Source organism: Paenibacillus sp. EB106-05-06-XG162 (assembly GCF_058791655.1).
In genome coordinates, this window is sequence record NZ_JBYTDT010000012.1 from 115,344 (window position 1) to 173,014 (window position 57,671).

At 46.1% G+C, this 57,671-nt stretch carries 55 protein-coding genes and 1 pseudogene (2 of these 56 cut by a window edge); 25 read left to right on the top strand and 31 right to left on the bottom strand.

The features are described from left to right. From infC to AC3WU2_RS22220, 5 genes are all read right to left on the bottom strand, one after another. Positions 1-493: the 5' portion of a translation initiation factor IF-3 gene (gene infC, locus AC3WU2_RS22200; RefSeq protein WP_026263841.1), read on the bottom strand. Its footprint begins 2 nt before the window's first position; only the first 493 of its 495 coding nucleotides appear in the window; its start codon is at positions 491-493; the stop codon is cut by the window's left edge — 1 of its three bases falls inside, at position 1. Positions 494-831: 338 nt separating this feature from the next. Next, complete coding sequence (locus tag AC3WU2_RS22205; protein ID WP_492457174.1) at positions 832-2,076, bottom strand: glycosyltransferase family 2 protein; 1,245 nt, start codon at positions 2,074-2,076, stop codon at positions 832-834. Between the two features lie 436 nt (positions 2,077-2,512). Beyond that, a complete protein-coding gene (locus AC3WU2_RS22210) occupies positions 2,513-4,096 on the bottom strand; it encodes an extracellular solute-binding protein (RefSeq protein ID WP_492457175.1) in 1,584 nt (527 codons plus the stop codon). A gap of 52 nt (positions 4,097-4,148) precedes the next feature. Further along, positions 4,149-5,033, bottom strand: a complete 885-nt coding sequence (locus tag AC3WU2_RS22215; protein ID WP_492457176.1) for a carbohydrate ABC transporter permease — start codon at positions 5,031-5,033, stop codon at positions 4,149-4,151. Between the two features lie 13 nt (positions 5,034-5,046). Next, complete coding sequence (locus AC3WU2_RS22220; RefSeq protein WP_492457177.1) at positions 5,047-5,949, bottom strand: ABC transporter permease; 903 nt, start codon at positions 5,947-5,949, stop codon at positions 5,047-5,049. 181 nt (positions 5,950-6,130) lie between these two features. Between AC3WU2_RS22220 and AC3WU2_RS22225 the strand changes: the two genes are divergently transcribed. After that, the gene (locus AC3WU2_RS22225) at positions 6,131-8,419 is read left to right on the top strand and encodes a helix-turn-helix domain-containing protein (RefSeq protein ID WP_492457179.1); all 2,289 of its coding nucleotides are present in this window, start codon (positions 6,131-6,133) and stop codon (positions 8,417-8,419) included. A 97-nt stretch (positions 8,420-8,516) separates the two neighbouring features. Continuing rightward, positions 8,517-9,056: a phosphatase PAP2 family protein gene (locus AC3WU2_RS22230; RefSeq protein ID WP_379350546.1), complete on the top strand. Its 540-nt coding sequence runs from the start codon at positions 8,517-8,519 to the stop codon at positions 9,054-9,056. A 106-nt stretch (positions 9,057-9,162) separates the two neighbouring features. On the opposite strand, the gene trmB is transcribed toward AC3WU2_RS22230, so the two are convergent. From trmB to AC3WU2_RS22245, 3 genes are all read right to left on the bottom strand, one after another. Beyond that, positions 9,163-9,918, bottom strand: coding sequence for a tRNA (guanosine(46)-N7)-methyltransferase TrmB (gene trmB / locus AC3WU2_RS22235; RefSeq protein WP_492457180.1), 756 nt, complete (start codon positions 9,916-9,918; stop codon positions 9,163-9,165). 560 nt (positions 9,919-10,478) lie between these two features. After that, positions 10,479-10,784: a hypothetical protein gene (locus tag AC3WU2_RS22240; RefSeq protein ID WP_492457181.1), complete on the bottom strand. Its 306-nt coding sequence runs from the start codon at positions 10,782-10,784 to the stop codon at positions 10,479-10,481. Positions 10,785-10,947: 163 nt separating this feature from the next. Next, complete coding sequence (locus AC3WU2_RS22245; RefSeq protein ID WP_018756278.1) at positions 10,948-11,130, bottom strand: hypothetical protein; 183 nt, start codon at positions 11,128-11,130, stop codon at positions 10,948-10,950. A 258-nt stretch (positions 11,131-11,388) separates the two neighbouring features. Here AC3WU2_RS22245 and mnmL point away from each other — a divergent pair, with 258 nt between their 5' ends. The 5 genes from mnmL to AC3WU2_RS22270 all read left to right on the top strand — a co-directional run bounded on the left by mnmL (position 11,389) and on the right by AC3WU2_RS22270 (position 15,490). Continuing rightward, positions 11,389-12,342 carry a tRNA modification radical SAM protein MnmL/YtqA gene (gene mnmL, locus AC3WU2_RS22250; RefSeq protein ID WP_492457182.1) on the top strand — a complete coding sequence of 318 codons (954 nt, stop codon included), beginning with the start codon at positions 11,389-11,391 and terminating at the stop codon, positions 12,340-12,342. 1 nt (position 12,343) lies between these two features. Next, a complete protein-coding gene (locus tag AC3WU2_RS22255; RefSeq protein WP_018756280.1) occupies positions 12,344-12,991 on the top strand; it encodes a class I SAM-dependent methyltransferase in 648 nt (215 codons plus the stop codon). 50 nt (positions 12,992-13,041) lie between these two features. Beyond that, complete coding sequence (locus AC3WU2_RS22260) at positions 13,042-13,437, top strand: VOC family protein (protein ID WP_492457183.1); 396 nt, start codon at positions 13,042-13,044, stop codon at positions 13,435-13,437. Between the two features lie 75 nt (positions 13,438-13,512). Continuing rightward, positions 13,513-14,475, top strand: a complete 963-nt coding sequence (locus tag AC3WU2_RS22265) for a type I phosphomannose isomerase catalytic subunit (RefSeq protein ID WP_492457184.1) — start codon at positions 13,513-13,515, stop codon at positions 14,473-14,475. A 67-nt stretch (positions 14,476-14,542) separates the two neighbouring features. After that, the gene (locus AC3WU2_RS22270) at positions 14,543-15,490 is read left to right on the top strand and encodes an alpha/beta hydrolase (RefSeq protein ID WP_492457185.1); all 948 of its coding nucleotides are present in this window, start codon (positions 14,543-14,545) and stop codon (positions 15,488-15,490) included. Positions 15,491-15,571: 81 nt separating this feature from the next. Here the strand turns inward: AC3WU2_RS22270 and AC3WU2_RS22275 are convergent, their stop codons facing one another. The 4 genes from AC3WU2_RS22275 to AC3WU2_RS22290 form a co-directional block, all read right to left on the bottom strand. After that, positions 15,572-16,108, bottom strand: a complete 537-nt coding sequence (locus AC3WU2_RS22275) for a GNAT family N-acetyltransferase (protein ID WP_492457186.1) — start codon at positions 16,106-16,108, stop codon at positions 15,572-15,574. A 115-nt stretch (positions 16,109-16,223) separates the two neighbouring features. After that, the gene (locus tag AC3WU2_RS22280; protein WP_492457187.1) at positions 16,224-17,990 is read right to left on the bottom strand and encodes a B12-binding domain-containing radical SAM protein; all 1,767 of its coding nucleotides are present in this window, start codon (positions 17,988-17,990) and stop codon (positions 16,224-16,226) included. 80 nt (positions 17,991-18,070) lie between these two features. Next, positions 18,071-19,870 carry a DNA helicase RecQ gene (gene recQ / locus AC3WU2_RS22285; RefSeq protein ID WP_492457188.1) on the bottom strand — a complete coding sequence of 600 codons (1,800 nt, stop codon included), beginning with the start codon at positions 19,868-19,870 and terminating at the stop codon, positions 18,071-18,073. 140 nt (positions 19,871-20,010) lie between these two features. Continuing rightward, positions 20,011-20,784 carry a TioE family transcriptional regulator gene (locus tag AC3WU2_RS22290; protein WP_492457189.1) on the bottom strand — a complete coding sequence of 258 codons (774 nt, stop codon included), beginning with the start codon at positions 20,782-20,784 and terminating at the stop codon, positions 20,011-20,013. A 220-nt stretch (positions 20,785-21,004) separates the two neighbouring features. Here AC3WU2_RS22290 and AC3WU2_RS22295 point away from each other — a divergent pair, with 220 nt between their 5' ends. Continuing rightward, positions 21,005-21,868, top strand: coding sequence for an alpha/beta fold hydrolase (locus AC3WU2_RS22295; protein ID WP_492457190.1), 864 nt, complete (start codon positions 21,005-21,007; stop codon positions 21,866-21,868). A gap of 61 nt (positions 21,869-21,929) precedes the next feature. Here the strand turns inward: AC3WU2_RS22295 and AC3WU2_RS22300 are convergent, their stop codons facing one another. Together AC3WU2_RS22300 and AC3WU2_RS22305 are read right to left on the bottom strand one after the other, a co-directional pair. Further along, positions 21,930-23,048 (bottom strand): ABC transporter permease, encoded by a 1,119-nt coding sequence (locus AC3WU2_RS22300; protein WP_492457191.1) that lies wholly within the window; start codon positions 23,046-23,048, stop codon positions 21,930-21,932. Continuing rightward, positions 23,045-24,025 carry an ABC transporter ATP-binding protein gene (locus AC3WU2_RS22305; RefSeq protein WP_018756290.1) on the bottom strand — a complete coding sequence of 327 codons (981 nt, stop codon included), beginning with the start codon at positions 24,023-24,025 and terminating at the stop codon, positions 23,045-23,047. Before AC3WU2_RS22305 ends, AC3WU2_RS22300 begins: the two co-directional genes overlap by 4 nt. 296 nt (positions 24,026-24,321) lie before the next feature. On the opposite strand from AC3WU2_RS22305, the gene AC3WU2_RS22310 reads away from it, so the two are divergent. The 4 genes from AC3WU2_RS22310 (at position 24,322) to AC3WU2_RS22325 (ending at position 27,618) form a co-directional block, all read left to right on the top strand. Further along, complete coding sequence (locus AC3WU2_RS22310; protein WP_492457192.1) at positions 24,322-25,242, top strand: RluA family pseudouridine synthase; 921 nt, start codon at positions 24,322-24,324, stop codon at positions 25,240-25,242. A 163-nt stretch (positions 25,243-25,405) separates the two neighbouring features. Further along, on the top strand, positions 25,406-26,269 hold the full coding sequence (locus AC3WU2_RS22315) for a helix-turn-helix domain-containing protein (RefSeq protein ID WP_492457193.1): 864 nt from the start codon (positions 25,406-25,408) through the stop codon (positions 26,267-26,269). 91 nt (positions 26,270-26,360) lie between these two features. Continuing rightward, positions 26,361-26,882: an ankyrin repeat domain-containing protein gene (locus AC3WU2_RS22320; RefSeq protein ID WP_492457194.1), complete on the top strand. Its 522-nt coding sequence runs from the start codon at positions 26,361-26,363 to the stop codon at positions 26,880-26,882. Positions 26,883-27,048: 166 nt separating this feature from the next. Beyond that, positions 27,049-27,618 (top strand): SF0329 family protein, encoded by a 570-nt coding sequence (locus AC3WU2_RS22325; protein ID WP_492457195.1) that lies wholly within the window; start codon positions 27,049-27,051, stop codon positions 27,616-27,618. Between the two features lie 422 nt (positions 27,619-28,040). Here AC3WU2_RS22325 and AC3WU2_RS22330 read toward each other — a convergent pair whose 3' ends face one another. The 5 genes from AC3WU2_RS22330 to AC3WU2_RS22350 all read right to left on the bottom strand — a co-directional run bounded on the left by AC3WU2_RS22330 (position 28,041) and on the right by AC3WU2_RS22350 (position 33,407). Next, the gene (locus tag AC3WU2_RS22330) at positions 28,041-28,952 is read right to left on the bottom strand and encodes a carbohydrate kinase family protein (RefSeq protein WP_492457196.1); all 912 of its coding nucleotides are present in this window, start codon (positions 28,950-28,952) and stop codon (positions 28,041-28,043) included. Between the two features lie 15 nt (positions 28,953-28,967). Then, on the bottom strand, positions 28,968-30,116 hold the full coding sequence (locus tag AC3WU2_RS22335) for a hypothetical protein (RefSeq protein WP_492457197.1): 1,149 nt from the start codon (positions 30,114-30,116) through the stop codon (positions 28,968-28,970). Positions 30,117-30,156: 40 nt separating this feature from the next. Next, positions 30,157-31,482, bottom strand: coding sequence for an amino acid permease (locus tag AC3WU2_RS22340; RefSeq protein ID WP_492457198.1), 1,326 nt, complete (start codon positions 31,480-31,482; stop codon positions 30,157-30,159). Between the two features lie 253 nt (positions 31,483-31,735). Continuing rightward, complete coding sequence (locus tag AC3WU2_RS22345; protein WP_492457199.1) at positions 31,736-32,467, bottom strand: GntR family transcriptional regulator; 732 nt, start codon at positions 32,465-32,467, stop codon at positions 31,736-31,738. 106 nt (positions 32,468-32,573) lie between these two features. Continuing rightward, positions 32,574-33,407: a BtpA/SgcQ family protein gene (locus tag AC3WU2_RS22350; protein WP_492457200.1), complete on the bottom strand. Its 834-nt coding sequence runs from the start codon at positions 33,405-33,407 to the stop codon at positions 32,574-32,576. Positions 33,408-33,600: 193 nt separating this feature from the next. On the opposite strand from AC3WU2_RS22350, the gene AC3WU2_RS22355 reads away from it, so the two are divergent. The 5 genes from AC3WU2_RS22355 (at position 33,601) to AC3WU2_RS22375 (ending at position 37,548) form a co-directional block, all read left to right on the top strand. After that, positions 33,601-34,560 carry a carbohydrate kinase family protein gene (locus AC3WU2_RS22355; protein WP_492457201.1) on the top strand — a complete coding sequence of 320 codons (960 nt, stop codon included), beginning with the start codon at positions 33,601-33,603 and terminating at the stop codon, positions 34,558-34,560. 32 nt (positions 34,561-34,592) lie between these two features. Further along, positions 34,593-35,075 (top strand): ureidoglycolate lyase, encoded by a 483-nt coding sequence (locus AC3WU2_RS22360; RefSeq protein WP_492457202.1) that lies wholly within the window; start codon positions 34,593-34,595, stop codon positions 35,073-35,075. Positions 35,076-35,217: 142 nt separating this feature from the next. Continuing rightward, the gene (locus AC3WU2_RS22365; protein WP_492457234.1) at positions 35,218-35,586 is read left to right on the top strand and encodes a DUF1259 domain-containing protein; all 369 of its coding nucleotides are present in this window, start codon (positions 35,218-35,220) and stop codon (positions 35,584-35,586) included. Positions 35,587-35,742: 156 nt separating this feature from the next. Then, positions 35,743-36,291, top strand: coding sequence for a cupin domain-containing protein (locus tag AC3WU2_RS22370; protein ID WP_492457203.1), 549 nt, complete (start codon positions 35,743-35,745; stop codon positions 36,289-36,291). Between the two features lie 126 nt (positions 36,292-36,417). Further along, on the top strand, positions 36,418-37,548 hold the full coding sequence (locus tag AC3WU2_RS22375) for a beta-ketoacyl-ACP synthase III (protein WP_492457204.1): 1,131 nt from the start codon (positions 36,418-36,420) through the stop codon (positions 37,546-37,548). A gap of 81 nt (positions 37,549-37,629) precedes the next feature. On the opposite strand, the gene scfB is transcribed toward AC3WU2_RS22375, so the two are convergent. Both scfB and scfA read right to left on the bottom strand, forming a co-directional pair. Then, positions 37,630-39,021: a thioether cross-link-forming SCIFF peptide maturase gene (gene scfB, locus AC3WU2_RS22380; protein WP_492457236.1), complete on the bottom strand. Its 1,392-nt coding sequence runs from the start codon at positions 39,019-39,021 to the stop codon at positions 37,630-37,632. A gap of 89 nt (positions 39,022-39,110) precedes the next feature. Then, positions 39,111-39,260 (bottom strand): six-cysteine ranthipeptide SCIFF, encoded by a 150-nt coding sequence (gene scfA / locus AC3WU2_RS22385; RefSeq protein WP_083927148.1) that lies wholly within the window; start codon positions 39,258-39,260, stop codon positions 39,111-39,113. Between the two features lie 140 nt (positions 39,261-39,400). Between scfA and AC3WU2_RS22390 the strand changes: the two are divergent. Beyond that, positions 39,401-39,690 (top strand): annotated as a pseudogene (locus AC3WU2_RS22390) (hypothetical protein); the annotation flags it as partial. Here AC3WU2_RS22390 and AC3WU2_RS22395 read toward each other — a convergent pair. Next, positions 39,668-41,344: a copper amine oxidase N-terminal domain-containing protein gene (locus tag AC3WU2_RS22395; protein ID WP_492457205.1), complete on the bottom strand. Its 1,677-nt coding sequence runs from the start codon at positions 41,342-41,344 to the stop codon at positions 39,668-39,670. The pseudogene AC3WU2_RS22390 and the gene AC3WU2_RS22395 sit on opposite strands and share 23 nt — an antisense overlap. A 202-nt stretch (positions 41,345-41,546) precedes the next feature. On the opposite strand from AC3WU2_RS22395, the gene AC3WU2_RS22400 reads away from it, so the two are divergent. Beyond that, positions 41,547-42,188 carry a hypothetical protein gene (locus tag AC3WU2_RS22400; RefSeq protein WP_492457206.1) on the top strand — a complete coding sequence of 214 codons (642 nt, stop codon included), beginning with the start codon at positions 41,547-41,549 and terminating at the stop codon, positions 42,186-42,188. A gap of 53 nt (positions 42,189-42,241) precedes the next feature. On the opposite strand, the gene AC3WU2_RS22405 is transcribed toward AC3WU2_RS22400, so the two are convergent. Further along, on the bottom strand, positions 42,242-43,117 hold the full coding sequence (locus AC3WU2_RS22405; protein WP_492457207.1) for a GNAT family N-acetyltransferase: 876 nt from the start codon (positions 43,115-43,117) through the stop codon (positions 42,242-42,244). A 147-nt stretch (positions 43,118-43,264) separates the two neighbouring features. On the opposite strand from AC3WU2_RS22405, the gene AC3WU2_RS22410 reads away from it, so the two are divergent. Both AC3WU2_RS22410 and AC3WU2_RS22415 read left to right on the top strand, forming a co-directional pair. Next, complete coding sequence (locus AC3WU2_RS22410; RefSeq protein ID WP_492457208.1) at positions 43,265-44,275, top strand: serine hydrolase domain-containing protein; 1,011 nt, start codon at positions 43,265-43,267, stop codon at positions 44,273-44,275. Between the two features lie 449 nt (positions 44,276-44,724). Further along, on the top strand, positions 44,725-45,279 hold the full coding sequence (locus AC3WU2_RS22415) for a GNAT family N-acetyltransferase (RefSeq protein WP_492457209.1): 555 nt from the start codon (positions 44,725-44,727) through the stop codon (positions 45,277-45,279). An 82-nt stretch (positions 45,280-45,361) separates the two neighbouring features. On the opposite strand, the gene AC3WU2_RS22420 is transcribed toward AC3WU2_RS22415, so the two are convergent. The 5 genes from AC3WU2_RS22420 to AC3WU2_RS22440 form a co-directional block, all read right to left on the bottom strand. Beyond that, complete coding sequence (locus tag AC3WU2_RS22420) at positions 45,362-46,150, bottom strand: response regulator transcription factor (protein WP_492457210.1); 789 nt, start codon at positions 46,148-46,150, stop codon at positions 45,362-45,364. Then, positions 46,143-47,843 carry a sensor histidine kinase gene (locus AC3WU2_RS22425; RefSeq protein ID WP_492457211.1) on the bottom strand — a complete coding sequence of 567 codons (1,701 nt, stop codon included), beginning with the start codon at positions 47,841-47,843 and terminating at the stop codon, positions 46,143-46,145. Before AC3WU2_RS22425 ends, AC3WU2_RS22420 begins: the two co-directional genes overlap by 8 nt. A 156-nt stretch (positions 47,844-47,999) precedes the next feature. Next, positions 48,000-49,655, bottom strand: a complete 1,656-nt coding sequence (locus AC3WU2_RS22430) for an ABC transporter permease (protein ID WP_492457212.1) — start codon at positions 49,653-49,655, stop codon at positions 48,000-48,002. Further along, positions 49,652-50,752, bottom strand: a complete 1,101-nt coding sequence (locus AC3WU2_RS22435; RefSeq protein WP_492457213.1) for an ABC transporter ATP-binding protein — start codon at positions 50,750-50,752, stop codon at positions 49,652-49,654. Before AC3WU2_RS22435 ends, AC3WU2_RS22430 begins: the two co-directional genes overlap by 4 nt. 22 nt (positions 50,753-50,774) lie before the next feature. Next, positions 50,775-51,797 (bottom strand): ABC transporter substrate-binding protein, encoded by a 1,023-nt coding sequence (locus AC3WU2_RS22440; RefSeq protein WP_492457214.1) that lies wholly within the window; start codon positions 51,795-51,797, stop codon positions 50,775-50,777. A gap of 221 nt (positions 51,798-52,018) precedes the next feature. On the opposite strand from AC3WU2_RS22440, the gene AC3WU2_RS22445 reads away from it, so the two are divergent. Then, on the top strand, positions 52,019-52,816 hold the full coding sequence (locus AC3WU2_RS22445) for a class I SAM-dependent methyltransferase (RefSeq protein WP_492457215.1): 798 nt from the start codon (positions 52,019-52,021) through the stop codon (positions 52,814-52,816). A 123-nt stretch (positions 52,817-52,939) separates the two neighbouring features. Beyond that, entirely contained in the window at positions 52,940-53,482 is a 543-nt protein-coding gene (locus AC3WU2_RS22450; RefSeq protein WP_492457216.1) for a histidine phosphatase family protein, read from the top strand. Positions 53,483-53,535: 53 nt separating this feature from the next. On the opposite strand, the gene AC3WU2_RS22455 is transcribed toward AC3WU2_RS22450, so the two are convergent. Further along, complete coding sequence (locus AC3WU2_RS22455; protein WP_492457217.1) at positions 53,536-54,339, bottom strand: helix-turn-helix domain-containing protein; 804 nt, start codon at positions 54,337-54,339, stop codon at positions 53,536-53,538. A 145-nt stretch (positions 54,340-54,484) separates the two neighbouring features. Between AC3WU2_RS22455 and AC3WU2_RS22460 the strand changes: the two genes are divergently transcribed. Together AC3WU2_RS22460 and AC3WU2_RS22465 are read left to right on the top strand one after the other, a co-directional pair. Next, a complete protein-coding gene (locus AC3WU2_RS22460) occupies positions 54,485-54,934 on the top strand; it encodes an SRPBCC domain-containing protein (protein WP_492457218.1) in 450 nt (149 codons plus the stop codon). Between the two features lie 419 nt (positions 54,935-55,353). After that, on the top strand, positions 55,354-56,109 hold the full coding sequence (locus tag AC3WU2_RS22465; RefSeq protein ID WP_492457219.1) for an SDR family oxidoreductase: 756 nt from the start codon (positions 55,354-55,356) through the stop codon (positions 56,107-56,109). Between the two features lie 308 nt (positions 56,110-56,417). Here the strand turns inward: AC3WU2_RS22465 and AC3WU2_RS22470 are convergent, their stop codons facing one another. Both AC3WU2_RS22470 and AC3WU2_RS22475 read right to left on the bottom strand, forming a co-directional pair. After that, a complete protein-coding gene (locus AC3WU2_RS22470; protein WP_492457220.1) occupies positions 56,418-56,828 on the bottom strand; it encodes a MerR family transcriptional regulator in 411 nt (136 codons plus the stop codon). A 23-nt stretch (positions 56,829-56,851) separates the two neighbouring features. Continuing rightward, positions 56,852-57,671, bottom strand: the 3' portion of a protein-coding gene (locus tag AC3WU2_RS22475; protein WP_492457221.1) for a medium chain dehydrogenase/reductase family protein. It continues 188 nt past the right edge of the window; the window shows 820 of its 1,008 coding nt (coding positions 189-1,008); its start codon lies off the right edge, out of view; its stop codon occupies positions 56,852-56,854.

Below are 57,671 nucleotides of genomic sequence, written 5' to 3' on the forward strand. Positions count from 1 at the left end.
ACGCTTTAGGCGCTAAAATCATGATCATGCTGCGGCCTTCCAGCTTCGCAGCACGTTCGACTGAGCAGAGCTCATTCGCTTCTTGCAGAACGCGTTCCAGTACCTTCCTACCGATATCCGAATGCGCAATCTCACGACCACGGAAACGCACGGAGCATTTCACTTTATCGCCGTCTTTCAAGAATTTCAATACATTGCGAAGCTTCGTTTGGAAATCATGTTCATCGATGTTGGCACGGAACCATACTTCCTTGACATCGACGATCTTCTGATTCTTACGAGCCTCTTTTTCTTTCTTCTGCTGCTCGTAACGGAATTTACCGTAATCCATAATCCGACAAACTGGCGGTTTCGCCGTTGGTGCTACGTTGACCAGGTCTAGATTCAAGTCGATCGCCATTTGGAGTGCTTCACGAAACGGAGTAATACCGATTTGCTCGCCTTCTGCACCTACAAGACGTACTTCCTTCGCTCGAATTTCATCGTTAATCATATGATCCTTGCTAATACCTTCCACCTCCAACTTGAATTCCCTCTATAGAACAATAAAAGGATGTGAGTCCCAGAAGAACCCACATCCATTTGATCATTATCATTAATGAACAATATCTCCATGAACTATTCATGGACTCATGGACCAGCCAACTGATGTCGGGCAGGTGAGAAGCGTGGGCTTCTACTTTGACTATGTACGTCAAACGTACTCAAATAATATATCATGCTGTCCAAGTGATGTCAAGCACTTTATGTAGTCCTCGGAAACTTATAAATTTAGTCTTAAAAAAAGCGAGCTGTATGCATGAAGCATAAGCCCGCTTTTGACAAATTCAATTAAGATGCTTGTTCGCTCTGAACTTCCTCAAGGCGAACAACGCGCGTATGCTCCGTGTGACTCCATGTTTTGTTGTTCTGCGTGAAGAACGCATAGACCGTAATTGGCCACCAGGACAACAAGAAGATCGGGAATGTGATCAGCGAGACGTAAATTCTCCATGACTTCACACCCTCAAGAATAAGCGCGAGTACGAATGTGACAGAAGTCGCTAACAGCGATACAATGGCCACCCAAGGCGGCAAGAACTGATAGAAAGTCATGATGTTCGGGCCATTGAAGAAAGCCGCATCCACCCATAATACGGACGACAGCAAGAAGGTCGCCAATACGGTATAGACCGTAATCGTATATAACGCCATATCGAATTTCGCTAAATTTCTTTCTTTAATCGACTTCCACAAGAGTGGGAAGAAATAACGACGTGCGACAGTAAAGTGACCTTGCATCCAACGCAAACGTTGGCGGGAAGATGCTTTGAACGTTAACGGCTTCTCATCGAATACCTTAGCATCATAGTTGAACACCGGATTCACACCGCGGGATACGCAGCGTGCCGTGAACTCCAAATCCTCAACCAGACTTGTAGCTCCCCAACCCATTTCCTTGATCAGCGCTGTCTCAAAGCACATACCTGTACCGCCCAAGAAGTTTGCCATGTTGAGATTACGGCGGGATAGCTGCCATAGACGGTTACAATACCAATACGTTACACCATAAGCGGCTGTAATCCATGAATCATGCGGGTTCTTCGTATCCAAATAACCTTGAATGACACGAGCACCATTGCACAAGTCATTGTTCATTTCAGACAAGAAGTCCGGACTTGCCAAGTTATCGGCATCGAACATAACGATCGCATCATAAGAACGCGGATGCTTCCACAATTCCTTCAACATCCATTCGATTGCATATCCCTTACCACGTAATGTTGGATTGCTGCGTTCGCATGCATAAACCCCTTTATAGGTGCGAACGATATTGGCTGTATTATCGGTGCAATTATCACAAATCACGAAAATATCGTACATATCTCTTGGATACTTGAGTTTCAATAAATTCTCGACAAGCGCTCCAACAACCGTCTCTTCGTTATGTGCGGCGACGAGCACTGCGAATGTTTTCTTCGGTTCATGACGTACCTTGTTCTTCTTCTTAATAATTCCGGCTAATGACAGTGTAAATTGATATATCCCAATTACTGCCAGCAAGACCTGCAGCACAACCATAATGACGTCGATCATACAGTTGATACCCCCTTTTACCCCTTTAATATTGTTTGTGTTGTTTTTCTCTCTCTGTATTGTTCTTGTCTTGCAGTTCTCATTATGCGCGATCAGGTGGTTCAATTGCAACTTCGCTGCACCTAATGATTCTCTTCTCTTTATGTTCATTTGTCAAAACCGATCTAGGTCTTGAATATCGGAAATTAACCCAATATAACGCTTATGTTCGTGACCTAAACCTGCTTATGTCTTATTTTCATCCAAATCCTCTGTTTTTATTTCGCTTTCTCCTCCTTTTTTCTGAAAATTTTCATCTTATGATACTTTACCTTAACATTAACAACGTTACAACCCGGCAAAAAGTTCAAATGTTTTGGCGAATTCACACAATATTCACAATTAAAAAACAAGAGCCCTCATTAGAAATCTAATGAGAGCCCTTTCAAGTACAAGTTTACTTCCATTCGCCTTGGATATTGTTCTTCTTCATCTCATCGTTTACTTGATCGATAACTTCCTTGCCGCCCTTGCTCATATACTCTTCCACCATCTTATCCCAGTCGGAAATAGGACGCTGTCCAACAACCATCTTGGTTGTCTCATCGGAGATGTATTGGGAGAGCTCCGTATTCTTCTCCATATAACTTGTCGAAATAATGCGTTTGACAGGATTTACATAAAATTTAGACGATTTCAAGTAATCGGTCATCGCACGGTTAAATGCTTTGCCTTCTGGCGTTGCCGCAATCTTCACGAACACTTCGAGATCCGAATCATCCGTTACCCACCCTTGGTTCATAATATACGCAGCTGGAGCAACCTTCGAGCGTTGGTTCAAATCTGGTTGAACAACACCGTCTTTCATCGTATATCCTGTGCCTTCATGCCCATTGAGCCAGTCGATCCATTCGTTCTGCGGATTCCGCTTGTCTTCAGGCACAACTGTCTTGAATTCATTGAGCATTTCAAGAATTTTCTTCACTTTCTCCGGCTGGTCCTTCAGCTTCGCCGATATCATGTACATCCGATACCAAGCCGGGCCCGATGGGATGCCTTGCTGACCGTCTGGTTGTTTGAATGCAGGGATCGGAACAACGACAGCTTCCGGAGCATTTTGACGAAGCACGTCAAAATCTAAACCATTATTCCCGCTATTCCCTGGCTGCTCATACCAAATTCCGACTTTACCGGCATTAAAATCTTTAAATACGTCTTTATAGGTCGTAATCGCCCAATCTTTACTGATCGCACCTGCTTGATAGAGCTCGTTTAAGAATTGAACCTTCTCTTTATTCCCTTGCGCAATATTCCCTGGAATCAATTGCCCTTGATCATTCTTATGGTACCAAGCCGAACTCGACCAATATGCCCCGAAGGATGGATCATACGCGAAGCCCTTCGCAAGCCCTAGACCAAGTGTATCGGCCTTCCCATTCCCGTCAGGATCATTCTTCGTAAACGCTAGCGCTACAGTCTTCAATTCCTCATAGTTCGTCGGCATCGCAAGTCCGAGCTTATCGAGCCAGTCTTTACGGATAACCGGCTTCTTCCCGCCTTTACCCGAGAAATAATCCGGGATGCCATAAATCGTTCCATCGATTTTCAGAGAATCCCAGTCAGATGCTGGAATCGCATTTAAATTCGGATAGTCCTTGATAAAATCATTCAGCGGCAGATAAGCCCCTTGCTTGGCCCATTTGACAAAGTTGGCGTCAACTGACTCTGCACCGATTACATCTGGAATATCACCCGAGGCCATCCGCACAGCAACCTTCTCATCATAAGAATCAAAAGGAATGTATTGCGTCTGAAGATCCACGTTGAATCGCTTGTTAATCGCATCTACGGCAGGACCTTTCGGCTCTGGTACAGGGTTCTCCCACGTTCCGTCAAATAATGTGATCGTTATCGGCTTGTCCGATTGCCCGCCATTCGAAGAGCCTTCCGCCGAGCTTCCTTCCTTACTGCCTGAACAAGCAGTGAAGCTAGCTGTGATCGTAAGACTTAACAATAGAACCATTGCTTTTTTTAATTTCATCTCTACGAACCCTCCCATTAATTCATTCCCATGCACTCACGAATTCACTGTGTTACCCTTTAACAGCCCCGAGCATCACCCCTTTCGCAAAATGCTTTTGCAGAAACGGATAGACGACGAGGATGGGTATAGTAGCAATCAAAATGGCGGCCATCCCAACCGTTTCCGTTGGAGGTGGATTCTGCGCCATCGCCATTTGTGCCGCATCGGACAGCGTAGCTTTGGTCTGACCCAATACGACAATCTGTCGCAAGACGACCTGCACGGTCCATTTGGCTGGATCGCTAATATAGAGAATCGCGTTGAAGTAGGCATTCCAGTTCGATACTGCATAGAATAGCCCGAATGCAGCCAGAGACGGCTTCGACAAAGGCAAGATCACACGACTGAATATTTGGAGATCATTCGCGCCATCGATCAGTGCTGCTTCCGAGAGTTCATTCGGAATACTTAAGAAGAACTGCCGCATGACGATCAAGTTGAACGAGTTAATCGCACTCGGGATGATCAAGGACCAGAAGGAGTCTAGTAAATGGGTTTCCTTCACAACGAGATAAGTCGGAATAATCCCCGCACTAAATACGAATGTGAATAGAATCATAAATAAGAAGTACCGTTGGCCCATAATATTACGAGCTAACGCATAGGCCATCATCGCCGTTAATAGAAGGCTGAATAAGGTCGCAGCCACGGTCACAAAGATCGTGACCCCAATGGAACGGAACAATACTTTGGAGCCAAGTATAAATTCATACGCGTCTAACACCCATGTCTTGGGCCATAATAACATATCCTGCTGCACAAAATCCGCATAGGAGGAAAAGGATACAATCACCATATAGTAGAATGGGAAGAGCATCGCGATTCCGATGAGAATGAGCACACAGTAATTGATGATATCTGCTGCTCTGCTTAATCTGCTATTCGATCTAATCATAATACCATCCCTCCTAGTATACCCCTTCTTCACCAAAGCGCTTTGCTAGACGATTTGCGCCAACGATGAGTACAAGCCCTACGAATGATTTGAATAAGCCGACTGCTGTTGCGAAACTGAAATCCGACTGTTCAATCCCTTTGAAGTAGACGAACGTATCGAGCACGTTGCCGATCTCTTTATTCAGTGGGTTCAGCATCAAGAAAATCTGTTCAAAACCGACATCGAGTACGCTGCCTAGACGGAGAATTAAGAGAATAACAATCGTACTGCGAATTGCGGGCAGTGTGATGTGCCAGATTTGTCTCCATCGGTTCGCACCATCCACGATCGCCGCCTCATAAAGCGCAGGGCTTACACCTGCAAGTGCAGCGAGGAAGATAATCGTTCCCCAGCCAGTTTCTTTCCAAATTACTTCCAAGACGATTAAAGGCATGAACCATCCCGGTTCTTGCATGAATGCAATCGGCTCCATACCGAACACTGAATGGAGGAGCTGATTCACGACGCCATTCGTTTTGAGGAACACCGTTGCGATCCCGATGACGACAACCCACGATAGAAAATGCGGTAAATATACGATAGATTGGACAATCCGTTTGAACTTTCCGTTTCGCACTTCATTTAATAAGAGAGACAAAACAACGGAAGCCGGGAATGCGAATAGAATTTGTAAGAAAGAAAGGTATAACGTATTCCAAATGACACGGATAACTTCTTTGTCTTCGAAAATTTTCATAAAATGCTTCATGCCCACCCAATCACTATGAAGGAACCCTTGAAATGGACTGAAATCTTGGAACGCGATCACATTGCCGAGCATCGGCACGTACCGGTACACGATAAAATAGATGAGCCCCGGCAACAATAATAAATAGAGATACTTTTCCTTCCACAATCGTCTGAGCTGAACCATCGCCCCATCCTCCTCATCGTCATTTTTGCTTTTCCATCGATCAATTTTCTTTTATACTAGAAGCCTAGGAAGCAATTGCCAATGAGCATTCTCCGCATTTGTGAGCAAATTTATAGACGATCCAGAAATATGCGCAGGTTCTAGAGATATGATTATCCTTCAATAAAGGCAGGGCAACAGCATGCGAAAAGCGCTTCAACTTAAACAACTGTCCCACTCCACCTTTCGAAAACTATTGATCTATTTCATCGCGATTATTATGCTCTTCGTTACGTTCAGTTTGTTCTCGTTAACGTTATATCAACGGAATATCCAGAATGAGATTATTCAATATAATAGTGAGAATTTGAAATTCACCACGCGTAACTTCGAGCAATATTTCGAATTGATCAATAGTCTGCTAGTCAATTTCTATGTCAACAACACCAATCTACAAGCGCTGGATGCGAAGACCTTCAAATATGTTAGCGCTTCCAAAATTATTGATGACCTGCGTGAGACGATTGGCAATCCTCAGCTTCATCTCTATAACCTGCTTGTGTTCGATGAGCAGCATGGGATGGTGCTGGATTCGCTGCGCGGCGCGGATGAAGAGAAGATGATTAGCCGCTTCTATCATCACTTCCAATATAATCTGGACTTCTGGAAGGATTCACTCGCAGCGCACCAATCGTTCATGTTGCTGCCGGCGACAACTTTTACGAATCTATATGACCCGTCCGTTCCATCGGAATCGCCGCTTGTCTTTCCGCTGCTCGTCAAGAGTAAGCTGATTCCGAATTACGCGATGCTCGCCTTAATCGATGCGAAGAGCATCAAGTCCGCTTATCATCAATCCATTAACAACAATTTCTATATCCTGGACAAGCAAGGGCAGCCGCTATTCGTCGCTAATAATACAAATGAGAAGGCTCTCCCCTCACTACCGGCGGATCAATCCTGGATATTAATGGATAACGACTATTATTTCTATCAAAAAGGAGCCACTTCCGGCTATACCTACGTCAATATTATTCCCGCGGATTCTCTGTCTGCGCAATATACCAAGCTTCATATTACGTTAATCACGCTGCTCGTGATCTCGATCGTCATCAGTATCATTGCATCGGTTGTATTCAGTATGCGATTCAACAATCCTGTGCAGAAAATCATTGATACCATTCGTGATCTGAATCAAAAGGATGGCGTCACGGATCATCGGAACCAGTTCGACTATATTCGGGAAAATATCGGCATGATCATTCAATCCCATCAACAGACTTCAGATGACCTGCACAAGAAGACATCCCTTCTGCAGCATTACGACATCATGAACCAACTCAAGAAAATTCGTGGGAATCATCGGCATGAAGAAGTAGGTACACCGAAAAATCAGACGCCATTCCGCTTCATTTTATTTCAGTTCTCACCGAACAAGCGCTATTATGAAGCATTTCGCATGAGTGTTGAACGGAGCACACACTTCATGGCGGAATATGTAAGTCAGATGGTCCATAAGGAATCGCCGCAATCTCTCATCTTCCAGACAGAACCGAATCAAATCGTGCTTATTCATTATTTAAATGAGGCCGAGCCGGAAGCGGAACAGACTGCACAGTTCGAAGTGCATTTGATGCGTATCAAAGAATTACTCGAGGCAGATAAAGAGTTCGGGTTCTATTCCATTGCCGTCAGTTCACTTTATCCGCATACAGCGAAGATGACACAAGCCTACGAGGAGGCGCTTTTACGTATCAAACATCGTCCTTTTAACGACGCAACGATTATTCTGAGGAATGAAGCGATACACAGTGAACGGTTGTTATACACGAACACCTTCGAGCAAGAGATGCATCTTCATCTCCAGGAAGGCAATGTCCAGCAAGTCTTGCATATTCTCGACCGAACGCTCTCTCAGCTACAGAAGAAGAATCCGAGTATGTATCATTACAACAAATTTCTAGAAGAGATGACCGACAAAGTACTACGGATCGTCTATTCACTCCAGTTGGATGCTGAGCCTCTAGCTCAAGCAGCTGCGTCACGTCTACCCGTCTATACGATGTATGATCTGGAGCAGTATTTCAAAGATCTCATCGATTCAGCCTGTCAGTTCATCCGTGATCATAAGGAAGTGATTGATCCCATCGTTCGGTTCGTGCATGATTATCTAGCGAATCATTACGCTGAAGCCGTCACCTTAGATATTGTGGCTGACAAGCTTAAAATTACGTCCAGTTATCTCTCAACCTATTATAAGGAGAAGACTGGAACGAACTTCGTGGATGCAGTCAATAAATATCGTGTGGAGCAAGCGAGCACCCTGCTGCTGCATACCGATCTATTCGTCCAGGAAATTGCGATCCAGACTGGATTCCTAAATATCAGTTCTTTCAATCGGGTATTCAAAAAGTTCACAGGTATTACAGCGAGTGATTATCGCCGAAATGCTTCCCAAGCCTACACGCCCGAAGAAGACTTCCCCGCGTAATGTAAAGAATAGAACTGGTAATCTTAACATGAATATTCCAACTACAGACTGGCGTAGATTGGGGGTATTTGTGTTAGAATATAGCGGGGGGGATTCAATGAGCCGTGTTTTCAATTGGTTGTTGCAGCGTGAGAAACGGGTATTCCTATGGATAAACGGCCGCTTGCATCATAAATTTCTTAACGTCATCCTGTATTACATCACGCATTTAGGCGGTGCAACACTAACGATCTGCATCACCTCCGTGCTAGCCATTCTAGCACCTCATCCATGGAATCGTGTCGGCCTGCAATCCCTGATCGCACTTGGGCTTAGTCATATTCCAGTAGCCATTATCAAAAAATTATACCCGCGTATTCGTCCGCATCTCGCACATCCGCAGACGAATACATTCCGTAAGCCGCTGGTCGATCATTCTTTTCCTTCCGGTCATTCGACGGCTATATTTTCGATGCTCTTACCGATGATGATTCAGTTCCCGGTACTCACCATGGTACTGCTGCCACTCGCACTCATCGTCGCGCTATCGCGAATCTATCTCGGGCTTCATTACCCGTCAGATTGCTTCGCAGGCGCTTTCATTGGCACCTTGTTCGCGGTGATCACCGTAGCATGTTGGCCAGCTAACTTCATATGAAAAGCAAAAACCTCCGTCATCGCATTAGGATAACGGAGGTTTCTTATTGGATACGGGCTCTATGCCCATTTATGAAAGATATCTATCGGATATCGTCTAACATAGATTATTCATCTGTGTCGTCATCTTCTTGATCTGCTACTTCCGCTTCAGCCTGCTGTGCAGCAAGCTTGCGCTCTTGATAAGCTTGAAGTGCATCTTCCCCGATCACAACCTCAACGCGGTGGATATTCATGCCTTTACCCATGAACTTCTGCTCGTATTCGGTCATGACATGCTCTTCGTTCAATCCGTTGCGATGTAAGTTCAAGGAGATATTCGTCATTTGAAGACCCATATCCGCGAAGGAATTCAGAGAGAACTCGAACAACGTCTCGGAATCGGTCTTAAAGTGGATCTCGCCCTTCGCGTTCATGACACCGATGTACTTGTCCACAAAACGATGATGCGTCAGTCTGCGGCGTGCATGACGCGCCTTCGGCCACGGATCGCTGAAGTTCAGGTAGACGCGCGTAATTTCACCCGAAGCGAAAATTTCCTCAAGCTTCTCAATATTCGCACGCGCTAGCGCCACGTTCGGCGGGCTGTCTACGCCTTGCTCGGCCCATACCTTACGGGCCTTGTCGCTCGCACGGCGAACCAACTCATCATACATATCCATACCAATGAAATTCACATCGGGATACTTCGCGCTCATTTGGCTGACGAATTGGCCTTTTCCCATGCCAAGCTCTACATAAATCGGACGGTCATTACCGAAGAACTCGTGCCAACGACCTTTATACGTATGGGGCTCAAGAACAACCAGATCGGTCTGTTGTTCCAGGTTCTCCCGAATCCCTTTTCTACCTCTTAGACGCATGATAAATCCTCCTAAGCTATTCTAAAGCTTTATTGTGCCGAAGAAACACAAAAAAGTAAAGGGGATGTTGCTGTTAGGCGGGAGAAAATGAATTGGGAATGTGCGCAGCTAACATGGATATGAACAGGGACTTGGGTGGTGAGAGCGCCTATCGTGGATTTTTGTAGGGACTTGGGGGTGAGAGCGCCAATAGTGGATTATTGCAGGAACTTGGGGGTGGAGCTCCTATCGTGAATTTTTGTAAGAACTTGGATGGTGAGTGCGCCTATCGTGGATTTTTGCAGGAGTTTGGGGGTGAGAGCGCCTATCGTGGATTTTTGCAGGTACTTGGGGGTGAAAGGATAGTCCCAGAGTGCTATGTTGGATATTTGCAGGAACTTCGCTTGTTGGGACCCAGATTCAGCTAATTTTGCCGCTCTATCCTGCAGAGATCCAACATAGAGGGACATTGACATAAACTGAGCCCGCTATGTTGGATGAAATACAGGATAGGGAGCAAGCATGAGGACGTCGCGATGATCTCCCCCCTCTCCCACTGCGTCAACTGCATTACGAAGATTCTACTTCTTCACAATACACTTCCGGAGAACGAGGACTTTACTGCGTCGCAAGTACGAAGCGAGCACGCGCTGGTTATTTCGAAGCCCTAGCTTACGCGCATGGGCCTTCGATAATCGAATCTCCTTACCCGTATCCCCTTCAAGGGATAGTAGTTCCACAAATAATTGTGTTCTCGCCTTTTCTCGAATAACCGTGATGCGCCCGCTTGCACCGAGCTTCTCCTGAATGCTCGCGTTCAATCCAATATGAAATGGCCCGCCGAGCGGCGTCTGAATGCGAATGATCCCGCGTGCTGATTTCTTCATATTAACCCTTCTTTCGAATCGGATGTCTACAGTAATATATACATCCGGCCTAATCCGGGTGCTGAGAGAAAATTGGGTGCAGGATATCAAAGCCAAATAAAAAAATCCGAAGGCATCAGCAGATGCTCCCGGATTTCAAATCTTCTATTTCTAAAGCGACAACTTAATGTACATTCTCTTCAATCTCATACTTGCGTTCAATCGCGGAATTCAATTTGCGACGAGCGGAAGCAGCTACCTCTCGATTCTCATTAAAACGGACACCTGTCAGCGCCATGGCTTCATTCAGCGTCAGTTCAACCAACACTTTCTCTGTTCCTTGCGAACCTTTAACTTCGGTATGCATTGACATCACCTCTTAAGGTTATTGTGTTCAGAAACAAGAAAAATATGAAATTATGAAGCATATATGCGAGGTTAAATCGTTCTTGCTGATAGTTGTAATATAACATAACATGTAAGGTTTTTCAAGTGACAAATGGCTTCACTTCGCCTCAATTCATGGGAAATTATTCGATTTTTCGTTCCTTTATTGGTACAATAGTAAAATGATTATCGATCTAGAAAAATCGCTTAACTGGCAATAAAGGAGCACGTATCACCAATGATAACGACTGAACCGAATCATCCCAAGCTCTGGGGAGATAAACGATTTCATACATGGAGCTACGAAATGCGGGAGCAGTTCGGAGATAAAGTATTTAAAGTTATGCTGGACGCCGGATTTACATGTCCGAACCGCGACGGTTCCATTGCCAAAGGCGGATGTACCTTCTGCAGCGCTAGGGGATCTGGTGATTTCGCGGGAAGCCGACGTGACGATCTGGTCACCCAATTCAATAAGATTCGGGATCTTCAGCATCAGAAATGGCCTCACGCCAAATACATCGGCTACTTCCAAGCCTATACAAATACGTATGCGCCGGTCGAAGAGCTCCGTGAATATTTCGAGGTTATTTTGCAACAGCCTGGCGTTATCGGCCTCTCCATCGCAACACGTCCGGATTGTCTGCCCGACGATGTCGTCGAATATTTGGCGGAGTTGAATGAGCGTACGTACCTCTGGGTCGAGATGGGCCTCCAGACCGTTCATGAATCCACGTCAGAGCTCATTAACCGCGCGCACGATACGCAATGCTATCTCGATGCCGTCGCCAAGCTGCGTAAGCATAACATTCGTGTCTGCGCTCATATTATTTATGGACTTCCGCAGGAAACCCATGAAATGATGCTGGATACAGGTCGCGCCGTAGCACAGATGGATGTGCAGGGCATTAAGATCCACCTCCTCCATCTCATGCGCAAAACGCCGATGGTGAAACAATATGAAGCTGGACTGCTCCGCTTTCTGGAGCAAGACGAATATATTAAGCTAATTGTCGACTCGCTCGAATTCCTCCCACCGGAGATGACCGTCCATCGTCTGACGGGCGACGCACCGCGTGATCTATTGATCGGTCCGATGTGGAGCCTTAAGAAATGGGAAGTGCTCAATGCCATTGACGCTGAACTCAAAGCGCGGGATTCATGGCAGGGCAAATTCTGGAGAGGACGCTAATATGGGTTTCCTTTCCGTACTGAGCTTCGCCCAGAAGCTCGTTGCAGAACGGGCGCAGCTGGGCGATATTGTCGTGGATGCCACCGTGGGCACCGGTGTCGACACGCTGTTCCTCGCCAAGACGGTGGGCCCGCAGGGCACCGTCTATGGCTTCGACATTCAGCCGCTCGCGCTAGAGCTTGCGCGCGAGCGGCTGAATGCGGCGGCCGCGCCCGGCGAAGCTGGCGCGGCAGAGCCTGCCGCAGGCGCCCGCGCGATGCGCAAGGGCGCTGGCGGCCTCGCCGCTGCTCGGCTGCTGCTCCGCAGCCATGCCGAGCTTGCGGCGGCACTGCCTGAGGCGGCGCACGGGCACGTCGCCGCCGTGATGTTCAATCTCGGCTACCTGCCGGTGGCCGAGATGGATGCGTCCGCGCGCGTCATTACGCTCGCGGAGACGACGCTGCCTGCGCTCGAAGCCGCGCTCCGCGTGCTGAGACCGGGCGGCATCGTGACGATTGTCGTGTATCCCGGCCATGAAGGCGGGGATACCGAAGGCGATGCCGTCGAAGCATGGGCTGCGGCCTTGCCCGCGAGTCAGGGCCAGACCATTCTGTACCGGATGACGCAGCGTCCGAAGGCGCCATACGTCATTGCCATCGAGAAGCGATAACCGTATGCGACATATCGCTTCTACCATGTTTTCGAGAGGGGAATAAATTCATGAGCGTTCACAAAATTGAACATGTCGGTATTATGGTACAATCTTTAGAGCGATCCATCACTTTCTATCAAGACGTAATCGGGTTAAAATTTCTACATATCTTGCAGCCAAGTGATCAAGTTCGTCTCGCATTTCTGGCATTCCCAGGGGCAACCGAGACGGAAATCGAACTCGTCGAGAAGCCGAATAACGGCGAGCTCCCGAATGAAGGCAAAGTCCATCACGTCGCATTCACCGTGCAAGATATTGAGTCAGAGCATGCACGTCTGCGTGAACTTGGTATTTCACTGATTCATGATCAAATCGTTACGATTCCGAATGGAAGCAAATACTTCTTCTTCGAAGGACCTGACCGTGAGCAGCTCGAATTTTTCGAACCTGCTACGCAAGTCTAGTACGGCTCCACTCGGAATCCTAATATACATTTTCACTATAATCGCTGTTTATTTTGAAAGGAGCAATATTTCAACATGACCCAAGCATACCCAATTCAATTCAAAGCTGAGATGAAAGAAAAAGTATGGGGAGGCCGCGCCCTGGAGCAATTCGGACTTGACATGCCGGATGGCGCAATCGGCGAAGGCTGGATGATCAGTGATCACCCGAACGGTACAACAAAAGTCATTAACGGCGAATTTGCAGGCCTGAACTTAGAAGACATCCGCCACAAGGTTGGCAAAGAATGGTTCGGTACGAACTCGAATATCGATGTAGATACACGCTTCCCACTCTTGATCAAATTGCTTGATTGCAACGATGATCTATCCGTTCAAGTTCACCCGAACGATGATTATGAGAAATTACCTAAGGGAGAGCTCGGCAAGACGGAAATGTGGTACGTCCTCGATGCGAAGCCAGGCGCGAAGATCATCTACGGCCTGAAGCCAGGCGTAACCCGCGAACAGCTTGCTCATGCACTAGAAAATAACGAAGTGATGGACACACTGCAAGAAGTTGAGGTCGCTCCTGGCGATTCCTTCTACATCCCTGCAGGTACGGTGCATGCGCTATGCTCCGGTGTCGTTGTCGCTGAAATTCAACAGAACTCGGATACAACGTACCGTCTATACGATTACAACCGTCCAGGTCTGGATGGCGAGCTGCGTGAGCTTCACATCGAAGATTCCCTGAACACGGTCGCTTTCGGTGATTCGGGCGCAACATACATGAAGACAGATACTGCACCTAACACATGGTTAACGCTTGCCAAATCACCTTACTTCCACGTGGAAAAAGGGATCGTAACAGCGCCATGGCAGCTGACTACAACACCTGAGAGCTTCGTAATCCTCATCGTCTGCGAAGGTGAAGGAACATTAACGTGGGAGAACGGCCAAGAGTCGCTTCAAGCCGGCCAATGCTTCTTGCTTCCTGCAAACTTAGGTAAGTACTCGCTTGAGGGGCACTGTACGGTGCTTCGTTCTACTCTATAATTAGACCTCAAGAGCGCAGCGCCGTAGCTGCGCTCTTGCTATAAGATCATGAGAGAGGATGAGCCGAATGAAGACAACGAATTTCACCCTACAAGATGAGGAACGATTCAATCTCTACATCTATCATTGGCGCCCTGATGCAGACGATGCCTCCTGTAAAGGGGTTGTGCAAATCGCGCACGGCATGGCAGAGACTGCCGCTCGTTATGCCAGATTCGCCGAAGCGCTGACGGAACAAGGCTATATCGTCTATGCCCATGATCATCGCGGCCATGGCCGTACCGCCGCATCGACTAAGGATTTAGGACACCCTGGTGATGATGGTTTCAACTGGAAAGTTAAAAATATGGCCCAAGTGAGCAGGCATATCCGCAATGCACATCCCACACTTCCACTTTATCTCATGGGGCATAGTATGGGTTCTTTTCTAACCCAAAAATATATGGTTGAATATCCGCATCTGGTCGATGGGATCATTCTATCCGGTACGAATGGCCCAAGAGGGTTGTTAGGTCCGGGCCGTGCCATCGCAAAGCTCGAGATGACACTTCGAGGCGATCGACATCCGAGCAAGCTGCTCAATGACATTTCTTTTGGTTCGTTCAACCGTGCATTCCGCCCAACGCGAACAGAGTTCGACTGGCTATCCCGTGATGCAGCTGAAGTCGACAAATACATCGCCGATCCATATTGCGGTTTTCTCTGCACATCAGGCTTCTTCTATCATTTCTTCGGCCTACTGCAAGAAATCCATCAACCCGAGCAACTGCAGCGTATTCCGAAGGATCTACCGATCTACGTCTTCTCGGGGGATCGAGATCCTGTTGGCCTGCACGGGAAAGGCGTAAGGCAACTGCTGAAGCTCTATCAAGAGCTCGGTCTATCCAACGTACGTTCGAAGCTGTACCGCGACGGTCGCCATGAAATGTTGAACGAAATCAATCGAGATGAGGTCACGAACGATACGATCGCTTGGCTGGACCATCAGATTGAATCGCGATCAGCTCAAGCTTAAGCAGAACAAAGACCGCAAGAATACTCCCTTGCGGTCTTTGTTGCATTTCAACGTTCTATCGTTTGCATTTGGTGATACCTTCTAGAATGGCAAATCATTTATTTTGGTAGGCGTAATCACTTTGTTTTCCCAATCACTTCTAATGATGGCGTAACACACCGAATCCGAAATGCTGCCATCATCATTTTCCCACGCATGTCGTAAGTATCCTTCTTTTACAAACCCGCACTTCAGGAATGTTTTGCGCATCGCAATATTATCGCTTCGCGTATAGGCTTCGATCCTTATCTTTTCATCTGGCAGCGTAAAGATGTAATCGGTAATCCATCTTACTGCTTCCGCCCCAAAGCCTTTCCCTCTATATTTGCTGCTAAGACGCAGGTCGAATAGCGGAATCGTGTCATTTAATTCATGAATGACGATTAATCCGACTTTTTCATTCAGATATTCAATCCAATACGTTTCATTGTCTTCTTGATAATATCCGCTATCATACGCCTTAACGATTCTTTCAGAAGATGGATTTGGGTTAGCATGGAAATCCCACGTATTACCTATCATAAATGAGACCAAATCGTCTAACTCATTTTCAAATTTTTTGAATTGCAGTTCTGTCATATCTTTCTCTCCTTGTAGGTTGTGTCCCATTTTACTTCTACATAGAGGAATAAATTACCTTCCATAACAAAATGAAAGACCACCAGCTCCCCGATGGTCTTTCTCCTTACAACCGCTATTCAACAACCGCCGCAAGCAGCGGCATCGTATAATAAACAGGCTTCTCTTGCTCATTCTGCTGATACAGCACGATCAGCAGTGTTGACTGCTCCTCTACGGTCGCCTGATCTCCGATCAGCGCATGCAGATTGAACGGCAGCACTTCAATGACTGCGTGCTTATGAAGCTCCTTCTCTGAGAGGCCTAGTGCTGCGAATTCTGCGGATACCCGCTCCGGATGTTCCGCCATTTCCTTGATATACGCAGCCCACGCGTTCTTCTCCATCGTGAAATCCCACCAGATTTTACGCGGCTTATACTTGTGATTGAGGAAGTAATCGAACTTCATCAACCCCAAGATGATGTCCATCTGCTTCGTGTCTCTTGATTGGAGGAAGCTGTAGAGTCTCGTGAACAGATCTTCGAGCTGATGACCGATCTTCTGCCAGCCTTGCCCTTCCCAATAATCGCCGAACGCTTGGAAGAAATCAAAGGCTGAGTCGAACTCCTGCGTAATCAAATATTCTAGGGTATGGTTCATCCGGTGGGCGTTCCAATACTTCTCCAGCACATCCTCTACCCGCTTAATCCGTACCAGATCCGAGAACGGTAAAATATCGTTGCCCAGAATCTCATACGGCGCATGATCCATATAAATATAGTTGTACTTATGCGCATCGATTCGCATCCCCGTACCGCGCAGCATTTTGAGGAATCCGAGCTGTAATTCTTCCGGACGCAGTGCGAACACATCGTTGAACGTCTTCCGGAATGTATCATAGTCCTCAAGCGGCAAACCTGCGATCAAATCCAGATGCTGATCGATCTTCCCGCTGTCCTTCACCTTCTGAACCGTACGCGTAAGCTTCGCGAAGTTCTGACGACGCTTCACCAGCTCATTCGTCTCATCGTTCGTCGATTGTACGCCGATCTCGAAGCGGAATACCCCTGGCGGCGCATGTTCTGATAAGAAGTCCAGCACCTCTGGGCGCATAATATCCGCCGTAATCTCGAATTGGAACACGCATCCGCGGTGATTATCGATTAAGAACTGGAACATCTCCATCGCGTAATCCCGCTTAATGTTGAAGGTCCGGTCCACGAATTTGATCAGCTTCGCCCCATTGTCAATCAGATAGATGATATCTGCTTTCGTCTTCTCAATATCGAAATACCGCACGCCTACTTCAATCGAAGACAAACAGAATTGACAGCTGAATGGACAGCCCCGGCTCGTCTCAAAATAAACAATACGCTTCGATAAATCCGGCAGATCCTCGGCAAAACGATGCGGTGACGGCACCTGTTCCAGATCCAGCTTAGGTCGGCCTGGCATCAGTATCACTTCAGTCCCTTTACGATAAGCAAGGCCGTAGACGAAATGATATTTTTGCGTCGTCTGAATTTCAGTCAGCAGCTGATGGAAGGTCTCTTCCCCTTCCCCCATCACGATGAAGTCCACGTCCTGAAGCCGATCCATCCAATAGTCTGTATCATAGGAAACTTCAGGACCGCCGAGGATGATCTTCACTTCCGGCATTATTTTCTTCACCATACTGATGACCTCAATCGTCTCTTCGATGTTCCAAATATAGCAGGAGAATCCGATGACCTCGGGTTTGCGGCGGAATAGGTCGGACACGATGTTCATGACCGGATCTTTGATCGTGTACTCGGCCAGTTCAATATCCGGGAAGTCTTTCTCGCTGAACGCTTTGAGGAAGCGCAGCGCAAGTGATGTATGAATGTATTTCGCATTTAGCGTAGATAGTACGACTTTCATGTGTTGACCTCGTTCTCTATGTGTAAATTTGTATTTCATCTTCTTATTAGAATGCTCTTATTCTAGCAAATTTAGCCGACCTAGTCTTCAAAACCATGGCTCTCCTGCATGCCCTTCTCTTGGAAAAATTGCAGGAACGGCGCGCCGTAGTTACGGAACTTCTGCTCTCCGACCCCTTTGATACGCAGCATGGCTTTCTCGGTCGTCGGACTGAGCTCAGCCATCTCACGCAGCGTCGCATCGTTGAAAATAATATACGGCGGCACTTTGGCCTTCGCAGCCAAGTCCCGGCGGATGAGTCGAAGCTGCTCGAATAGGGTCTCGTCCATGGAGCCAGGCCTTGCTTCCGGCTGCTTGTGCACCTTCTGGAACACTTGGCGCTGACCCTTCAATACCTCAACGGCGAGCGGAGCGATTTTGACAACCGGATACTGCCCTTCAGCCAACATCAGATAGCCTTCGGCGATCAAGACATTGATCAGATCACTGATCTCCTTGTCCGTCGATTTGCGCATCACGCCATAGGTCGGCAGCTGGTCGAACCGGTATTGCAGCACCTTCTTGTTCGCTGAGCCTCGAAGCACGCCTGCAATCATCGATACGCCGAACCGTTCGCGCATACGATGGATACAGGAGAATATTTTCTGCGCCTCAATCGTAATGTCGACGAGCTCCCGTTCATCCTTACAGGAACTGCAAAGACCGCAAGGCTTGCGCTCACCCTGATCTTCGAAATAATCGAGAATCGCAATATTGAGACATTTCGGCGTATAGCAGTAATCTACCATCGTCTGCAATTTCCGATATTCATTCGACTTGCGTTCCGGGGATTGCATGTTCTGTTCGATCAAGAACTTCTGCGTAATAATATCCTGCGGACCGAAGAGCAAGATGCATTCGCTCGGTTCGCCATCTCGGCCTGCCCGGCCCGCTTCTTGGACATAGGCTTCCATATTTTTCGGCATATTATAGTGAATGACGTAACGCACGTTGGATTTGTCGATCCCCATGCCAAAGGCATTCGTTGCCACCATCACCCGAATATCATCATAAATAAACGCTTCTTGGTTGTGCGCACGCTCCTCGTCTGACAGCCCTGCATGATATTTACCAACATTCAGACCTTTCCGATGCATCGCCGTGTGCAGTTCGTCCACATCTTTACGCGTAGCTGCATAGATAATCCCAGGCTGCGATGCATGCGATTGCGCATAGTTCATCACGAAGTCTCGTTTGTTCTCACCACGCAGCACCTGCATCGCTAGATTGTCGCGCCCAAATCCCGTTACGAACAGATTCGCATCGGTAAGCTCCAGCAGCCTCGCCATATCCTGTGTGACTTCCGGTGTCGCCGTCGCGGTGAATGCGGCAAGGATCGGCCTTGTCCGAAGGTTTCGTACGAATGGCGCAATCGCGAGATAGCTCGTCCGGAAATCATGTCCCCATTGGGAGACACAGTGTGCTTCATCAATCGCAACACAAGAAATCTGCAGTGACTCGACACGCTGACAGAACCAATCGGAGTCAAGCCGTTCTGGCGCAACATAGAGCATTTTAAGCTCACCACGCTGCGCAGCGGATAGCCGCTCATTGACTTCCCGTGTCGTCAGCGAACTATTAATATATGCTGCTGAAATACCTACCGTATTCAGTGCATCTACCTGATCCTTCATAAGTGAGATGAGCGGGGATATTACGAGCGTCGTTCCCGGGTAGAGAAGCGCAGGAATCTGGTAGCAGATCGACTTCCCACCGCCCGTCGGCATAATGCCGAGTGTATCGTGGCCTTCAAGGAGGCTCGTAATAATCTTCTTCTGCCCCTCGCGGAAGGACGGGTATCCGTAGTATTGCTGCAAAGCTTTTTGAGCTTGCTCTAACATGTAATCTCTCCCATGACCATGATCTTCATCTCTCTATTTTACCACAATAGAATTGAAAGTACTTCGACAGAAGTTTTCTCACTATATTTCCCAGCTTCCTGCATAGGGGATCTGGTAAGATCCTGCCGCTAGATCAGAAGCTAATGGTCCCGCTCCTTATCGAACGTGTGATGAATGGAGTGACGAGCATCCCCCTCATCCCCTATCAACCCAATCTCCTTACATAATTCCATCAGTTGATGGACGCCTGTATATTGCTGCCGATTACGCCGATGAATCCGAAGTAGTGCATCTTCGGCGACTGCTGTAGCTTTCTCTATGCTGTGATGCTCAACGGCTTGAACGATCTCTTTCATCTTATCCAAGTAATACACCGTCTTCCTCAAGGTGCTAATCAATAAAATTTGTCTCACATGCAATGGCGAATAGAGCCGATATCCGTTGTCAGGATTCCGTATGGGTGATAATAGCCCTTCCTTCTCCCAGTGCCTGATCGCCGAAGTCTGAACATCGGTCATCGCTGCCACTTCGCCAATGGTCATCAAGCCTTTGATCTGCTTATCTTTCACGGTCATTAATTGGGGATCTTGCAGCAGGGTTAGTGTCTGTTCCGCAATACGCTTCTCCTCCAGCAACTTGGACTGCTCTTCGTTAATTAACCAGAGCGCGTTGTTAAGTGCGGAATTCTGAATTTGGCGCAACACGTCATAAGTCATCTTAAAGCCGAATCCAGGAATCAATGCTCGAAGACAACGAAAATACGACAAGTGTACCTTCGTATACTGTCGATAGCCATTCTCCGTACGTTCTGGAGTAGGGATAACTCCCCAGGATTCATAATGCCTTAATGCACTTGTGCTGATCTGAAGCTCTCTTGCAATCTCAATGGGTTTGTAAAATTGTTTCCCGTGCATCGCATGCAATCACTCACTTCGCTTGAATACTTGATCATTAAGTTAACTCAAATCGATCGTTCAATGCAAACATTCAATTAAAACCTTAAAGTGCTTTAAGAATCTTTGATAAGGAAAATTCCCTGCTCTAAAAAGATCGTATTGGCGCTACCTTCTCACTTGCATCAATGTTGTAGAGTAGAGCTTGAATACGTTAATTAGGGTAGGAGGACGACTTACGATGATTCAAGTAGAAATGCATGATGGAAATCTGATCGAAATCGAAATTTACGGGGAAGGTCCCAGCTTGCTTCTTCCCGTCAATACGCAAATCAATGAGGGAGCTCAGGTGGAGGAGATGTTGAAATGGGGCGTCGATCCGGCTCTAGGCCGATCCATCGTGGATGGTCTTCGAGATCGTTATCGCGTCATCGCCTTCGACTATGAAGGTCATGTATTCAAGCATGCGAAACCTGATTCCTTAACGCCCTCGAACATTGCAAAAGATTTTCTAGCCATTGCAAGCGCAGCTGGTACAGATACATTCGCTTATTACGGATATTCCTGGCTTGCCCTAAGTGGTATGCAGCTCGCCATTCGAACCAACCGACTCTCTGCACTGATAATGGGTGGATTCCCACCGATCGACGGGCCGTACAAGGAAATGCTGGCCGTAACACGGGCGACGCATGAGATGACCATCGCGCCCCCGCAGAAGTTAAGTTCTGAACCAACAACAAATGATGCATGGGACGGCAATACGGACGACTATGATTGGTCGAATGTCGATGTGACGATGAGCGAGGCACAGACTAGGCAGTTCGTCACCTTGTACGAGCATCTACAATCATTCGATGACCGTGCCGTTCAATCGGCAATTTCCTGCCCAAGGCTGTGTTTTGCCGGTACCGCCGACAAGATTGATTACGGACCAAATTGGGGTGATGTCCATGTCGACATCAGCGGACCTCTGGTAGAGCGACGCCAAGAAATTGAGGCTTACGGTTGGGACGTCAACTTGCTTGAAGGACTCGACCACACCCAAGCGATGCAGGCTGCGAGCGTGCTGCCTATTCTACGTCCTTGGTTAGATAGGACGCTGTAACCATGAAGTAAAAACCTCCAATTCACAGATGTCATGTGAATGGAGGTCTTCTTGGGTCATGCTATTCCCACTTAAATGTAAAGCTAGCCACGATAAACGCAACAATCATCCAGGCGCAGAGCAGCAATCCTTCGCTCCATAACTGGGTAATGCCAGCACCGACGTTCATGATCTGACGAAGCGCCGTACTGAGATGCGCAATTGGAAGCGCCTTGATGATCGGCTGCAGGAATGCCGGCATGCTCTGAATCGGAAAGAACACTCCGCCGAGAAACATTAGCGGGAACGAGATAAAACCTGCGATTGGGCCCGCACTTTCCGGTGTCTTCGCAAGTCCCGCGATAATGAATCCAATCGCCATGAACGCCAGTGTCCCGATGATGACAAAACCGAGCAACAGCGCCCAAGACCCGTTCATTTGCGTGCCGAAACCTATAGAACCAATGAGCAACAGGATTAACGCCTGTGCACCATTTAAGATGAGTCTTGCCGTAATCTGTGCTGCGATAAAGGTCGATGCTTTGAGCGGTGTGCTCTGCATCCGGCGTAATACGCCGCGCTCCCGCCATGAAGCGATCTGCCCTGCTACACCGTTCAAATTGTTCGACATGATCATCATCGCCACGATCCCTGGTACGAGAAAGTCGATATATTTCAGATTCAGGGATTCAATGCCTTTGGGCTCAATTGTGACCACAGGATTATATTTCAGGAAGCTTTTACTGATACCATCGACAACCTGGGACACGGCATTTAATGCTGCCCCTGACTTCTGTGCCTGGGTCTCATCATAATACACTTCGACGATACCATGCTCCGCAATGGCAGCCTCAGTAGAGGCCATCGCCGCCTTCAGCTTATCCCCATAGCCTTTCGGAATGACGATAACCATCTGATTGTCGCCTTGCTTCAACTTCTCCATCGCATCGGCTTGAGGCGTCTCGCTATCCAGCTTCAAAATTTCTTTCTGCTGATCTAGCGCTACGACGAAAGCCTTCGATTCTGTCGTCTGATCCAGATCAATAAGACCGCCATAAATGCTCAGGCTGCCGTTGCCGCTGAACAAATAACCGAACATCACCATAAAGAAGACAGGGAAGAATAATGTAAAAAACAACACTTGCTTATTGCGTCCGAATAACCGGAGCTGTGCGATCGTTAATTGGCCATAGGCTCTCATTCTTCTCTCAAGCTCCTTCCGGTCATATGGATGAAGACATCTTCTAATGTCGCTGTTCGTGTTAGTAAGTCTGCGAATTGAATGTCCTGCGCTTTACAATGATCAATGAAGTCCGTCAGCGTCTGTTGAAGATCGTCTGTATAGAGCACATATGTGTCCTTGCGGAACTCCGCAATGCGTACGCCACTCAACTGCTGCAGTTCACTCAGCAGATTTTCCTTCCGCTCATCGTTCCATTGCAATTCTTCAGGTATCCGGAATTCAACTGCACTCTCCGAGTTCATATTCGAAATGAGGTTCCGTGGTGTATCGAGCGCAATAATTTTCCCCTGATCCATTAGACAAATCCGATCACAGAGCAGCTGAGCTTCATCCATGTAATGCGTACTGATGACGACGGTTTTGCCGTTATCGCGCATTTTCAGAATAATATCCCAGAGGGTACGTCGTGCTTGTGGATCGAGTCCTGTCGTTGGTTCATCAAGGAACACGATCTGTGGATCGTTCACGAGTGCCAATGCGATGGCAAGACGCTGCTTCTGCCCACCCGATAAATTTTTCACCCGGTCATTGAGCTTCTCTTCCAGCGTCACACTCGCGAGCAGAGGGCCAATCGGCACCGTATGCTCATAGAAGCTGGCATACATCTTCGTAATTTCCTTCACTTTCAAGAGCTCGAATAGCGAAGTCGACTGCAGTTGTACGCCGATTACCGTCTTCACCTTGCCAAGATCCGTGCGGGTGTCATATCCCGCAACCTTCGCACTGCCTTCATCGGGCTGCCGAAGACCTTCGATCATCTCCATCGTCGTCGTCTTCCCTGCTCCATTCGGTCCGAGAAGGCCGAAAATCTCGCCTCTGCGCACTTGAAAATCGATGCCGTCCACTGCTGTAAAGGAACCATATCGTTTGCGCAGTCCTTGCACATCAATAATCGTCTCACCTTGATCGCTATGCTGCTGTAGATTCGAAGTCACCTGGTCCCCTCCTTCATGAGATTTACCAAACTTTACCTCGTATAGTATAATACGCACACTTTCCAGCTACAAGAGAACAACTCAGAATTTATAAGAAGTTATTCTAACCTTGGACGAACGCCCTGGCGAGTGCAACCATCTGTAAGGACCTCCCCCGAAATGAACGGGAAGCCGCAAATTCCGTCCGTTCAGGTGTGACTCCGCATTCATAGCAATTCCACGCCCTTCATGGTATAGTGAGTCCCAGAGATATGTAGAAAAGTATCGTTAAAAGCAGAAAAAAGGTGGTCTCACGCATGCAACATCACAAAAAGAACTCCCCGAAAACCAAGCGCCCCAATATTAGTCAATATACAGTCAAAGAACCGGCAGAGCTGCTGCCTTTTTTATTACATAAACAGTCCAACCTTGGCCGCAATGCTGTAAAATCTATACTGGCTCGTGGGCAGGTCTCGGTCAACGGTCGGGTCGTAACGGAATACAATTGTCCCCTCGTGCCCGGACAAACAGTTACGATCAATAAAGATAAAGTTGCGGAGGAGCCGCAGCTCGTCGGCCTGACCATTTTACATGAAGACGAGGACATTATTGTCATCCAGAAAGATGCGGGTTTGCTGTCGATCGCTTCTCCCCAAGAAAATGAAATGACAGCTTACCGACAGCTAACGAGTCACGTTCGAAGTAAAGACCCCAAAGGCAGAATTTTCGTCGTGCATCGGCTGGATCGGGATACGTCTGGTGTCATGATGTTCGCCAAGAGCGAGAAAGTCCAGCAATTGCTACAGAACTCCTGGCAGGAAAGTGTGAAGGATCGTTCCTACGTTGCCTTGGTGGAAGGACAAGTCAAGAAACCGGAAGGCACCATTTCGTCCTGGCTAAAAGAGAGCAGCACACTAAAAATGTATTCCAGTTCTCGCCCAAATGACGGTCAACACGCTGTGACCCATTACAAAGTTATGCAATCCAATAAAAACTTCAGCTTATTAGAGGTCCATCTCGAAACGGGGAGAAAAAACCAAATTCGCGTCCACATGCAAGATCTAGGGCATCCCATTGTAGGCGATAAAAAATATGGTTCGCGTTCTAAGGCCATTCATCGACTCGGTCTTCACGCACGTGTATTAGCTTTTATGCATCCGACGAAAGGTCAGCTCTTACGGTTTGAATCCAACATCCCCAAATCGTTTCTTAACCCTTTCCGACAATCTCCTTCTTAATCTGTTATTCAAGGCACGGATATCATTGTCCGTGTCTTTCCTTTTGTAATCAAGGATTTCAGTTTAGGCGGCGGTTAGCCTGCTGCCATAAGTGATCAAAGCAGGAAAATGGATCATCCATCCAGAAAAAATATATACAACATATTTCATTGATTAGGTGGAAATGATGCCAATAAATAATAAGAGTATGCAGAGCTATAGTCCGATTCTCCATGCCAGGAGCAAGAATTATTTTTGGCAGGGTAAAGGCGCATTATCAATTAAAACATTTAGAAATGGACGTGCGTTCTATCATGCTGGTCGTGGGCACTTTGCTGTTGATGAAGGAAACTATCTTTTGCTTAATCAAGGTCAGGAGTACTCAATTACCATTGAATCAGAGGTTCCTGTGGAATCCTTTTGTATCTTTTTCCCTGAGATGATGGTTGAAGAGGTCTATCATAGTATAATGGCATCAAATGAGCAACTATTAGATGGCCCAGACTTACCAAAACAAATGTCAGTTGATTTTGTTGAGAAAACGTATAACGATAAATGGTTAGCCACCACTTTATTTCAAATTAAGTCTGAATATACAAATAAGTCTCTTGATATAACATGGCTGGAAGAAAAGTTATACAAATTAGCACATGGGCTACTAAAGGTTCATCGACAGGTTAATAACGAAATATTGAAACTTCAGTCCCTAAGAGCCTCAACGCGTGAGGAATTGTATAAAAGAATACATATAGGTCATGAGTTTATTTCTGCTTACTTTGATCAATCAATAACCCTAGCGGATGCGGCTAGAGCTGCTTGTTTATCACCAAACCACTTTCTTAGAAGTTACAAGCAATTGTTCGGCATGTCTCCTCATCAATATTTAACTGAAAGAAGGCTTCAAGAATCTAAAAGGCTTCTACTTCAAACAGATAAGTCCATAACAAATATTTGTTTAGAAGTTGGATTTCAAAGTCCTAGTTCGTTTAGTGGTCTATTCTCCAAACGTTTTTCTATGACCCCTTCGCAGTTCCGTCAAAAAAAGTGATTTTCAAGAAGTAAGTTTTCAAACTGTAGTTATAATTTAAGTACAACCCGTATTTACATCGCATAAAACAATCGAAATGGAGGCTAAATGAATGGAGTTAACACAAATCATTGATGATGTATTTCAAGCGGCTCAGTCAGGTGATGCTTCACGGATAAAAGACATTTTAGAATCTCACCCGCACCTTGCAAATACGGAAAATGGAGCTGGGCTTACGCCTTTGGGATATGCGGCACATTTTGGTAACAAAGATGTAGTAGAGATATTGCTAAATAATGGTGCAAATGTTGATGCAATATCTCATTCCAAGATATCTTACATTCCTTCGAATACAGCACTGCATGCAGCAATAGCGGGGGAGCGTAACGTGGATGTAATCAGACTGCTCTTAACTCATAATGCGCAGACAAATATTAACGACAGCAATGGTCATACTAGTCTGCATACTGCTGCATTCCATGACGATAACCTAGAAATTATTCGCTTATTGATCGAACATGGAGCCAATGTTAACGCTGGAACCGAAGGTGGAGAAACTGCATTGTCTCTTGCAATTAATCAAGGTAACAATAACGTAGCGGAATTTCTTCGCCAAAATGGAGCGATACTCTAATTTTTTCGAGTAGTATAGCTTGCTCACACTGTCTACTCAACACATGTGGAGTGCTGCTCACTGTTAGTCGGGAAAGACTAATATCGGAGGTGTATTGGCGACCTTTTTCAGGTTATAGAACAACTGCCTTAATAGGTATTTATTATATAGAACATAGGAGGACTACATGGCCTGGAGCAAATTGAAACAGCAACTAGAGGGTTTTCTCAGTCCTGCGTTATATGGAAGGGTCGAATACCGTGCAACCAGCTACCGTTATTTACCTGATAAAGCAGGACTTTGTTATATTGCGGTAGATAAAAAGAACGTACTCAATATGAGTGATAAAACTACCTTAATCAGATGGTATCAGACGGAGCTGGAAATTAAGAATGATTCAGCTATCCAAATTCCTATCCACGATGAAGAAATTGAAGCGATTAGAAAAGACACCAAGGGAACAGTTCCGGAGGATCGTCTAAAAGTAATTGCAAGAAGTAGAAAAATATCAGAATATGCAAAGGAGCTTTTGTCAGCACAATCATCATTAAGTAAATCAAATTTTATAGTTGTTGCTACTAATTTTTTATCCATTTCTATAGAGGAAAGCATGGAGAGCAATGATATCTTATTGAATATATTAGCTTTGGTAGACAGACGAGTTGGAAAAAAGCGAATTTTAAACATGAACGAGAAGATGAAGTTAAAGCATCCAATTGTGCAATATTTTTATGAATTACGGCTTAGTACGTTATAAAAATAACTCATTTACCTCCAGTCCTGCAAAGCGAAAAAGGCGATCACCGATTTCCGATGCCCATGCAACTAGAGCGCAAGCGGTAACGATTGTGTTATTAATGATGAAGTGATCCTCTATTAACTCATCAATGATCAGACTTGCAATTCACTTTAGGCGCTCTAGAATTAGATAAATTATTTGTGTTGAGTCTGTTATCACACAATGTTGATTTCGAACAAAAAAAATACCTCTCTTTTTTCGTTGATTTTGCTAAAATCGTAATGTGCTACACTCAGCACTCGTCACATGTGGAGTGCATCGTGTTGCTGGTGAGGAAAGATTAGTTCCGCCAGAGAAGCATTCGGTATAACCTTATCAGTAAAAAAAAAGCGAGAGTGCCTCCAACGAATCATCGTTTCAAGGGCGACTCTCGCTCTTTTTTAGTTCATTTGTTCTTCAAGGAGCTGCAGTGCTTCAGCTCTGGTTGCTTCTGAAATGACAGGATACGGACCATATTGTAAGAGGTTGTATGCTGCTGCAGTATTGGCCATCGCTGCGATTTTCTTCGGAGCAAAGCCCTCGCAATACGCATAAAGTGCGGCAGCAGTCGAACAGTTCCCGCATCCAGTCGCATCGACCACTTCACCTACTGTCAGACTTGGGGCAAATGCGGCCTGACCGTTACTAATCATATACGAGCCTTTACTTCCTACTCTGAAAAAGCATGGCACACCATATGCGATAATCGCCTCCACCGTTGACGCTTCATCGCTCGTCTGGAATAAACTCATCCCTTCCGGCAGGTTAATCGAATAGAGTCCTGCTTTCTTAATCGTCGCCATCACTTGATCTCTTCGCTCGGGCTGCATGGCCGCAGAGGTCGGAATTTCCCACATGATCTTCGTATGGCTCTTCGCTTGAATGAGGTCCAACTGATCCCATACCGTATCTGTCTCGGAGGCTTCAATATAGATGCCTTTCGTATCCGCACTACAATGGCTTGCAATTTGCTCCGCGGTCCGCTTGTCCAGTTGCGCGATCTGCTGCTCAATCTCCTCGCTGTATATGGACACCTCATCGTGAAGCCCTGCTTCGCCATAGACTAACGTCGTATACTCCGTATGCGGCAGAATATAGTTCAGTCCCTTATAGGAGAGATGATTAGCATCCATCCATTCACCATAGTACTTCGAGAAGTCTTCGCCTACATTCGATACATAAAGGCAATCATCTTCCCATAACTTGATCCCTTCGAGACTGAAAACCGCGCCGCCAATATGCCCCTTACTCTGGCTGCCGTCTGCAAATTGAATATCGTTCACAATGGTAGGGCCTACTACGATATATTTCATCCCAATATCATCTCCTTATCGTAGATCCAGACGATCAAGCTGCTTCCGTAATGCTGCATCCTGATCCGTACTGTTCTTCAGTTCATGCAAGATGACCGTATTCGGATTCATCGAACGCAGCTTAACGAGCATCTCCTTCACACTTGAAGGATCAAGCACACCGTCACCTAGCGGTACATGCGAATCATAGGATGACAATACAATATTGACCCCATAGTTCTCTTGATCCTCCCAGTTCTCGAGCGACATCAATTCATCATAATAATGACCTGTTAATTTCCCGTTGCTAAAATATTCGACCGTCTTCATAACGCAATCCGACAACTGAATGCAGCTCACACGATCGATTAATTTTTGATCTAAAATATTGTGTTCCAACCATTTCATCGTGAACACGGCCTGGTCACGGCCATAGCGTTCTTGCAACGCCGCCATCTCATCCGTCACCTCAACATCAGGCAAGAAGAAGCGCGCACGACCAAGCTGCTCATCATAACCTACCGCATGCAATAGATGGTTGATATCCCATCCGATCTTCACTTTACCTAGCGGATCATACAGTTGACTGTACATCAAATGGAAGTCTTCCACAGTCTGCAGACCATGCTCCAATCCCCATCCCGCATTCTCCACCTCAATGAGCGGGGAATGCTCCGTAAGCAGACCATGATCCATTAAATAGTTGAGTAACTGCTGCGTCATATAGATCATCGCTTGGCGAATATCCGCCTTAGAAATCGTAAATTCCCATTTGCCATCTATAGGCGCATAGTCAATCAGGTGGAATGTATACGCTTGCGCTTGCAGCTCCGTAGCGATCTGATATTCCTGCGCCCATCTTCTGAACATATGTTCACCGGTGAGGTCGCCATAATAATTTGCGACTTCCTCCTGACTGCCGAACCGCTCGAATAATTCTTGAAAATTGTTTTTCGTCAGGAAGCTCGTTGGGTACGCCCAATAGGAGCAATGAACTCTTTTCACCTGCAACGCTCGAAGTTGACTGAGGGTCGACGCCTGATGCTCGCTTAAGTCTTGATCTCTGGAAAGCACATCATCCATGAAAATTTCCATGCCTTCAAGGCCATAGGCTGTAACGAATTCCTCCATCTTCCCCTGTTGTTGCTCGTCGAACAGTTCTGCTTTATACGTTGAATAATGCATCCGAAGATCACCCTTTCAAATCCATATTCGTCGATTGCTCTTATTGATTGGGATTATTCTTGTTACACTTCTCCCAGAAATAGTACACAGGGAGCCCTGTCACCACAACAATCAGACCTGTAATGAGACTTGGAATAGCTGCCCACATAAAGGTAGATACAACGAGAATCAAGCTTGTCAGAATCGACACGACCGCCATCAAGCGCCATGCTGGTGCTTTCCACAATGGGTTATAATCTGGCTTTTTACGATGAACGAAAATCGTAGCGAATGTAAGCGTATTCTTCAAGAGCAATACGAAAGTAAAGTAACCTAGCAATTCGGTAATATTCGATAAGAAAATAAGTACAATTGCAATTAAACATTGCGCCATCATGGAGAAGTAAGGTGTACCATATTTTTTGTGCACTTTACCAAAGCTTTTAAAGAACATGCCGTCTTTCGCCATAGCATATTCTAGACGCGGCTGGAACATAATCGTGCCGGACAATGCTCCTAGAATAACGACAATCCCTGAAATGGCAATAAATGTTCCCGAGACACTACCGATCAGCGGAATCGCTGCTCCCGCATCAGCTAACGGTGCCTTGGAATTCACCAATTGATCGAAAGGCAACACACCCGTTACAACGAAAGTTAAACAGACATACAAGACAATAATGATGATAACCGAGCTGATCAACGCGCGCGGCATGGTCTTCTTCGGATCCTTAATCTCGCCTGTCATATACGTAACGGCACCCATACCGTCGAACGACCAGCTTGTTGCCGAGATCCCGGCTAATAGAGCAGCAATTCCTACCGGCGCTGCAGCCATAGCTGGCGCTGTAATCAAATCGCCTCTTACATAGAATAATCCCATCCCGATCATAACGAAGAACGGAAGAATTTTGATAAACGTAATGATCGCTTGGAACTTACCGCCACCCTCTACCGTACGGATATGAAGCATCATGAACAGTATAATGAATGCAACAGCAATAAATTTAACCGCTATTCCGCCGACTGGCAGTACAAATGCAATATATTGAACCGCAGCGAGCGATACAATCGCAATAGCCGCTGGATCATTCGCCCAGAAAGAAGCCCATCCGCTTAGGAAGGCTAACCTACGCCAACCCGCTTTTTTGATATAGATGTAATTACCGCCGTCTTCCGGGTAAGCCGTCGCTAATTCAGCCAGGACTAGATTCTGTGGAATCATGAGCAGTCCGCCGATTAGAAATGCCAATAATGTAAATAGCGCAGAACCTGACGCCCCTGCTACTTCACTGATTGAGATGAAAATCCCTGCACCAACGGTTGTTCCTACGGATAACGCAATCGCTGGAGCTAGTCCCAATTTTCTCTCCATATGACTTGACATTTTTACCCACTCCCTGTATAATGAAGTACAATTGTTTAAATGAAATGACTGGAATTTCGCAACATTTTACTCATCGTTTTTCGATTTTTGCGCATAACAAATAAGCATCTAATTCATGCGCCATTTTTCAGAAAGATGGTTCACATCAATTACACGATTTGCCCTTGGGTATTCTAATACATGATTCATAATGTCTGATTGAAAAAGTCCTGTCCCTGCAGGGCTTTTTCAATTTGAGCATTAGTCCGTCCTATCAATAGGAACGGATGGCATATTTATAACGATCACTTCTGATATACTCTTCGTTATAATATAAGATGTTCAGCTTTTCCGTATAAATCGTCTGGCTCACGCGCAGTAATGGATTTCCACTCTTGCACTCGAGAAGTACCGCTTGTTCCTTGGTCGCGGATTTCACTTCGAAGACATCGTTAAATTCCTTCGCCACAATACCCGTGTGATTTCGGATAACTTCTAGGATTGATTTATCATCCAACTCCATATCCAGCAGAAAATCAAATTCGGGTAAGAAGTAATCCTCCTCCAGAATTGCCGGCAGATCATTAATTAAACGCAAGCGTCTGATATGAACGATCTGGGAGCCTTCTCCTATATCCAACCGCTTGGCAATTTTACTCGTCGCATGCATCCATTGCTTGGATAAGATCTTCGTGCTTGGAACCTCATCCGTCTGCTGCCAAGACGCCGTAAAACTCCCACCTGCACCGACACTTTCCACATATTCTGGCATCGATACGAAGGTGCCTTTGCCATGCCGCTTCACTAGAACATTGTCTTCAACCAATTTCTTCAGCGCGCTTCGCACGGTAATTCGGCTAATATTGTAGGTTTCACTAAGCTGGGCTTCCGATGGAATGCGTTGACCTGATTGATATTCCCCTGTTGCAATTTTCTCACGAATTGTATTATAGAGCTGCTGGTACAGAGGTACCACATGATCAGCTTCTAACAATTTATTATCCATGATCCGTTACTGCTCCTTTAATCCTTCGATCAAATATGAATTTCGGCCAATCCCTTGTCCTTCTAGCCGATAAACTGATAATCCCATATTTGATCAACCCCGTCAATTACCTGCAAGCTTCAACCGCATTGATCAATTCACGGATATGCGAGGCATCCATATTCCCTTTATCGGTATAGTTATCTTTGAAATAACTTCCAACAATAGCACCATCTGCGATTACAAATTGCTCTGCGCAATTCTCAGGTGTCACACCAGCTCCGATAATTAGCGGGAAGTCCTTAATGATCCCTCTGAACTCCTTGATTTTTTCCATCGGCGTTTGCATGCCCGTGCCGTCCCCTGTCACAACAATCGCATCACATCTGGTCATACCAATTTCCAAATCCTCTTGTAAGGAACGACCGGAATTGTATGGTTGGTATTTGAATCTTACGCCGCCCATGACGAAAGCCGATGATTCTTTACGCCAAGCAGTAATCTTCTCATGGAAAATAGCATCCTCTTCGGGTGTCAGATGTCCCGCAACAGAATCGAGCTGTACGAACTTCGCACCATACTTGTTCGCGAACTCGAAACCAGTAGCGTCATGATCAAGCGCATTCACGCCATACACTATATCGCTCTTCTCGCGCTGAATGTATTCCAGAACGGTTGCTACATCTTCTACTGAACCAAAATAGTTCTCTACGATGACAGCATTTACTCCATTATCGATTAGTAGATCAATTTCTTTTTTAGCGATCTCCAGCATGTCGCCGTTTTCGCCGCCTTTTAAATGTAGCATGCCCATAATCGGTTTTTTGCTACCAAATAAATCTAGAAAGTTGCCTTTGGCACTCATCTTACACTCCAATCCGCCGTTTTCTACAGCTAAGTTGTCAAATGTGTAGGTTGTTGCAAAAGAAACCGGTTGCAATAACCGTCTACATACGTTCATAACAATAGAGGCCTCTATGTTTGTGAACTTTTTTGTTTCTGTTTTCTTAACACATCTTAACACGTCTTATATATGTCGTCAATCGATTTTCCGCAAAGTTGTACTAACAGTTATTATGTCGTATTAACATGTTGTATGTATGAAATGATCATGTTATACTTACCTCGAAATTCATAGCAAAGGAGCTCTACCTATGAACAATCAGGGTTATACATTTTTTATTGGAGACATCGCTTTGGATGAATACTATCAAGCTGCGTACTTTCCGAAGCTAAGCGAGAAGATAATTGTCCATACCCTTCCATCCCAGATGGGCGGCATGATCGCGAATGCAGCTAGCGTGTATGCAAGCTATGGGCAGCCTACTAAATTCTTAACGGCACTTAACGGTGGATATATCTCCGAACAGCTCTGCGACAATTTAAGCGAAGCCGGGATCGATACGAGCTACATGATCCAAGATGACTCCTTGCCTGACGCGAAGACAATCATTATTCTCTCCGAAAATGAACATACGGTCTTTATTCCTACAATGGGCATTCAGCGGTTAGAAATTCCGAAGCAAACGCTGGACGCAATCTGCCAAGCGGATTACATCTATTCAAACTTCTGCGAGTTAAAACCGCTAACTTGCGGTGAGCTAGACGTCACAGGCATTCTTGCAAAAGCGAAAGAAAGCGGTTCCGAAATATGGTGCGATCTGGACGTTGCTGACCTTCAGCCCGATGAAGAGCAGCTCTTCGCGTATGTGGATACGTTATTCGTCAATGAAATTGGATTCCGTAACTTAATGGGCAGTCAATCCGAAGAAGAGACGAACCAGCGATTATTTAGCAAAGGGATTCGTATGATTGTTGTTACGTATGCCAAAGAAGGATGTCGTATTTTTACTGAACAAAGCGAAGTTGTCGTTAAAGGGATTCAAGTTCCTGTAACCGATGTTACCGGGGCTGGCGATACGTTCTGCAGTTCATTCCTATACGCTTATAGCCGGACGCAAAACATTCAACTTGCAGCCGAATTTGCGAACTTTGCAGCAGCTCGTGCAGTAACCATCATGGGTGGCAGAGCTGGCGCATGCAGAATCGATGCCGTATTCGAATTCATCCAAGAACATAGCGACAATATGGATCGCTTTCATATTTTACATTAACTTATCCCACCCATAGAAAGGTTGATGTCATTATGAAGCCTGTAGAAATTACTTCTATCGATTTTTCGTATTTTGGTATTCTTTACAACATGAAATCGCCCTCAGAAGGAACAGGCTGGTTGAACCAAAGCTCAGGGGACGGCTGGGAAGACACAAACACTGCAATTCCAGTGATTGATTCTTTAGGAAGCCTTGGGTTTACGTTAGGCACTGGGGTTCCTTTTACAACCCATGAAATGGAACGTCACATGCATACACAAGAAGCTTTATTTTGCCAGGATGAGCCGATTGTGTTCTTAGTTGCTCCTGCCTCCAAAGAAAACGCACCAAATGCTAAGGATGTTATTCCTGTCATTCTTCGTCCTGGACAAGTTGCCGTTCTTCATCGCGGGGTATGGCACAGTTCTGCGCATGGCTTAACGAGACCAACCCATTATTATTGGATGGCATTATGTTATAAGAACGAGCCTACGGAGTGGCAACCGATTGTTGGTGGTTCAATTCACGTTGAATAAACAGAAGCTTGCATATCCGCTTAATCTACCACGTCCTAGGGGCGTGGTTTTTTATTGGATTTCGTCAATAGAGAGATAGCCCCCCTCCTCCTCTTTATGTATTTCGGTCGTTCATTTCTTCACTAGGCCGTACACCGTTTCCATCCTGTTCCAGTACTCAATCGGTGGACAACCCGGCTTTGCCGGCGGAAAATGCGTCTCGACCATCAATCGAAATAACATCAAAGCAACGATTCTAGGGAAAAGATTTCGCGTAACGTCCTCTTTCTCGTTCGAATCATTAAATAAAAGAACGGGCAGAGCACTTTGTTTAGGTAGAGCGGCATTCTTAGAGAAAGAAGTCAATAAATTCATCGCGGCTATTCGCAATCAAGGCATAAAAGTTACGTCTGTCCATAACGAATGGTTATTCGAGCGGCCCCGCTTGATTTATATCAATATTGAAACAGTCGATAGACCACTTGTTTTCGCAAGGAAAGTGAAGCGAGCGTTAGATTCTATTCATAGATAAAAGGTTGAGAAGGATGGCTATAGGACACGCTGTTGACAGATACCGTAAAGAGGAGCGATAACCCCTTCCTTTTTGGGCTCTTGCCCATTTTTCACAACGATAGATAGGCACTAGCATAGGATACATGGTGAATGAAATCATGAGAGGAGATTGAGGATGTACCCTAGATCATACTGTCAATATCCATGGCACCATCCGATGCCTAGCAGCTGGCATAACAACCCGTGGGTTAACCCTTGGAATCAACCCTATTATCATTGGAACGGCAACTGGGATGCTTATTATCGAGACATTGTATTGAAAGATTATGGACCCTATCCGTTTGTCGTGAATATTGATCAAGCAGCCAAGCAGAACAATAACTACCGCACCGCTTTATGGACAGGGAAACACTTGCAAGTAACGCTTATGAGCATCAATCCTGGAGACGACATCGGTTTGGAAGTCCATCCGACTACAGACCAATTTATACGCATTGAAGATGGTCAAGGACTCGTCCAGATGGGAGATCGCAAGGATCAATTAGATTTTCATCAAAACGCCTACGATGGCTATGCCATTATGGTCCCTGCCGGGAAATGGCATAATGTCATCAATACAGGGAATAAACCGCTTAAAGTTTACACGATCTACGCGCCACCTGAGCATCCATTCGGAACAATTCATGAGACGAAAGCGGTGGCCATGGCTTCAGAACACTCATAGAGGGGAATCCGTCCCCTCTTTTTTTTGTTCTACGTATCGCTTAGCTACGAATTCCAATACTTTACATTTAATAGAATTTCGATAATAATTAACAATTATATACATAATTCTACGTGAGGTGTTCTTATGCATTCAGTCTACATTACAAGTATCGGCAAGTTTCTACCCGGCTCCCCTGTCAGCAACGAAGAGATCGAAGATTATCTTGGCAAAATTGGCGGCAAATCTTCAAAAACCAAGCGCATTATTCTCGAGAAGAATCAAATTCGCTCTCGCTATTATGCGATGGATAAAGAGCAAAAAAGCCTGTACACGAATGCAGAGATGGCAGCGCTCGCCATCCGCGACGCACTGGAGCGAAACGAAGATGTCTCCGCCCAAAATATCGGATTCCTGGCGACAGGCACGACGAGAGCCGACATGCTCCTCCCCGGCTTCGCCAGCATGGTGCATGCGGAAGCCGATCTGCCGGTGATGGAAGTCTCTTCGCATGCGGGCTTGTGTGCGAGCGGTATGCAAGCGATGAAGACTGCTTATCTCCAAGTGAAATCGGGAGAGCATGAAGCCGCAATTGCTTGTGCTAGCGAATTTCTGAGCCGTGAATTCAAACATACCAAATTTGAAGCGCAGCGTATTTATAGCAACGGCCGAGTTCCATTCGACACCGATTTCCTACGATTTATGCTGTCGGATGGCGCAGGCGCTGCCATATTGCAAAATAAGCCTTCCGCTAAGGGACTATCGCTGCGTATTGAGTGGATCGATAACAAGTCGTATGCGAATCAATATGATGTCTGCATGTATTCTGGCATGAGCAAGGAGGACGGCATTCCTTCCTGGCTAGATTATGCGTCCATTCATGAAGCAGCGGATCGCGGCGCGCTTAACCTGAAGCAAGACGTAAGGCTGGTTAATGAAATTACAACGGTCGGATCGAATCGGTTCTTGGAGCTTGTGAAGGAAGGCCGAATTGACCCCGACGCGATTGATTGGATGGTCTGCCATTATTCTTCGCATTTCTTCAAGGAAGAAATTTTCCGCTTGTTAGAGGCTGGCGGGGTGACGATTCCGAATGAGAAGTGGTTCACGAATTTATATACGAAGGGGAATACGGCTGCAGCTTCGATCTATATCATGCTGGAAGAGCTGCTCAACGAAGGCCATCTCTCAGAAGACCAACAAGTGATGTGCATCGTACCCGAGAGCGGTCGATTCCAGACCTCCATCATGATGTTAACCGTCGTAGGCCCTGCATAATGCTATCATTCTATTAAATTTTTTCACAAGAAAAGGGGCTCCTCCGTCATTTTTTGACTGTAGAGCCCCTCTTGCATGGATCTAACCGTGATTCTCCATCGCTCGCATCGACTCAGCAACCTTCGCCATCATGGAGCATTCGATTCGCTTGCGGAAGATGTCGCAGCTGAAGTCATAGATGCCGTTCATGGTACCCATCGCGTGCAATGCATTGGCAGGGCAGCCGCCGCTGCAGTAGAGTTTAGCCCAGCAATCCTTGCATTCCCGCTTCGAGTAGCAGTTGTTCTCTTTAAATTGGCATTGCAGCACCGGTCGCGTTATGCCATCCCAAATGTTCCCCATGCTATACGCTTCATCTCCTACGAACTGGTGACAAGGGAACAGTTCGCCCCATGGCGTGACCGCGAGATATTCAGTACCTGATCCGCAGCCAGTGATTCGCTTCTGTATGCAAGGACCTTCCGAGAGATCGAGCATGTAATGATAGAAGGTAAACCCTCTGCCTTGTTCACCGCGCTCAATCATTTCCTTGGCGAGAATTTCGTATTGATTGTAAATCTCCGGAAGATCCTCCTTGGTCAGTGCATAGGGTTCCCGTGGGTCACAGATGACCGGTTCCATCGAAATTTTATCAAAACCAAGGTCTGCGATATGGAAGATGTCATTCGTGAAATCGATATTGTTGCGCGTATAGGTTCCCCGCACATAGTATTCTTGGTCTCCACGCTGTCGGATGAATTCTTGGAGCTTCGGTACGATATGATCATAGCTACCTTTTCCAGTCACGGTTGTGCGATGTCGGTCATGAACCTCTTTTCTGCCATCTAAACTTAATACGACATTGTACATTTCCTGATTTAAGAACTCGGTGACCTCATCGTTCAACAGCATGCCATTCGTCGTGAAGGTGAAGCGGAATTTTTTTTTGTATTCTTTCTCTTTGCTTCTCGCATACATCACAATCTGCTTGACCACGGTCCAAGCCATCAGCGGCTCTCCGCCGAAGAAGTCAATGTCTAGGTTTCGGTGATGTCCCGTATGTTCCAGTAAGTAATCGATGGCTCTTTGTCCAACCTCATAGCTCATTATTGCCCGATCGCCATTGTACTTCCCTTGGCTGGCGAAGCAATAGTCGCAGGATAGATTGCAGGTATGCGCGACATTCAGGCAGAGCGCCTTCACATAGGTCTGTCGATTTTTCAGATCGATCGAGAGATTTTCATACGGATCCTTGGTGAACAGCAGCCCCTGGCTTCTCAGCTCCTCCACCTCCGCGATGGTTCCTCGAATGATCCCTTCGGAAATGGCCGGATCATATTCGTATTTCTCCTGCATGAAGGACATGATCTCGTCTGGGGACGCTTGCTCATACAGCGCGATGATGTCATACGCCAAGTCGTCGACGACATGCACCGACCCGCTATAAGTATCGAGGACGATGTTATATCCGTTCAGTTGATATTGATGAATCATACTGCTAATCATGCTCCTTTGCCTACATGTTGACACGGGTTAAAAAATAGCCGCCCATCTACAGCGCAGTGGGCGGTGAACTCCAAATCCTATTTGTTCATTGCGTTTTCACAACGCTGGTTTGCTACTCCACAAGAAGTTTTGCAAGCAGACTGGCAAGATGTCTGGCATGCGCCGCATCCGCCGTGTTTTGCGGTATCCATCAGTGTTCGTGTGCTTAGTGTTACGATTCTTTTCATCATGAATAACTCCTCTGCCATTTCAATTCGTTCAAACCAATAAAGATAACAATGTGAATGATTTCACTTTTTTTACCTTTAACAAGGGTAACAACGACCACGGATGGACGTCAATCAAATAGATCACATCTAAATCACCGTCAGACGGCTATCGCCTTCCGACCGAAGCAGAGTGGCAACATGCATAGAAAGCCGGAACGAAGGCCTATCAATATGGAGAGCAGGATCAGATTGCTTGGTATAATAAAAGTTCCGGAGGTAGCTGGGCTGAGGGATACGCGGGGGCGGGGCTTCGTGCCACAGTCGCAGCCACCCAACCTTCCGCATAGACGATCCTGGCTTCTTGCCCGTTCGATCTAACCATAGAGAAGACACGGCGGTTGTTTCCGTGTCTTCTAACGTTGCCCCTATAAGTTCTTCCAAATGTTAAATGTAATCCGATCCGCTTGAAATAAATCTTTCCCTTCCGCATCCAACAACGGACCAAATCTCAGTTCGAAATCCTTGTTCTTGTCAAAATGATTTGCAGGTACCAGCAACACCGCCATCGTCTCTATACTTTCTCCCGATTCTAGTTCCTCCTTGGTCTTGGGCGCTAACGCTTGCGTCGCCTTCACTGTAGCTGAGGATTGCGGCAGCGCGAGCATCAAGGATAAATCACTGAGCCGGATGGTCTCGGGCGAGGCATTCTGAATCCGGTATTTCGCGGTTAGAGCGACAATTCCTTGATCACCGAACCCTTTGAAGGAGTCGCTGTGAGCTGCATCGATCTTTAGCTTAGCCCATTGATATCCTCCGAGCGTAATCTTGATGTTACTCACTTGATTGCTTCGCTTCGGCTCGAAGGTGAAGAGCACCTGCTTCTCGGCAATGTTCTGCGTCGTTAGCAGATCGGAATAAGGCTGTTGTTCTTGCGGATTCAGGGTGCTGCCCTTCTCGTCCTTCAGCAGAAAGTCACGCCCGCCAATTCGCAGCATGTTAACGCTCGGTTGCTCGGGCAAGAAGAAGAAGAGCTTTTTCGTTGTACCATCCTTATATTTGAGCAAGAGCGTATAGTCCGTAATCGTATAGGTTCCCGAGGAATTGGATTCTGAACCAACGCTGGTGGAAACGCCGGATTTATCGCCGCTATCTGAGCCGTCAGACGTAAAGCCGATGAAGCTGCTGTCCACGAAGGTCCCGTCTTTATTGAATGCCAATCCACTGCCGGGCGTACTCGACGAATAGCTGAAAGATTCGTATTTGCCTTGCAGCTTCAGCCCGCTGACTGGTGAATATTTGGTATACTTATCGCCATCAATCTCCAGCTCTTTATACGAAATGACTTTATACGAATACGATTTTCCATTGTTCAGCGTGATCGTATTGCCTTTGATTTCATAAGACAGACACGCATCACGGTTGCAGTCGAGTGCATCGATACCGCCATCCGGGAATGCCGTAGCCACCTGTGTATCGTTGACGAAGTAGTAATAGTCCCAGCACAGATTAGGACACCCGCGAAGTCCACCGACATCCATTTCCCAATGGGCATAGAAATTCCGAGGCACGCCTTGCCCGCCGGTCGGAACCCCTTTATTGACTTCTTCTTGAGCAGCAGCCTTCGTTAGCCCGGATTGCTGAATAAACGCCTCACTATAAATACTTATCAATTGCTGATCACTGTTCCAACCTACTACCGCACCCGTCGCTTCCCCAACAAAACGCAGCGGTACTAACGTATGACCATTCACCGTCGTTCCCGATGTTGTTAACGCAACCGATTTCCCATCAATCAGAGCCATATGGCTGTTAAGTTTCAGCGCGAATGTCTTACTCTCTTTTTGTCCGCTAACCGTCTCCGTCTTGGCATCCCACGTTATCTCAATCCCTAGCGACTCGAACAGCGGACGAAGCTGTACCAAGGTCGTGCCATTCCGCATGAGCGGCTGAACAGTAAACGTAACCGGCTGCTGATCTACATACACTTCGATCCGATCACCTTTGGCTTCTGCAACGGACGGTTTGCCGAGTAGCCATATGGTCGCAAGCATGATGATACCCATCAAAATGATGAACAGATTCTTATTCCTAATCTCTAACAACGCATTTCTCTCCTTCCTCCTTTTGGATACCCCATCATTTTATTTAATAATTGTACCTAACAGACCTATAATCATCCCTAAAAAGCTGGGAAAATCCCGAATTGTTTTGATTGACAATTCATCCCTATTCCCATAGTATGTAATTTAACAAACATCTAATTTAATATGTATTAAATTACTTTTAAATGTGGGAGGAACGCATATGACAACGTTAGGCATCCTCGGTGTGACTCATGATCCTGTACTTCGAGAGAAATACAATTTATCTTTAGACTTCATTCAGGAGTTAATAATGGAGTTTAATCCGGATGTGATTTGTGGGGAGGTACTTCCTGCGAGTTGGGAGAAATATCTACAAGATCCTACGCATCAAGGGTATTGGGGAGAGCCTGCCAGTGAATATTGGGATTTAATCTTTCCTCTCTGTGAAGAGAAATCATTCGATTTTGTCCCCATTGATTGGGTCGAGCTTGATGTATGGATGGATTTCGACCCGTTTCAACCCTTCGATGAAATTCAAAGACAAGCATTGAATGCTGAGCTGGAACAATGGTTCCAAAGACAACTGTCAACATGGGATACAAGTGTGATTCCGTTAAATGGTGCAGCTTATGACACGATTACGAAGCAAAAATACGAATGGTTAGAACAGATCAATCCACAAGCGCATCTCTTCCGGTGGGTGTGTCGACACCTCATCATGATTCAGCGAATCAAGAACGCGACCAAGCTGCACGCTGGGAAACGAATTTTATGCATTTTAGGTGCAGATCATAATCATGCGTTATATGAAGGCCTCGTCTCCGAACAGCACATTGAGCTCATTTATCCTCTTAGACAATAAATAACACGCGGATACAACAAAGAGGGGCACCACCCCCCTCTCTACCTAACGTATTAAGCTGTCGATGTCATCGGATGTTTAACATGTACCGGATAATGATGGTCACCATTCGTTCTTACAAATAGACCTCCCGAATAGCTAGCCTTATTCAATACGAGATCAGGATCATCAGGCGTGTAATGAAATGTTATTTTCCTCGTATCACGCCCTGCGATCTTCGTAAGTATATCTTGCGTATGAATCTCCTGTGTGTGGACCATATCGAAAACATCCATATGATGATTCTCTTTCTTATACACCACAATGACATGCTCTTCTTCCAGGTAATACATATCCTCACGAAAAACGTTCAAACCATAAAACATGAAAATCCCTTGCGTGTGGTCTGTTCCTAAACACTTTGAAACCGGTAATCTCTCTGATACGAATTGATAGATCAAATGCAGGTCCTCCGCTTGGCTTACATTCAGTTTTCGAATTCCGGTAGGCTCAAGTTCCCTCGGGGTAAAGTCCATCGTAAACAGATGTTCTTCTACAGCTTCAAACCCAAACTTCGGGTAGAAATCAAGAACCGAATCATTCGCAAAAAGATACATGACATCATATTGGTTCTCATAATCTTCTATCACATTGTTCATTAAGCTTGTGGACAACCCTTGTTCTCGGAAGTCCGGATGTGTCATAACGGTTCCGATTTGGATCGCGCTTTTCTTGTCACCATCTATCACTAAATCAAGTAGGTTCACCGAGACATTTGCAACCACTTGGTCCCCTTGCGCAAATGAATACGGAATGTATCGTTCATTCCAAAAGCCCTTCTGGTGCCATTCTTCAAAGCTTATCTCAAACGTACGATGAGCAAGCTCTGAGAAACTCTTCCTAAGCACTTCGTCATGTTTATAATCCTTCACAAATCGAGGTTTTTGCACGGATATTCCTCCCTTCACTCTCGTCAAGATCATGGTATCACACCAATGTGATATACATAGGCAGAGTTTAATTATATTTGTTTTAGACACTTGGAAGGTCGTATCAGGTAGAATATCGAAATCAATAGGTAAAGGGAGGTGAAAGGATTGGACCTACCAAACGATTACCCGGAGAATCACGGACTTTCTTCACAAGCTCTAACCCATTTTTACGCTGCAATCGAAAAACAAAGTTTAGCCGTAAATACATTTATTTTGATACAAGACGGCAACGTTACCTCGAAATTCGCGCGCTACCCTTATCGGCTAGATTGTCCGCAGTTGTTATTTTCACTGAGTAAGAGCATCACTTCCCTTGCTGTGGGGATCGCTTGGGATCACAGTCTATTAAGTTTGGAAGATAAGGTCATATCTTTCTTTCCAGAGCGACTTCCTGATCCTATTTCACCGAATTTATCGAAGATGATGATACACCATCTACTGTCCATGAACGTGGGACACGATGAGGATATTTATGCTGCTGTTGCGCCAGAAGAGGACTGGGTGAGCGCCTTTTTATCCTTAGAGATCGAACATGAGCCTGGAACGCATTACCGTTATAGCACGCATTCTACGTATATGTTGGCCGCCATTTTGGAGACAGTCACGGGGCAAAATGTAATAGATTTTCTTATGCCGACACTGTTTGATCCATTAGGAATACCACGACCCACATGGGAAACCTGTCCGAAAGGGATGACCGCTGGCGGAATGGGGTTAAGTCTATCGACGGAGAGCATCGCGAAGATTGGCCTCATGCTCTTAGATCAAGGCGTTTACGCAGGGAAGAGAATACTCTCCGAGCAGTACATTCGGCTTGCGACGTCCGAACAAAGCGATAACCGCTTAGGCGCGACGCGTATCGATTCCGCACAAGGCTACGGCTACCAGATCCATCTGTGTCGACGTGGGTGTTATCGGGGGGATGGTGGCTTTGGACAGCTTTGTTTTGTTGCGCCTGAACAGAAGCTTGTGATTGCAGCAACATCAAGCTTCCAGAGTATGAATCAATTGCAGACCCTACTCGATTTAATTTATGAGCATATTTTCGATCGCTTAGACAAGAACGGCTTGTTCCCGAGAACCGAAGTGCATTACAATCTCAGCTGTCTAGAATGAATAACTTGGCGATTCCGTCACAGTTCATCCCTTCGAAGATGCCTGATATCCATCAGCATAGGTATGCTCTGCAGCCAAACCCCTCCGGCCTTCGAACCGTGGCATTCACGCAACAGTATACAACGCTAATGGTGCATTTTATCTACGGGGATTCGAGAGATCAATTACTGCCTTTCGACTTCACTAGCTCCCTTCACGCAACAAGCGTCTTCAACAAAGACTTATCGATATGTTCACAGGAGGTTGTCTCCTATGCATCATGGCAGAGTCACGACACCTTACAGCTCACAGTGTTCTATATTGAAACGCCCTACGTGGTCACTTATACCATCGTATGCCATGCCGAGACCATCGATCTCCAGTTCGACATCAATGTATCCCTGAATATATCTGAATATTGTGTTACAGGGGTTTTATTACACGACCAAACTTAAAAAAGGAGCGATCCAATGCTGATCCAAGGAATGAACATCGATATAAAGCTTGTTGAGGTGTCTGATGCGCAGGCACTTCTTGCTCTTCAAGTGAAGAATAAAGATTTTTTCCAAGTATTCTCGGGTAAACGAGACGAGCATTTCTATACGTATCAAGGACAAGTCGATCGAATTCTTAACACGCTGGAATCTCAAAAGAACGGCACACGATATCTTTTTCTAATCCATTCACGAAATACAGGCGAATTGATCGGTGAAGTGATGTTATATAAGGTCGTTCGTGAAAATCTAGAAAGCTGTGGAATTGGCTACACGTTGGATCAAGAGCAGAATGGAAAAGGATACATGACGGAGGCGGTCAAGCTGGTGGTGAACTACGCTTTTACGGAACTGAAGCTTCACCGGATCGAAGCCGGGGTTATGCCGCATAATACCGGGTCTATCAAAGTGATGCAAAAAGCTGGTTTCACCCAAGAAGGATTAGCCAGAAAAAATGTAAACATCAATGGAAGATGGGAAGATCATCTGGCATTCGCCATTCTGGAAGAAGATGTTATCGGGCAAATCTGAATTAATGAACAAGAAGCGCCTTGCGGTTTCAGTGATGTTCCTAGCCGCAAGGCGCCTTTCAATATTTCCAATCCACACCGAACTAAATGTCCTTCTCCCCGAAATATTCCAGGTATTTGCTGGGTGTACCGTGGGCGTATTTCTTGAAGATACTGATAAAATATTTATAGTCGCTGAAGCCGATATCCTGTGCGATCGTATAGACTTTACCGTCCCCCGCCTTTAATAAATCGATCGACTTTTGGATGCGGTAGCGATTAAGGAATTCATTGAACGTATAGCTAGTCTCGGCCTTGAATTTTTGATTCAAGTAATAAGCGCTTAAGCCAAGCTCTTCAACCAGGTCATGAATGCTGATTTTTTGGGCGTAATTCTCTTGCACATAGGCGATCATCTTGGATACATACTTCGAAGTCTTCGTCTCTTTCTCCAGAAACCGACTGTTAATGATCTCCTCTTTCTCTTGCGGATGATTAGAAATAATCTCGTATTTGCGGAGAAGGTCCACTTTGGCCTTCGCCGACTCCAAGGCTGTGATGAGCTGGTCGTCCTCTAGCGGCTTCACGAGAAACTCGGTCACACCTAACTGAATGGCCTGCTTCGCCAAATGAAATTCATTATAACCCGAGATAATGATGCTGCTGAAGGTATGCTTCTCAAGACCCTCACGAATCATGGAGATGCCGTCCATAATGGGCATGTTAATGTCCGTAATCACGATATCAGGCTTGTATTCGCAGATTTTCTGCAGCCCATCTTGTCCGTTCAGCCCCTCCTCGATCACAATACAATCATATTTCAACCAATCGATATTAAATCGAATGCCCCGCCTTATCATATCTTCATCTTCAACAAGCAGCACTTTAAACATCTGATCCACTCCTTTCGAAAGGAATTGTAACGGTCACACAGGTACCTTTTCCTTGGATGCTATTCATGCGAATCCCAGACGCTTCGCCATACAGAAGCACTAGACGACGATGAACGTTGTACAGTCCGATATGCTGCGACATGTTGTTCTGGCTTTGCAATAGCTGATTGACTTCCTGCAATGTCTTCTCATCCATCCCCTGACCATGATCTTGAACCTCAAGAATCAGCTGTTCGTCCGATGTATACACACGAATCTCAATCAGGACATTGCTCTGATTCTGATACCCATACTTGATAGCGTTTTCGATAAAGGGCTGCAGTAAAAGCTTAGGAATGCATATATCTTGCGTCTCCTCCGTGACGGAAATGCGATACTCGAGTCGCTCATTGAATCGAATTTGCTGAAGCTTCAAATAATCGCGTACATAATTCATATCATCCTTCAGCTTGACGCTGCGATCATGTCCGATACTATAGCGCAACAAGCGAGATAATAGGATTACGATCTCTTGTGCTTGATTTGCATCGATCTTGATCGCATACCGTAAGGTTTCGAGCACGTTAAAAATGAAATGCGGGTGGAATTGCGCCTGCAATTGTTTGATTTCGATCATGGTACTGAGTTCCGACAGCTCTTTATTTTTCTTGAGCAAGTCCTGCAGCCGATCCAGCATCGCATTATATTCATGACCCAGCGTTTCGAATTCATCCCCTGTCTGAATATCGACATAACCATCTAACTTCCCATCTCTTAACACGTCCAGCGCAGCAACGAATTTGTCAATCGACTCCGAATTGCGGGATGACATTTTATTCGATAGGAACTGCAGCATAATCCACAACAGCACACAAGTCGCTACGATAAAGATAGCCACGGTATAGTACGTGTATTGCTCTGAGTTATAGGAATTCAGCGTAAATACTTGCAGCGGCGTGCCCTGGATGGGTTTGGAATACATATAGTAGCTTCCGTTATTAATCTGGGCATGTCCCTGATTATCTAGCGTTGGCTGGAACTTGTTTAGAACCCCTTTGGTAATGTTACTAGTGGTCGCAATGATCGTCTTATACTCATCGGTAATCAACGCGATTTCATTATTTTGCGTAAAGATCAGCTTCTGAAAATCGGCTTCATACAACTGATAGACAATGTAGCCAATCGTCTGACCATCTTTCACGATCGCTCGGCCAAACGAATAGCTTGTAGTCCGATCATGCGAGTACCGGAAGCTGTTCATTTCAGCTATCGTCTCATTCGGATACATCTCTACCCGGTGAATGAAGTTTCGGAAAGAAAAGTCGGAATCCAATAAATTCGTTGGTGCAGAGGTAGCGAGGAAAATCCCGTCTTTGTTCAGGATATGAAATATGCCCTTCACTTTCTGTTGGTTGTTGAAATCATAGAATTCAGAGTATACCTTCTCGCTTCCCAAATGTGTACTCACATAGTTCACAACGGCAGGAGAATCCGCCATCCGCTGAATCTCATCATGGTATTGTTGATAGACCTCAGTGATGGAATGACTGATGGATTGTGCAGCTTGATTCGTTTTCTGCATGATGTTGATTCTGCCGTTGACAATCGTAAATATAACGAACAAAACCATTAATATCGCAAACGGAATCATCGTATATAAACGAAATAAGCGACGGGTCGATTCTTTAAAATTGCGATGTTTTCTACGTTTCATGCTGTCCTCCGACTTTGAAATCCGACTATATACCTTACGCCTGTCCTCTTCAGTGTAAGGAAAAAGAAAGACATTCGTCCATGGTAATAAACTCTAGAAATCAAAACAAGTCGACCCTCTTATCGCAGGTGCCGACTTGCATGATATGAACGAGCTCTATAGCGATACTTCCTTCTGCCCAGACAGCTTGAGGAAGACCAGCAGTGAGATGACGGTAATCAATGTTAATATGGTAGACAACGCTGCAGCGACGCCATAGTTGCCTCGAATAACTTCGGTATAAATCGCAACCGTAACCGTCTTCGTTTTCCCCGTATATAAGATGATCGAGGTACTTAATTCCGTAATAATAGTAACCCAGCTAAGAATAGCGCCCGAGACGACACCCGCCACCATCATCGGAAGTGTAATCTTGAAGAATGTTCGCATCTGGGAAGCTCCCAAACTGATCGCCGCTTCTTCAATGCCCCCGTTGATCTGATGCAATATCGCTGCACTCGATCGAATCGTATAAGGCAGACGACGAATCACGAAGGAAATAATCATAATGAGTGCGGTTCCGCTTAATGCGAGCGGCTTATCGTTGAAGGTAATGAGCAATGCAATACCTAAGATGGAACCAGGAACGATATAAGGGAACATGGTGAAAATATCAAGCGTGTTCGTTAATGCGTTTCTACGACGAACCGTCACATACGCGATGAGAATCGCAAGCAGTATAATCACGACGAGGGATACAACCGCAAGGAAGAACGTATTGGCAATCACGCCGCCGATATTGCTGAATGCATCGATGTAACTCTGCAGCGAGTACCCATCGACAAAGATTCGACCGTTTGTTTTGAGAAAAGACGTATAAATAACGTACAGCTGCGGCAAGAGCGCGATTAGCGTATAGGCATAGATCACAACGTGAGCCACAATATTACCGATACCCGACTTCTTCTTCGCTTCAATCGGATGCAAGGCGCTCATTGTAAAAGATTTACGATTGGATACGTATTTCTGCAGCAAGAAGATCACGGTAGCGAAGAGCACGACAATGACGCTGATCGCAGCAGCAAACCCATCATCGCCGCCGACCTCACTAATAAATTCGTTAAAAATAAGGACGGGAACGGTTTTAAACCCTTCACCGATCAGCATCGGCGTACCAAAGTCAGCAAGTGCGCGCATGAATACGAGCAAACCGCCCGCAAGCAAGGTTGGGGTAATCAATGGAAGCAGAACCTTGCGCATTTTGCTGAACCCTTTGTAACCCATACTTTCCGCCGCTTCCATGAGCGATTGGTCCACATTCTTCAGCGCACCGGATACATACATGAAGATAAGCGGAACCATCTGTAACGTTAAGACGACGAGAATCCCTGTAAACCCATATATATCAGGCATAGTGAACCCAAAAACATTTTTGATGAATTGAGTAATTACGCCGTTTCGTCCTAATAGCAGGATCCAGGAGTAAGCGCCTATGAATGGTGCTGACATCGACGAGATCAGAATCATAATGCGGATGGTAGAATTCCCTTTAATCTTAACCGTTGACATCAAGTAGGCCAGCGGCGTTGCAATCAGCGCAGAAAGTGCGGTTACACAGACCGTTACTTTAATACTATTGAATAGTGCCGTTAAATAATAGGGCTTGCTGAAAAATTTCGTGAAATACGCAAGTGAAAAGTCGCCTGTCGTGCCGTTGTAAAAACTCTTAATCAACATGGTGAATAACGGCAGTGCTAGAAAGAGAATATAGAAGACAAAGATCAGTAATGAAATGTTCGTCCAGATGTCAAAGCGTTTGCGCGTATCATTCATAGCTGACCGCTCCCTGTGTAGTTCAATTCACCCGCAGCATCGTATACATTAATCTTGTCTGTTTTGACTTTCAGATAAATCACTTCACCGGGGGAAAGGATTTGACTCGTTTTCGATTCCTGCGTGATTTCGATCCGCTGACCCGATTCGAGATCTACGAAATAATGTGTATTTTGTCCCAAGAATACGCTGTGCACAATGGTAGCTCGGATCCCGCTCTGGTCCTCCGTCATGATGAACTCCTCCGGACGAACCGAAATTTGTACAGGAAGCACCGTTTGCGGCTTAGGAACGCGAATGTTAGACATTGGCTCAGCATAATCAGAACCGATCTGTAAGGAATAGCCACCATCCTCTTGGATCAATGTGCCTTCGATAATGTTCGTCCGACCGATAAAGGTAGCCACGAATACATTGGCAGGACGTTGATAAATTTCTTGCGGTGTGCCTAAATGCTGAATGATCCCCGATTTCATGACCGCGATTCGATCCGATACAGCCATCGCTTCTTCTTGGTCATGCGTGACGTATACGGTTGTAATCCCAACTTCCCTCTGAATATCCTTGATCGCATTCCGCATGTCGATCCGTAATTTCGCATCGAGGTTGGATAGCGGCTCATCCATGAGCAGCACATCGGGGCGAATGACGATCGCTCTAGCAAGCGCGACACGCTGCTGCTGTCCCCCAGATAGATTCTTCGGCATCCGATCCTTGTATTGTTCGATTTGTACAACCTTCAGAATATCATCGACCTTAGCAGCAATTTGTTCTTTCGGGATCTTCCGGTTTTCAAGGCCAAACGCAATGTTACCTTTGACCGTCAAATGAGGGAAAATCGCATAATTCTGAAATACCATCCCGATATTCCGTTTGCCCGGTTCGACCTGATTGATGACCCGTTCATTGAAACTAATCGTCCCGCCTTCAATGCTGTTAAAGCCGGCAATCATCCGTAATAGTGTGGTTTTCCCGCATCCGGAAGGACCGAGAAGGGTGAAGAACTCACCCTTCTTAATCTCCAGGGACAACGCAGGAATGACCGTCGCATCTGCATACTTTTTGACTAAGTCTTTGATGTTAATCGTTACTGTCATGGTTGTCACCTAATTCTTTCGTTTATTTTGTGCTTGTGAATACGTCCGTGTAGTGCTCGATGATTTTGGATTTATTTTTACTGACATAATCCGTGTCTTCGTTGATCATGTTGATCTTGTCGTAAGGCGTCATATAGTCGCCAAGCTTCGTATCTTTACGTAGTGGACGGTTCGTTAATTGTGTGCCAAATGCATCTTGCGCTTCTTGGGATAGAATGAAGTCGATAAATTTCTTGGCATTGTCCATGTGCGGAGCGCCTTTAATGATACCGGACGCTGCATCTAGGAATACGGCGCCTTCTTTCGGATACACCACTTCTACAGGGGCACCATTTCTAACATACGTGTTTGCTGGATCTTCATAGGTCAAGCCAACTACGTACTCGCCATCAGCCACGCTTTTGTGAACAGCTCCTGAACCGCTCGCGATTTTACCATCCAGGTTTTTGATTAATTCGCTGACATAGCTCCAGCCTTTCTCGTTCTCATAGTCGCCGCCCATCGCTTTCAGCATATTCGTGAGCTGTGCAAATGCGGAGCTTGAGCTTGCCGGATCGGCCGAAGCAATTTTCCCTTTAAGCTCCGGGTTCAACAAGTCAGCGTAGCTATCAATCTTGATGTTGCCGATCAGGTTCTTATTCACTAAGAGAACGCTTCCATCTGAAACAAAAGGTGTAGCAAAGCCTGATTTATTGCGATGGCCTTCAAGTAGGAATTCATCGTTCGGCGATACATACGGCTCGTATAAGTCAGCGTTCTCAAGATAGCCCGCCATCGAACCGCCAAACATCACGTCTGCGTAAGGATTTTGTTTCTCTGATTGTAAGCGTTTAACAATTTCGCCCGTTCCAGCTGTTACGAGCTCAACGGTAATTCCCGTTTGCTTCTCGAACATTGGGATAATGGTCTTAATGATCTCTTCACTATTCGGACTGTAAACAACAAGTTTATTGGACGAAGCTGAGTCTTTCTCACCACTGCCGCAACCTGTAAGTGCTGTCATAACGAACATACATGCGATCAACAGCATGGAAACCTTCTTCATTGCTATTTCCCCCTTGAACCGAGATGTTTTTTGTTTTTTATTTACAGGTTTATTGTATCAGGCATGATACCGCTTACAAAATCCTATAATCCGCAAACATCGTCTAAAATACGCAACAAACTTTGGACAAAAGAAAAAGAACCGCCCCAAAAAAAGGAAATCAGGCGATCCTGCCGAATAGGTTATCTCCCCATATGATTCGAAAGAAGGTGTAACAATTAATGATCGATTACGGTGCAGATCTCTTTAAAGGTACGGCGTGGTACTACGCTAGATACCGCCCGCTTAATCCCGCATCGCTGGTTCGGTATATCGTAGACAAGTTTTCACTTGATGGCGAAGGTCGGCTGCTTGACCTTGGATGTGGGACAGGACAGCTCGCGCTCCGGTTTCAGGATTGGTTCGACGATATCGTAGGAATCGATCCCGAACCTGAAATGCTGGATGAAGCGAGACGCTTGTCCATAGACAATCGGGTGGATAACGTGCAGTGGCTGCAAGGCAAAGCGGAAGAGCAAGCGAATGATCTGGGGACTTTTCGACTCATCACCATTGCCAAAGCTTTTCACTGGATGGACCGGGAAAAGATTCTCGAAATGTTATATCATCATACGGACGTGGATGGCGGGATTGCGATTATCGGTAACGATACGGAGAAACTCGAACCACTGCCTTGGCAGCTCGAGGTCAATGAAGTTGTAGCGCGGTGGCTAGGTAGCGAGAGAAGAGCGGGCAATCGAACCTACCAACCGCCGACAGAAAGATATGAGGATACGTTAGCCAAGTCACGTTATCGGAACATCGAGAATCACGTGCTGCCGACGTATTCGCACACGTGGACCGTTGATTCGATTGTTGGCAACCTGTACTCCACATCCTATGGTGCTAGGCGTTTCTTCGGCGAAGATCTGGAGCGATTCGAGGACGAGCTCCGAACTACATTGTTAGCGATTAACCCTGCTGATCAATTTGTGGAGGAACATTCGGTTTCTGTGATTACGGGTGTACGACGCGCCTAACGAACTCTAGAATGCTTATTTAGGCAAAAATACGTGTTCTGAAGCCGTAACGAATCTCAGCGGCACTATTTCCATCAAAAGCGTGTTATTTCACTTGAAATAACTATTGGGAGGTACATACGCATGAAAAATATCTATGTCGTCCGGCATTGTAAGGCAGCGGGACAAGCCGCTGATGCTCCATTAACCGAGATTGGTAACGACCAAGCCCAGACTCTCGCCGAATTCCTCGCAGACAAAAATATCGATTATATCGTATCCAGCCCCTATTCGCGGGCTTACCATACCATCGCACCATTCGCAGATCAACAAGGGATCGACATTCATATGGATGACCGATTAACGGAGCGGGTCTTATCAGGGCAGGACTGTCCCGATTGGATGGATATGCTCCTTGCAACCTATGACGACCTGGATCTATGTTATGAGGGCGGTGAATCCAGCAGCGTGGCGATGCATCGTGCTGTTCAAGTCGTTACGGATGTTCTGGATCAACCGTTCAAGAATGCTGTTATCGTGTCCCACGGTAACTTGATTTCGCTGCTGCTCAAGCATTTTGATGATAGGTACGGGTTCTTCGAGTGGCAAGCTTTATCCAATCCTGACGTATATCAGCTTACTTTCGTCGATGGCTTGCCTAGCATTCAGCGAATCTGGACAGTATGATTGCATAACAAAGGGGCCGATGGCCCCAGATCATGCGGATGGAATTGAAGCATTCATACCCTTGGCAGCGTCCTGTTGTTCTTCGCATATTCTCTCGGCGATTTGCCGACCGCAGCTTTGAAATCTTTACTGAAATGAGCCTGATCCGTATATCCAAGGTCCATCGCCAAGTGAGCCAGGTCCAAGCCCTGCTCGATCAACTCTCCCGCTTCATGCATTCGGTATCGTTGAATCACCCACTTGGGACTCACACCAATGTATTGACGAAATAACCGTTGAAGCGTTCGCTTCGTCATGCCGAACCGCTCGACGACATGTTCGACTTGCGTAATTTCACGATCTTTCACAATGCCATTGATTACATCGTTCAATATAACAATGGTCTCATCGCGGTCAGGCATCCATTTCACCAATAATCGCTCCACCATCTCAATTCTCTTCCCATGATCCTCTAGCGAAAATAGTTCTTCTTCGAATGTACGACAATCGATGGGGAAGTAATCGGAAAGAGGTGCGGTGTGATCGGCCAAGGTTGCTGCGGGTGTTCTAAAGAAACTATAAAATGCACCTGGTCTGAACAATACACCCACAATCTGTCCCTCTTCTTGGAGCAGATTAACGGACTTTCTGCGATCAATACCGCTTATGCGAGAGTTGCCCTGTTCGAAAACAATATTCACCCCCGGATGCTGCAAGACCTCTTGCGTGTAAGGCTCCTGTCCGCGCAAATCCCACGCAACAAGCCAATAATGTTGTATCCAGAACCCTAACCCTCCGGAAGAAGGATAACGAGAAATTGAAAACTTGGTTTTCCCTGTATTAAAATGTAGAATCCCCTGATTCGGATTACGTTCCATAGGTATCCCTTTCACCTCTCAGCACCGAATTTCATAATTTATAATCGCAAGAAGCATAGCGCGTTTTTACAAGAATGCCAGCTGACATCGTGTTAAGATCGCTGTATTCGAGAGAAATTCAACTCGTATAGAGGAGGTATTTCACATGAAGCTGGAATATACGTTCTACATCAACACAAATCCTGAACAGGTATGGGAGGTTCTGTGCGATCCTGAGAAATCATTCTACGCCTTCATGGGCGGGGTCATCTGGTCAAGCTACCAGATCGGCGATGATATCACGTTCGTAGGACCTGGCGCTGATGGCGAGCAAACTGTCCATATTTACGGAAAAATACTAGTATATGAACCGTATCGGATCCTAAGCTATACAGACCACCCTGGGCCATCCCACTATTCGCAGCATGCAGAGATGGAAAGCCGTGTCACTTTAACTCTTGAACAAGTCGGTTCATGTACCCAATTGCATCTTATCAACGATGCGTGGACCGAGGACAACCCACTCTTCGGCAAAACCGAGCGGTTTTGGTGGATGATTCTAAGCAATATCAAGACGATCGCGGAGACCGGAAAATCACTTGATTTTGGGTTCTAATTGTTCATTATTTGTTATACTTCACCCGAATCTCATCCAACTTCGAACGAAGCTCATAGTATGCTTGTACGTCCTTCAAGTCTAGTCCATCCTCTCGTCATCAATTCTCTAACCCTTATTTTAAGTTGATTTCTATTGAATTGGAAGATATTATGGGGTGAGAGATGATTGGAAGGGGAATTGAGAATCTACATGTGGACAATCTTGTCATGATGAATGAACTAAATCGCGTGCTATACCCATAAGCTTACGGGTGAAGTATGCCATTTTATCATCATACAAGGACTGCATGGTGGGGTTGATATATCCATCGACTACGCGGATACCTTTGTGTATCTGCTTTTTTTATTGTTCGACGGAAATAAACCATCTCGATTGACCTACATGATCGCGTCCTCAACCTATGGAGGGATTACGTTATGACACAATTACACCGTCAAATCGCCATCGTTACAGGGGCCAGCAATGACCGAGGTATCGCTGCTGCGATCTGCCGCAAGTTAGCCGCACAAGGAATCGATATTTTCTTTACGTATTGGAAGTCAGAGGCGTCATGGCCTAATACATTACAGCAGGAGATCACCCGTCAGGGCGTTCGATGTGCAAGCATAGAGATTGATTTATCGCAGATCGATGCTCATCTCTTATTATTAGACAGCGTATCGGAACAGCTCGGTTTCCCCACGATCCTGATCAATTGCGCCGCCCATTCCATCGACTCGAACTACATGGATCTCGATGCCAAGATACTCGATGATCATTACTATACGAACGTCAGAGCAACGTCCTTGTTAAGTGTGGAGTTTGCTCGTCGTTACGAGCGATTGAACTTATCCTCAGGTCGAATTATCAATTTAACGTCGGGTCAAGCTCTAGGTCCGATGCCTGGGAATCTGGCTTATGTGGCATCCAAAGCAGCCATCTCTGCGTTTAGTCAATCTTTGTCCGCGGAGTTAGCGCCACTTGGGATCACGGTCAATGTGGTGAACCCTGGGCCAACCGATACGAATTGGATGACGGATGAGATCCGAGATCATCTCCTGCCGAAATGTCCCATGGGACGAATCGGTCTTCCGGAAGATGCTGCGCGTGTGATCGCGTTTCTGGCGAGTGAGGATGCTGGTTGGATCACAGGACAAGTGATTCATTCGGAGGGTGGATTTTATCGGGGTTAGGTTGGCGAACATGAGCGTGCAGCACGGAGCGGACTGGACGGCTAACGAACCCCATGAAGCTTATTTCGTCCAAAAAAGGTGTTTTGAAATCGTAATGAATCTCAGAATCGTTATTCCCATCAAAAGCGCCACATTCCACCTAAAATACACAAAATAACATCGCTGGAGTTCGTTAGCTTGAAAAAGGAGCTATTTTCTGGGCAATACGTATCGTACGATTCGTTAGCGAATAGAGACACCTCATCCACACGACGATCATCATCAAAAAGAGGGGCTCTCGCCCCTCTTTTTACATCACGTTCCGAAGCTCACACTTCTGCACGATCATACAACAGCGATGCATAAAAAGATCGCTTATCCTCTGCAATCCCCTTCACGCGTTCCAGTTGCTCCATCTGCTGATTCAACCAGTCGATATGATGATCCAGTATTGCCATTCTTTTCTGCAACGTTCCTGGTAAATCTTCGATCCCCTCACCATCCTGCTTTAGCAGGCAACCGTCTTCGGTGAACGATGCAATATCTTCGAGCTTCATACCTGTCTGCTTCAACCCATGGATGAACCGAATATACGAGAGGTCTTGATCGCTATATCGCCGAATCCCATTTGGCTTGCCGTCATGCCGTGCAGGGCTGGGAAGAATGCCGATTTTCTCATAATAACGCAAGGTGTATGCCGTAATGCCTGTCATTTGAGATATTTGTTGAATCGAATACATAGACCACACACCCGCTTTCTGTATCAGTTGATCAGTACAATTTTACCGACAGATTGGGATTTCTCTAGCAATTCCTGTGCATATGCCGCTTCACACAACGGAATGCGATGAGAGATGATCGGGTTAATTCGGCCTGCTGCTAACCACGTGAATACCGCCCCGGCATCCTCACGGAACCAGTCCAATCGTTCTTTGCGCAGCGCAGTGATACTGTAGACATGAATTGGTTGGCCTGCATCGGTTGTTCCCAGAGACGCAAGATTCGTCCAATCCTTGACCCAATCTTCTGGCTTGCCATCAGCCAAAACCGAAGTGTAGCCATAACCTACGAACCTCCCTTGCCGGCTTAAAGTCTGAAGCGACCGCTCGAAGTTCGCTCCGCCAACCGGATCGAATACAACATCCACGCCTCCGGGTGTCACCTGCTGCAGTACCTCGACGAAATCCTCTTGCTTATAGTCTATCGGAATGGCTCCGAACTGCGCAACGACATCATGCTTCGACCTCGATGCCGTGCCGTACATCTCCAGCTTCGCTAACCTACCCAGTTCCAGCAATGCGGTGCCGACCCCTCCACTTGCGCCGTGGATCAAGATTCGCTCTCCCACTTCGACCTTCGCAATCCGGTAGAGCATTTGATATGCTGTTACATAGTTCAGCATCGATGCTACCGCGGCGCCGGCATCGACTTCTACCGGCACAGGGACAAGCTCCTCCACCTGTGCATACACGTAATCCGCATAACCACCGACACCATCAAAGAAAGCTGCAACGCGATCTCCTTGGTGATATCCTTCTACCTGCGCACCCACTTCATCAACGATGCCAACCACATCATATCCC

Excerpts from the sequence above, each read along its gene's own strand:
- AC3WU2_RS22460 (WP_492457218.1), top strand. The coding sequence starts at position 54,485 with ATGAAGCTGGAATATACGTTCTACATCAACACAAATCCTGAACAGGTA.
- AC3WU2_RS22215 (WP_492457176.1), bottom strand. The coding sequence starts at position 5,033 with ATGATTAGATCGAATAGCAGATTAAGCAGAGCAGCAGATATCATCAAT.
- AC3WU2_RS22300 (WP_492457191.1), bottom strand. The coding sequence starts at position 23,048 with ATGAGAGCCTATGGCCAATTAACGATCGCACAGCTCCGGTTATTCGGA.
- AC3WU2_RS22355 (WP_492457201.1), top strand. The coding sequence starts at position 33,601 with ATGAACAATCAGGGTTATACATTTTTTATTGGAGACATCGCTTTGGAT.
- AC3WU2_RS22230 (WP_379350546.1), top strand. The coding sequence starts at position 8,517 with ATGAGCCGTGTTTTCAATTGGTTGTTGCAGCGTGAGAAACGGGTATTC.
- trmB (WP_492457180.1), bottom strand. The coding sequence starts at position 9,918 with ATGCGTCTAAGAGGTAGAAAAGGGATTCGGGAGAACCTGGAACAACAG.
- scfB (WP_492457236.1), bottom strand. The coding sequence starts at position 39,021 with ATGATTCATCAATATCAACTGAACGGATATAACATCGTCCTCGATACT.
- AC3WU2_RS22245 (WP_018756278.1), bottom strand. The coding sequence starts at position 11,130 with ATGCATACCGAAGTTAAAGGTTCGCAAGGAACAGAGAAAGTGTTGGTT.
- AC3WU2_RS22430 (WP_492457212.1), bottom strand. The coding sequence starts at position 49,655 with ATGAATGATACGCGCAAACGCTTTGACATCTGGACGAACATTTCATTA.
- AC3WU2_RS22220 (WP_492457177.1), bottom strand. The coding sequence starts at position 5,949 with ATGGTTCAGCTCAGACGATTGTGGAAGGAAAAGTATCTCTATTTATTA.
- AC3WU2_RS22415 (WP_492457209.1), top strand. The coding sequence starts at position 44,725 with ATGCTGATCCAAGGAATGAACATCGATATAAAGCTTGTTGAGGTGTCT.
- AC3WU2_RS22330 (WP_492457196.1), bottom strand. The coding sequence starts at position 28,952 with ATGAAATATATCGTAGTAGGCCCTACCATTGTGAACGATATTCAATTT.
- AC3WU2_RS22470 (WP_492457220.1), bottom strand. The coding sequence starts at position 56,828 with ATGTATTCGATTCAACAAATATCTCAAATGACAGGCATTACGGCATAC.
- AC3WU2_RS22440 (WP_492457214.1), bottom strand. The coding sequence starts at position 51,797 with ATGAAGAAGGTTTCCATGCTGTTGATCGCATGTATGTTCGTTATGACA.
- recQ (WP_492457188.1), bottom strand. The coding sequence starts at position 19,870 with ATGTTAGAGCAAGCTCAAAAAGCTTTGCAGCAATACTACGGATACCCG.
- mnmL (WP_492457182.1), top strand. The coding sequence starts at position 11,389 with ATGATAACGACTGAACCGAATCATCCCAAGCTCTGGGGAGATAAACGA.
- AC3WU2_RS22350 (WP_492457200.1), bottom strand. The coding sequence starts at position 33,407 with ATGAACGTATGTAGACGGTTATTGCAACCGGTTTCTTTTGCAACAACC.
- AC3WU2_RS22270 (WP_492457185.1), top strand. The coding sequence starts at position 14,543 with ATGAAGACAACGAATTTCACCCTACAAGATGAGGAACGATTCAATCTC.
- AC3WU2_RS22325 (WP_492457195.1), top strand. The coding sequence starts at position 27,049 with ATGGCCTGGAGCAAATTGAAACAGCAACTAGAGGGTTTTCTCAGTCCT.
- AC3WU2_RS22335 (WP_492457197.1), bottom strand. The coding sequence starts at position 30,116 with ATGCATTATTCAACGTATAAAGCAGAACTGTTCGACGAGCAACAACAG.
- AC3WU2_RS22400 (WP_492457206.1), top strand. The coding sequence starts at position 41,547 with ATGACAACGTTAGGCATCCTCGGTGTGACTCATGATCCTGTACTTCGA.
- AC3WU2_RS22465 (WP_492457219.1), top strand. The coding sequence starts at position 55,354 with ATGACACAATTACACCGTCAAATCGCCATCGTTACAGGGGCCAGCAAT.
- AC3WU2_RS22275 (WP_492457186.1), bottom strand. The coding sequence starts at position 16,108 with ATGACAGAACTGCAATTCAAAAAATTTGAAAATGAGTTAGACGATTTG.
- AC3WU2_RS22375 (WP_492457204.1), top strand. The coding sequence starts at position 36,418 with ATGCATTCAGTCTACATTACAAGTATCGGCAAGTTTCTACCCGGCTCC.
- AC3WU2_RS22210 (WP_492457175.1), bottom strand. The coding sequence starts at position 4,096 with ATGAAATTAAAAAAAGCAATGGTTCTATTGTTAAGTCTTACGATCACA.
- AC3WU2_RS22450 (WP_492457216.1), top strand. The coding sequence starts at position 52,940 with ATGAAAAATATCTATGTCGTCCGGCATTGTAAGGCAGCGGGACAAGCC.
- AC3WU2_RS22370 (WP_492457203.1), top strand. The coding sequence starts at position 35,743 with ATGTACCCTAGATCATACTGTCAATATCCATGGCACCATCCGATGCCT.
- AC3WU2_RS22225 (WP_492457179.1), top strand. The coding sequence starts at position 6,131 with ATGCGAAAAGCGCTTCAACTTAAACAACTGTCCCACTCCACCTTTCGA.
- AC3WU2_RS22205 (WP_492457174.1), bottom strand. The coding sequence starts at position 2,076 with ATGATCGACGTCATTATGGTTGTGCTGCAGGTCTTGCTGGCAGTAATT.
- AC3WU2_RS22280 (WP_492457187.1), bottom strand. The coding sequence starts at position 17,990 with ATGAAAGTCGTACTATCTACGCTAAATGCGAAATACATTCATACATCA.
- AC3WU2_RS22320 (WP_492457194.1), top strand. The coding sequence starts at position 26,361 with ATGGAGTTAACACAAATCATTGATGATGTATTTCAAGCGGCTCAGTCA.
- AC3WU2_RS22260 (WP_492457183.1), top strand. The coding sequence starts at position 13,042 with ATGAGCGTTCACAAAATTGAACATGTCGGTATTATGGTACAATCTTTA.
- AC3WU2_RS22310 (WP_492457192.1), top strand. The coding sequence starts at position 24,322 with ATGCAACATCACAAAAAGAACTCCCCGAAAACCAAGCGCCCCAATATT.
- AC3WU2_RS22265 (WP_492457184.1), top strand. The coding sequence starts at position 13,513 with ATGACCCAAGCATACCCAATTCAATTCAAAGCTGAGATGAAAGAAAAA.
- AC3WU2_RS22435 (WP_492457213.1), bottom strand. The coding sequence starts at position 50,752 with ATGACAGTAACGATTAACATCAAAGACTTAGTCAAAAAGTATGCAGAT.
- AC3WU2_RS22425 (WP_492457211.1), bottom strand. The coding sequence starts at position 47,843 with ATGAAACGTAGAAAACATCGCAATTTTAAAGAATCGACCCGTCGCTTA.
- AC3WU2_RS22340 (WP_492457198.1), bottom strand. The coding sequence starts at position 31,482 with ATGTCAAGTCATATGGAGAGAAAATTGGGACTAGCTCCAGCGATTGCG.
- AC3WU2_RS22295 (WP_492457190.1), top strand. The coding sequence starts at position 21,005 with ATGATTCAAGTAGAAATGCATGATGGAAATCTGATCGAAATCGAAATT.
- AC3WU2_RS22345 (WP_492457199.1), bottom strand. The coding sequence starts at position 32,467 with ATGGATAATAAATTGTTAGAAGCTGATCATGTGGTACCTCTGTACCAG.
- AC3WU2_RS22315 (WP_492457193.1), top strand. The coding sequence starts at position 25,406 with ATGATGCCAATAAATAATAAGAGTATGCAGAGCTATAGTCCGATTCTC.
- AC3WU2_RS22420 (WP_492457210.1), bottom strand. The coding sequence starts at position 46,150 with ATGTTTAAAGTGCTGCTTGTTGAAGATGAAGATATGATAAGGCGGGGC.
- AC3WU2_RS22360 (WP_492457202.1), top strand. The coding sequence starts at position 34,593 with ATGAAGCCTGTAGAAATTACTTCTATCGATTTTTCGTATTTTGGTATT.
- AC3WU2_RS22255 (WP_018756280.1), top strand. The coding sequence starts at position 12,344 with ATGGGTTTCCTTTCCGTACTGAGCTTCGCCCAGAAGCTCGTTGCAGAA.
- scfA (WP_083927148.1), bottom strand. The coding sequence starts at position 39,260 with ATGAAAAGAATCGTAACACTAAGCACACGAACACTGATGGATACCGCA.
- AC3WU2_RS22445 (WP_492457215.1), top strand. The coding sequence starts at position 52,019 with ATGATCGATTACGGTGCAGATCTCTTTAAAGGTACGGCGTGGTACTAC.
- AC3WU2_RS22455 (WP_492457217.1), bottom strand. The coding sequence starts at position 54,339 with ATGGAACGTAATCCGAATCAGGGGATTCTACATTTTAATACAGGGAAA.
- AC3WU2_RS22240 (WP_492457181.1), bottom strand. The coding sequence starts at position 10,784 with ATGAAGAAATCAGCACGCGGGATCATTCGCATTCAGACGCCGCTCGGC.
- AC3WU2_RS22290 (WP_492457189.1), bottom strand. The coding sequence starts at position 20,784 with ATGCACGGGAAACAATTTTACAAACCCATTGAGATTGCAAGAGAGCTT.